This window comes from Caldicellulosiruptor acetigenus, assembly GCF_026914305.1.
GTDB classification, from domain to species: Bacteria; Bacillota; Thermoanaerobacteria; order Caldicellulosiruptorales; family Caldicellulosiruptoraceae; genus Caldicellulosiruptor; species Caldicellulosiruptor acetigenus.
The window spans coordinates 970,957-1,028,627 of sequence record NZ_CP113866.1 but is presented as its reverse complement, the minus strand read 5'-3'; the positions used below and the strand labels follow the sequence as shown (position 1 = coordinate 1,028,627).

The 57,671-nt window shown below is 36.2% G+C and carries 64 protein-coding genes and 1 pseudogene (2 of these 65 only partly in view); 8 read left to right on the top strand and 57 right to left on the bottom strand.

Annotated elements, in window-relative coordinates:
* The 4 genes from rplC to OTK01_RS04895 all read right to left on the bottom strand — a co-directional run.
* Positions 1-81: the 5' end (the start) of a 50S ribosomal protein L3 gene (gene rplC / locus OTK01_RS04910; RefSeq protein WP_013432988.1), read on the bottom strand. 552 nt of this gene lie to the left of the window's left edge; 81 of the gene's 633 nt are visible here — the first part of the coding sequence; its start codon is at positions 79-81; the stop codon falls past the left edge of the window.
* Between the two features lie 6 nt (positions 82-87).
* Positions 88-408 carry a 30S ribosomal protein S10 gene (gene rpsJ, locus OTK01_RS04905; RefSeq protein WP_013290149.1) on the bottom strand — a complete coding sequence of 107 codons (321 nt, stop codon included), beginning with the start codon at positions 406-408 and terminating at the stop codon, positions 88-90.
* 338 nt (positions 409-746) lie between these two features.
* Positions 747-908: a hypothetical protein gene (locus OTK01_RS04900; RefSeq protein ID WP_013402921.1), complete on the bottom strand. Its 162-nt coding sequence runs from the start codon at positions 906-908 to the stop codon at positions 747-749.
* Positions 909-967: 59 nt separating this feature from the next.
* Entirely contained in the window at positions 968-1,474 is a 507-nt protein-coding gene (locus OTK01_RS04895) for a ferritin-like domain-containing protein (protein WP_029227882.1), read from the bottom strand.
* 219 nt (positions 1,475-1,693) lie between these two features.
* Between OTK01_RS04895 and OTK01_RS04890 the strand changes: the two genes are divergently transcribed.
* On the top strand, positions 1,694-2,872 hold the full coding sequence (locus tag OTK01_RS04890; RefSeq protein ID WP_029227883.1) for an HD-GYP domain-containing protein: 1,179 nt from the start codon (positions 1,694-1,696) through the stop codon (positions 2,870-2,872).
* A 6-nt stretch (positions 2,873-2,878) separates the two neighbouring features.
* Here OTK01_RS04890 and OTK01_RS04885 read toward each other — a convergent pair whose 3' ends face one another.
* Both OTK01_RS04885 and OTK01_RS04880 read right to left on the bottom strand, forming a co-directional pair.
* The gene (locus OTK01_RS04885) at positions 2,879-4,243 is read right to left on the bottom strand and encodes a sensor histidine kinase (protein ID WP_029227884.1); all 1,365 of its coding nucleotides are present in this window, start codon (positions 4,241-4,243) and stop codon (positions 2,879-2,881) included.
* A pseudogene (locus OTK01_RS04880) lies at positions 4,227-4,932 on the bottom strand (response regulator transcription factor). Before OTK01_RS04880 ends, OTK01_RS04885 begins: the two are co-directional and overlap by 17 nt.
* Before the next feature lie 141 nt (positions 4,933-5,073).
* Here OTK01_RS04880 and OTK01_RS04875 point away from each other — a divergent pair.
* Both OTK01_RS04875 and OTK01_RS04870 read left to right on the top strand, forming a co-directional pair.
* Positions 5,074-6,465 carry a phosphoglucomutase/phosphomannomutase family protein gene (locus tag OTK01_RS04875; RefSeq protein WP_029227885.1) on the top strand — a complete coding sequence of 464 codons (1,392 nt, stop codon included), beginning with the start codon at positions 5,074-5,076 and terminating at the stop codon, positions 6,463-6,465.
* Between the two features lie 284 nt (positions 6,466-6,749).
* On the top strand, positions 6,750-7,934 hold the full coding sequence (locus tag OTK01_RS04870; RefSeq protein ID WP_013432995.1) for an MFS transporter: 1,185 nt from the start codon (positions 6,750-6,752) through the stop codon (positions 7,932-7,934).
* 114 nt (positions 7,935-8,048) lie between these two features.
* Here the strand turns inward: OTK01_RS04870 and OTK01_RS04865 are convergent, their stop codons facing one another.
* Entirely contained in the window at positions 8,049-9,488 is a 1,440-nt protein-coding gene (locus OTK01_RS04865; protein ID WP_029227886.1) for an aminopeptidase, read from the bottom strand.
* Positions 9,489-9,698: 210 nt separating this feature from the next.
* Here OTK01_RS04865 and OTK01_RS04860 point away from each other — a divergent pair, with 210 nt between their 5' ends.
* Positions 9,699-10,913, top strand: coding sequence for an Nramp family divalent metal transporter (locus tag OTK01_RS04860; protein ID WP_013432997.1), 1,215 nt, complete (start codon positions 9,699-9,701; stop codon positions 10,911-10,913).
* A gap of 58 nt (positions 10,914-10,971) precedes the next feature.
* Here the strand turns inward: OTK01_RS04860 and OTK01_RS04855 are convergent, their stop codons facing one another.
* The 8 genes from OTK01_RS04855 to OTK01_RS04820 all read right to left on the bottom strand — a co-directional run bounded on the left by OTK01_RS04855 (position 10,972) and on the right by OTK01_RS04820 (position 14,912).
* Entirely contained in the window at positions 10,972-11,172 is a 201-nt protein-coding gene (locus OTK01_RS04855) for a DUF6485 family protein (protein WP_013290141.1), read from the bottom strand.
* A 19-nt stretch (positions 11,173-11,191) separates the two neighbouring features.
* Entirely contained in the window at positions 11,192-12,799 is a 1,608-nt protein-coding gene (locus OTK01_RS04850; RefSeq protein ID WP_029227887.1) for a B12-binding domain-containing radical SAM protein, read from the bottom strand.
* A 98-nt stretch (positions 12,800-12,897) separates the two neighbouring features.
* On the bottom strand, positions 12,898-13,128 hold the full coding sequence (locus OTK01_RS04845; RefSeq protein ID WP_029227888.1) for a type II toxin-antitoxin system MqsA family antitoxin: 231 nt from the start codon (positions 13,126-13,128) through the stop codon (positions 12,898-12,900).
* Entirely contained in the window at positions 13,125-13,307 is a 183-nt protein-coding gene (locus OTK01_RS04840) for a hypothetical protein (RefSeq protein ID WP_029227889.1), read from the bottom strand. Before OTK01_RS04840 ends, OTK01_RS04845 begins: the two co-directional genes overlap by 4 nt.
* Before the next feature lie 230 nt (positions 13,308-13,537).
* Positions 13,538-14,014 carry a DsrE/DsrF/DrsH-like family protein gene (locus OTK01_RS04835; protein ID WP_011917807.1) on the bottom strand — a complete coding sequence of 159 codons (477 nt, stop codon included), beginning with the start codon at positions 14,012-14,014 and terminating at the stop codon, positions 13,538-13,540.
* Positions 14,015-14,031: 17 nt separating this feature from the next.
* Complete coding sequence (locus tag OTK01_RS04830) at positions 14,032-14,256, bottom strand: sulfurtransferase TusA family protein (protein WP_013432999.1); 225 nt, start codon at positions 14,254-14,256, stop codon at positions 14,032-14,034.
* Positions 14,257-14,439: 183 nt separating this feature from the next.
* Positions 14,440-14,697: a metal-sensitive transcriptional regulator gene (locus tag OTK01_RS04825; RefSeq protein WP_029227890.1), complete on the bottom strand. Its 258-nt coding sequence runs from the start codon at positions 14,695-14,697 to the stop codon at positions 14,440-14,442.
* 11 nt (positions 14,698-14,708) lie between these two features.
* A complete protein-coding gene (locus OTK01_RS04820) occupies positions 14,709-14,912 on the bottom strand; it encodes a 4Fe-4S binding protein (protein WP_013402908.1) in 204 nt (67 codons plus the stop codon).
* 203 nt (positions 14,913-15,115) lie between these two features.
* On the opposite strand from OTK01_RS04820, the gene OTK01_RS04815 reads away from it, so the two are divergent.
* Both OTK01_RS04815 and OTK01_RS04810 read left to right on the top strand, forming a co-directional pair.
* On the top strand, positions 15,116-16,228 hold the full coding sequence (locus OTK01_RS04815) for a S1C family serine protease (protein ID WP_029227891.1): 1,113 nt from the start codon (positions 15,116-15,118) through the stop codon (positions 16,226-16,228).
* Positions 16,229-16,257: 29 nt separating this feature from the next.
* Entirely contained in the window at positions 16,258-18,123 is a 1,866-nt protein-coding gene (locus OTK01_RS04810) for a hypothetical protein (RefSeq protein ID WP_029227892.1), read from the top strand.
* 63 nt (positions 18,124-18,186) lie between these two features.
* On the opposite strand, the gene OTK01_RS04805 is transcribed toward OTK01_RS04810, so the two are convergent.
* From OTK01_RS04805 to OTK01_RS04650, 32 genes are all read right to left on the bottom strand, one after another.
* Positions 18,187-18,615: a hypothetical protein gene (locus OTK01_RS04805; protein ID WP_029227893.1), complete on the bottom strand. Its 429-nt coding sequence runs from the start codon at positions 18,613-18,615 to the stop codon at positions 18,187-18,189.
* A 48-nt stretch (positions 18,616-18,663) separates the two neighbouring features.
* Positions 18,664-19,779: a THUMP domain-containing class I SAM-dependent RNA methyltransferase gene (locus OTK01_RS04800; RefSeq protein WP_029227894.1), complete on the bottom strand. Its 1,116-nt coding sequence runs from the start codon at positions 19,777-19,779 to the stop codon at positions 18,664-18,666.
* Positions 19,776-20,087, bottom strand: a complete 312-nt coding sequence (locus OTK01_RS04795; RefSeq protein ID WP_013432249.1) for a YerC/YecD family TrpR-related protein — start codon at positions 20,085-20,087, stop codon at positions 19,776-19,778. Before OTK01_RS04795 ends, OTK01_RS04800 begins: the two co-directional genes overlap by 4 nt.
* A gap of 100 nt (positions 20,088-20,187) precedes the next feature.
* Positions 20,188-21,084: a putative sporulation protein YtxC gene (ytxC, locus tag OTK01_RS04790; RefSeq protein WP_013432248.1), complete on the bottom strand. Its 897-nt coding sequence runs from the start codon at positions 21,082-21,084 to the stop codon at positions 20,188-20,190.
* Between the two features lie 88 nt (positions 21,085-21,172).
* A complete protein-coding gene (locus OTK01_RS04785) occupies positions 21,173-21,925 on the bottom strand; it encodes a DUF6873 family GME fold protein (protein WP_029227895.1) in 753 nt (250 codons plus the stop codon).
* Positions 21,922-22,473 carry an ECF transporter S component gene (locus OTK01_RS04780; RefSeq protein ID WP_029227896.1) on the bottom strand — a complete coding sequence of 184 codons (552 nt, stop codon included), beginning with the start codon at positions 22,471-22,473 and terminating at the stop codon, positions 21,922-21,924. Before OTK01_RS04780 ends, OTK01_RS04785 begins: the two co-directional genes overlap by 4 nt.
* 143 nt (positions 22,474-22,616) lie before the next feature.
* Positions 22,617-24,167: a methyl-accepting chemotaxis protein gene (locus OTK01_RS04775; protein WP_029227897.1), complete on the bottom strand. Its 1,551-nt coding sequence runs from the start codon at positions 24,165-24,167 to the stop codon at positions 22,617-22,619.
* A gap of 30 nt (positions 24,168-24,197) precedes the next feature.
* Positions 24,198-24,680, bottom strand: a complete 483-nt coding sequence (locus tag OTK01_RS04770) for a chemotaxis protein CheW (protein WP_013432244.1) — start codon at positions 24,678-24,680, stop codon at positions 24,198-24,200.
* A 9-nt stretch (positions 24,681-24,689) separates the two neighbouring features.
* Entirely contained in the window at positions 24,690-26,591 is a 1,902-nt protein-coding gene (locus tag OTK01_RS04765; protein WP_029227898.1) for a chemotaxis protein CheA, read from the bottom strand.
* A gap of 20 nt (positions 26,592-26,611) precedes the next feature.
* Positions 26,612-26,965: a response regulator gene (locus tag OTK01_RS04760; protein WP_029227899.1), complete on the bottom strand. Its 354-nt coding sequence runs from the start codon at positions 26,963-26,965 to the stop codon at positions 26,612-26,614.
* A 137-nt stretch (positions 26,966-27,102) separates the two neighbouring features.
* Complete coding sequence (locus OTK01_RS04755) at positions 27,103-27,921, bottom strand: purine-nucleoside phosphorylase (RefSeq protein ID WP_029227900.1); 819 nt, start codon at positions 27,919-27,921, stop codon at positions 27,103-27,105.
* 18 nt (positions 27,922-27,939) lie between these two features.
* Complete coding sequence (locus OTK01_RS04750) at positions 27,940-29,121, bottom strand: phosphopentomutase (protein ID WP_208595879.1); 1,182 nt, start codon at positions 29,119-29,121, stop codon at positions 27,940-27,942.
* Positions 29,122-29,154: 33 nt separating this feature from the next.
* Positions 29,155-29,817: a deoxyribose-phosphate aldolase gene (gene deoC, locus OTK01_RS04745; RefSeq protein WP_014042726.1), complete on the bottom strand. Its 663-nt coding sequence runs from the start codon at positions 29,815-29,817 to the stop codon at positions 29,155-29,157.
* A gap of 23 nt (positions 29,818-29,840) precedes the next feature.
* The gene (locus OTK01_RS04740) at positions 29,841-31,166 is read right to left on the bottom strand and encodes a pyrimidine-nucleoside phosphorylase (RefSeq protein WP_029227902.1); all 1,326 of its coding nucleotides are present in this window, start codon (positions 31,164-31,166) and stop codon (positions 29,841-29,843) included.
* 18 nt (positions 31,167-31,184) lie between these two features.
* Entirely contained in the window at positions 31,185-31,355 is a 171-nt protein-coding gene (locus tag OTK01_RS04735; protein WP_013432237.1) for a XapX domain-containing protein, read from the bottom strand.
* A 32-nt stretch (positions 31,356-31,387) separates the two neighbouring features.
* A complete protein-coding gene (locus OTK01_RS04730; protein WP_029227903.1) occupies positions 31,388-31,804 on the bottom strand; it encodes a cytidine deaminase in 417 nt (138 codons plus the stop codon).
* A 3-nt stretch (positions 31,805-31,807) separates the two neighbouring features.
* The gene (locus OTK01_RS04725) at positions 31,808-32,539 is read right to left on the bottom strand and encodes a GntR family transcriptional regulator (RefSeq protein ID WP_029227904.1); all 732 of its coding nucleotides are present in this window, start codon (positions 32,537-32,539) and stop codon (positions 31,808-31,810) included.
* 22 nt (positions 32,540-32,561) lie between these two features.
* Positions 32,562-33,491, bottom strand: coding sequence for an ABC transporter permease (locus OTK01_RS04720; protein WP_029227905.1), 930 nt, complete (start codon positions 33,489-33,491; stop codon positions 32,562-32,564).
* A gap of 1 nt (position 33,492) precedes the next feature.
* A complete protein-coding gene (locus OTK01_RS04715) occupies positions 33,493-34,566 on the bottom strand; it encodes an ABC transporter permease (protein ID WP_029227906.1) in 1,074 nt (357 codons plus the stop codon).
* Between the two features lie 6 nt (positions 34,567-34,572).
* Entirely contained in the window at positions 34,573-36,084 is a 1,512-nt protein-coding gene (locus OTK01_RS04710; protein ID WP_029227907.1) for an ABC transporter ATP-binding protein, read from the bottom strand.
* A 19-nt stretch (positions 36,085-36,103) separates the two neighbouring features.
* Positions 36,104-36,838, bottom strand: a complete 735-nt coding sequence (locus OTK01_RS04705) for an S-methyl-5'-thioadenosine phosphorylase (protein WP_029227908.1) — start codon at positions 36,836-36,838, stop codon at positions 36,104-36,106.
* Between the two features lie 100 nt (positions 36,839-36,938).
* Entirely contained in the window at positions 36,939-37,961 is a 1,023-nt protein-coding gene (locus OTK01_RS04700) for a BMP family lipoprotein (protein ID WP_029227909.1), read from the bottom strand.
* Positions 37,962-38,134: 173 nt separating this feature from the next.
* On the bottom strand, positions 38,135-38,848 hold the full coding sequence (locus OTK01_RS04695) for a type 1 glutamine amidotransferase (RefSeq protein WP_084694629.1): 714 nt from the start codon (positions 38,846-38,848) through the stop codon (positions 38,135-38,137).
* Between the two features lie 19 nt (positions 38,849-38,867).
* Positions 38,868-40,208 (bottom strand): MurT ligase domain-containing protein, encoded by a 1,341-nt coding sequence (locus tag OTK01_RS04690; RefSeq protein WP_029227911.1) that lies wholly within the window; start codon positions 40,206-40,208, stop codon positions 38,868-38,870.
* A gap of 91 nt (positions 40,209-40,299) precedes the next feature.
* Complete coding sequence (gene xerD, locus OTK01_RS04685; protein ID WP_013432227.1) at positions 40,300-41,175, bottom strand: site-specific tyrosine recombinase XerD; 876 nt, start codon at positions 41,173-41,175, stop codon at positions 40,300-40,302.
* Positions 41,176-41,226: 51 nt separating this feature from the next.
* Entirely contained in the window at positions 41,227-41,790 is a 564-nt protein-coding gene (locus OTK01_RS04680; protein ID WP_014042732.1) for a hypothetical protein, read from the bottom strand.
* A 52-nt stretch (positions 41,791-41,842) separates the two neighbouring features.
* A complete protein-coding gene (locus tag OTK01_RS04675; protein WP_232841402.1) occupies positions 41,843-42,157 on the bottom strand; it encodes a hypothetical protein in 315 nt (104 codons plus the stop codon).
* Positions 42,158-42,165: 8 nt separating this feature from the next.
* Entirely contained in the window at positions 42,166-43,296 is a 1,131-nt protein-coding gene (gene spoIIP, locus OTK01_RS04670) for a stage II sporulation protein P (protein ID WP_029227912.1), read from the bottom strand.
* A gap of 99 nt (positions 43,297-43,395) precedes the next feature.
* Positions 43,396-44,379 carry a GPR endopeptidase gene (gpr, locus tag OTK01_RS04665; RefSeq protein ID WP_014042734.1) on the bottom strand — a complete coding sequence of 328 codons (984 nt, stop codon included), beginning with the start codon at positions 44,377-44,379 and terminating at the stop codon, positions 43,396-43,398.
* Between the two features lie 140 nt (positions 44,380-44,519).
* Positions 44,520-44,693 carry a small, acid-soluble spore protein, alpha/beta type gene (locus OTK01_RS04660; RefSeq protein WP_013432222.1) on the bottom strand — a complete coding sequence of 58 codons (174 nt, stop codon included), beginning with the start codon at positions 44,691-44,693 and terminating at the stop codon, positions 44,520-44,522.
* 78 nt (positions 44,694-44,771) lie between these two features.
* Entirely contained in the window at positions 44,772-46,172 is a 1,401-nt protein-coding gene (gene ypeB, locus OTK01_RS04655; RefSeq protein ID WP_029227913.1) for a germination protein YpeB, read from the bottom strand.
* A gap of 31 nt (positions 46,173-46,203) precedes the next feature.
* Positions 46,204-46,761 carry a cell wall hydrolase gene (locus OTK01_RS04650; RefSeq protein WP_013432220.1) on the bottom strand — a complete coding sequence of 186 codons (558 nt, stop codon included), beginning with the start codon at positions 46,759-46,761 and terminating at the stop codon, positions 46,204-46,206.
* A 110-nt stretch (positions 46,762-46,871) separates the two neighbouring features.
* On the opposite strand from OTK01_RS04650, the gene OTK01_RS04645 reads away from it, so the two are divergent.
* A complete protein-coding gene (locus OTK01_RS04645) occupies positions 46,872-47,984 on the top strand; it encodes an MGDG synthase family glycosyltransferase (RefSeq protein WP_029227914.1) in 1,113 nt (370 codons plus the stop codon).
* A 24-nt stretch (positions 47,985-48,008) separates the two neighbouring features.
* On the opposite strand, the gene OTK01_RS04640 is transcribed toward OTK01_RS04645, so the two are convergent.
* The gene (locus tag OTK01_RS04640; RefSeq protein ID WP_029227915.1) at positions 48,009-48,866 is read right to left on the bottom strand and encodes a M23 family metallopeptidase; all 858 of its coding nucleotides are present in this window, start codon (positions 48,864-48,866) and stop codon (positions 48,009-48,011) included.
* Between the two features lie 151 nt (positions 48,867-49,017).
* Between OTK01_RS04640 and OTK01_RS04635 the strand changes: the two genes are divergently transcribed.
* Positions 49,018-49,284, top strand: coding sequence for a hypothetical protein (locus OTK01_RS04635; protein ID WP_029227916.1), 267 nt, complete (start codon positions 49,018-49,020; stop codon positions 49,282-49,284).
* A gap of 43 nt (positions 49,285-49,327) precedes the next feature.
* On the opposite strand, the gene OTK01_RS04630 is transcribed toward OTK01_RS04635, so the two are convergent.
* From OTK01_RS04630 to OTK01_RS04590, 9 genes are all read right to left on the bottom strand, one after another.
* Entirely contained in the window at positions 49,328-50,599 is a 1,272-nt protein-coding gene (locus OTK01_RS04630) for a PDZ domain-containing protein (protein WP_029227917.1), read from the bottom strand.
* A 17-nt stretch (positions 50,600-50,616) separates the two neighbouring features.
* Positions 50,617-51,810, bottom strand: coding sequence for a S41 family peptidase (locus OTK01_RS04625; RefSeq protein WP_029227918.1), 1,194 nt, complete (start codon positions 51,808-51,810; stop codon positions 50,617-50,619).
* 15 nt (positions 51,811-51,825) lie between these two features.
* Positions 51,826-52,965, bottom strand: coding sequence for a murein hydrolase activator EnvC family protein (locus OTK01_RS04620; RefSeq protein WP_029227919.1), 1,140 nt, complete (start codon positions 52,963-52,965; stop codon positions 51,826-51,828).
* A 44-nt stretch (positions 52,966-53,009) separates the two neighbouring features.
* On the bottom strand, positions 53,010-53,894 hold the full coding sequence (gene ftsX, locus OTK01_RS04615; protein WP_029227920.1) for a permease-like cell division protein FtsX: 885 nt from the start codon (positions 53,892-53,894) through the stop codon (positions 53,010-53,012).
* Positions 53,851-54,570, bottom strand: a complete 720-nt coding sequence (gene ftsE, locus OTK01_RS04610) for a cell division ATP-binding protein FtsE (RefSeq protein ID WP_014042741.1) — start codon at positions 54,568-54,570, stop codon at positions 53,851-53,853. Before ftsE ends, ftsX begins: the two co-directional genes overlap by 44 nt.
* Positions 54,571-54,589: 19 nt before the next feature.
* Positions 54,590-55,684, bottom strand: a complete 1,095-nt coding sequence (locus tag OTK01_RS04605) for a PucR family transcriptional regulator (RefSeq protein ID WP_013290895.1) — start codon at positions 55,682-55,684, stop codon at positions 54,590-54,592.
* A gap of 135 nt (positions 55,685-55,819) precedes the next feature.
* A complete protein-coding gene (locus tag OTK01_RS04600) occupies positions 55,820-56,932 on the bottom strand; it encodes an ABC transporter ATP-binding protein (protein WP_029227921.1) in 1,113 nt (370 codons plus the stop codon).
* Positions 56,933-57,132: 200 nt separating this feature from the next.
* Positions 57,133-57,405 carry a GlsB/YeaQ/YmgE family stress response membrane protein gene (locus OTK01_RS04595; RefSeq protein WP_029227922.1) on the bottom strand — a complete coding sequence of 91 codons (273 nt, stop codon included), beginning with the start codon at positions 57,403-57,405 and terminating at the stop codon, positions 57,133-57,135.
* Positions 57,406-57,466: 61 nt separating this feature from the next.
* Positions 57,467-57,671 carry the 3' end of a thiamine diphosphokinase gene (locus OTK01_RS04590; protein ID WP_029227923.1) on the bottom strand. 431 nt of this gene lie beyond the right edge of the window, so 205 of the gene's 636 nt are visible here — the last part of the coding sequence; its start codon lies off the right edge, out of view; it ends in the stop codon at positions 57,467-57,469.

The window sequence follows — 57,671 nt, the reverse complement described above, 5'->3', positions numbered from 1 at the left end:
TACAGTAACAGGTATTGCTCTTCCTGCTTCGTCAAATACCTGGGTCATACCTATTTTCTTGCCAAGTATCCCTTTTGTCATTTACATTTACACCTCCTTCAGCTTGATCTCGATGTCTACACCTGCTGGAAGTTCAACACGCATTAGTGCATCTACAGTTTTTTGTGTGGGCTTGATTATGTCAATAAGTCTCTTGTGAGTTTTAATCTCAAACTGTTCACGTGAATCTTTGTACTTGTGCGGAGCTCTGATGATTGTAATTACCTCTCTGTCTGTCGGCAGTGGAACTGGACCTGATACCTCTGCCCCTGTGTTTTTAGCAGTCTCAACTATCTTTTTTGCTGACTGCTCTAACAGCTTGTAGTCAAATGATTTCAGCTTAATTCGCATTCTCTGTGCTTTTGACATACATTCCCCTCCTCTAAAATAATGTGATTTTAACATCTTTCAAGCTATTTGCGACAGGGGAACTTTGCAACTTAGCCGTGTGTGTCCACAACCTTTATATAAAAATACCCGGAGTTTTTCCTTTTCGGGCATGAAAACACCGGGCATGAAATATTCTTTCACACCTTCCCCGTGTCGCCCGTCTCAAAGGACAAGACATACTCAGCAAAAATTCCCTGCAAAGTGGCTTTGCACCTTGCAGCAACCTTTTGCCTCATCGCAGCATATGAACATTATTTTTCACCCACACAACGACTTTATAATTTTATAATAAAAAAAGGCGGTTTGCAAGAGAAATTTTAATAAGTTGCCCCGCCTTCTTGATAGATTTTTTTAATTAGCTCAACATCAACTTCATCCGCCCTAACAAAATGGTTTGGTTCAGCACCACAGTATGGACACGGGGAATTTAAATCTACAATCTCATAACCACAAATACCGCACACATATTTTTCTTGCATATTAAATTTCCCTCCTCAGTATATTGTACTTCTTTTGTTATTTATTTAATACCCACAAATCAAAACTTTCTATCAAGATAATCTTTTAACAATTTTATGTGTTTCTCCTCATCCAAAATTATTCTCTCAAGCAGCTTTTTGACGTACCTGTCATCTATCATTTCAATGTGTCTCTTGTAATTCTTGATAGCCTCTTTCTCGGATTGGATATCAATCTTTATCATATCTTTTAAATCTTTATCGTAGTTTACAAAGTATCCGTTCCAGTACTGGCCATAGGTTGTGTAAGAGCCTCTGTACTTTGGCAGGGCACCGAGCAGATAAATTGTGGTGCCAAGAAGGTCCAAGTGTTTCATCTCAACCTGGGCAATGCCAATTATGAGGTCTGCAAAATCTCTGTGTTTTACATCGCTTATAAAGTGCTGATACGAATATAGAGCAATTGCGGTAAACTCACTTGCGTATCCTGCATAGTCGTCAAGTAAAATCTCTGCATAGTGTCTATTGGGCTCTTCTACCTTAGGTTCTGGATAAGGCGCGTCATATGCAAATTTAGTCCAATCCATTTTAACCTTCTTACCTCCTTTATACCCACAGTTTGTGCTTTTAATACATTATATTGCTCAAAGAGATTTTTGCTACCCAAACTACTTTTCAGTTGTGCAAAGTCTTATATAAGAAATGAAGTGGATATTTAAAAAACTTTGTCAAAAAATTTTTGATCTTTTGAGTTATAATAAGCTTACGGGAAACAGTGCTTTTTAAAAAGGTGGTTGGTCTTTCCTATGAAGATTAGTGTTGGAAATCTTCTTTCAGCTATCTCGCATCTTATCGATATAGCTCAAGGAATAAGAGAACATGCCCCTAAGGTTACATATATCTCCTTGCAGCTTTCAAACCTTTTAGGATTTAAACCTTTTGAAAAAAAGAAGATATACTATGCAGCTTTTTTTCACGACATAGGAATAACAGTTGCGGATAAAAAATTCATTACATCCCATATTGATCTAAACCTTGCCAAAAACCACTGTCTGCTTGGCTATGAATTTTTGCAAAAACTTCCTTTAGATAGAGACGTTGCAGAGTTTGTAAAATATCATCATGAGTTTTATAACGGCTCTGGTGCATTTGGATATGACCACTTGGCCACACCATTTGCTTCTCAGATTATAAACCTTGCTGACCAGATTGACATCGCTCTGGATTTTTCAGTTCCATATTATCTACAGGCTGATAACATAAGAGAGTGGGTTTTGAAAAAGAAAGGTGTGCTTTTTAACCCTATCATTGTTGAAGCTTTTTTGGAACTTGCGCAAAAAGATAGATTCTGGCTGGACCTTTATAACCCTCATTTAAGGCAAATTGTCATGGCCTTATCGCTTGAAGATGAGGTTTATTTTGACATAGAGCAGATGCTAAAGTTTTCTGAAGCAATATCTTTGCTTATTGACAACAAAAGTCCTTTTACTCATGTTCACTCCCAAGAACTTTCACAAACGGTTTATACAATTGCCAAAATCATGGGAGTGGATAGCGAGACGGCAAACAAACTTAAAATCGCAGGTTACCTTCACGATATTGGCAAAATGGTCGTTCCAAATGAGATTCTCAACAAAGAAGGAAAGCTGACAAAAGAGGAGTTTTATATTATAAAGTCTCATCCGTATTACACGAAACTGATTCTTTCCCAAATTCCTGCCTTCAAAGATGACATTGCTAACTGGGCAGGAAATCACCATGAGAGAATAGACAGAAGTGGATATCCAGAAAAACTTGGAAAAGATGAGCTATCACTTTTAGACAGAATAGTAGGCATATGTGATGTCTATCAGGCTTTAATAGAGGATAGACCTTATCGTAAAGGGCTTCCTCAAACACAAGCATTAGGTATTATCTCCGACATGGTTAAAAATGGCTTATTTTTAGAAGAAGAATTTTTGCTTTTGAAAAGAGCAGTAAGCTAAAAATTCTTACTGCTCTTTGTAGATTTTACCTTTTATTCTGAAGCGTGCGCCTTTTGATATTTTGTTCTCGGCTTCTATTATAAATCCATGTTTGTCGAATATAGCTTTTGCAATTGAAAGTCCCAGTCCGCTTTCGCCCCTTTTGCCTTTATAGAATCTTTCAAAGATTTTATCAATCTCTCCTTGCAAAAATCCCTCTCCATCATCCTCAATTTTTACTTCAAACTCATCTTTTTCAGATTTTATGTCAATTGCAACCTTACTGTTTGCATATTTTATGCAGTTTGAGATAATATTTGAAAAAGCTTCTTTTAATCTGAGCTTGTCGCACAGGACATACGTTCTCGTCTGCGGGGCAAATTCGATATCCACTGCCTTAGAAAGCAAATAGCCTTCATTTTCTAAAATAGCTTCAAAAATGACCTCTTCAAGCACACCTTTTTCAAAACTAAAATAGTTTTCAACAGACTCAATCTTTGTAAGGTCGATAATTTGGTTTATCAAACTTTTCAATCTGTCAACATGCCAAATTATTTTCTCTGCAGCAGACTCCATCTTGCTTTTATCTAAAATTCCTTCTTTTAGCATCTCTGCGTATCCACGCACTGAGGTAAGAGGAGTTTTGAGTTCATGTGAGATGTTTTGTAAAAACCTTATCTGTGCCTGATTATACTCCTCAATCTTTTCGATAAGTCTGTTAAATTCAGTTGCGATCATACCAATTTCATCGTTTGAAGTTACCTCAACTTTTTTGTTAAACCTCATCTGGGAAGCCTGCTCTATTGCTTCTTTAAGGCGCAAAAGCCCTCCAATCATCCTACGGGATATAAAGATAGCAATGGTAGCAGCAAACAGGCAGCTGAGTCCTGCTGTTTGCAAAATGAGAAGGAAAAATCTTCTCTCAAAGTTCAAAATCCTTGCAAGATCAGTGATAATAATTACAAAAACACTTTTTGATTTTCCACTGTATATGGTGAACAAACAGGGCTTTTCCCTAATGCTTCCTATCTCAAATCCATATTGAGCATCCTTGTTCTCATCAAAAAGCTTCATTATCTTTACCCTTGCCTCAACATCCAGTTCTTTATTTGAGTATTCTATCGCACCATCACTGCTTACAATCACAATATAGTCCTGTAAAATTTTTGACTCTAAACTTTCAAAATACGACTCAAATGGTTTCAAATTAACCGTGTTCTTGTTCTGGCTTGTAACAACAAATTCTATAAGTCTTGCAAAGCGAAGGTTATCCTCTTTCATCTGGTCAATCAAGTTTTTTTCAAACCAAGCATAAAAAAGGATAACAAAAACTATAAACATGAATAAAATTATACCCACGTACGACAAATAAATCTTAACCTTTATACTCATCTTTTTTCTCCTCAAGCTTGTATCCTAAACCCCACATTGTCTTTATCTCAACAGGCAGATTATATTGCAAAATCTTTTTTCTTAGCCTTTTGATAACATCGTCAACCATCCTCTCATCATAAAGAGCAGGGTCTCCCCATATTCTTTCTAATATATAACTTCTCTTTAAAACCTTGGTCGACTCTTTTAAAAGAAGTGCAAATGTTTCAAATTCCTTCGGCGAAAGTTCTATCTGTGTGCCATTATAAAAAACATTTCGCTGATTAAAATCAACCTTTATACCAAACATTTCTATGACATTATCCTGTTTTATTGGACTTTTATTTACTCGTCGTAAAATCTTTTTTATTCTTGCTTCAAGTTCTGAAAGAGAAAACGGCTTTGATATGTAATCGTCACTTCCAAGTTCAAGCCCCAAAACTTTGTCAAGCTCTTCTCCCTTTGCAGACAGCATTATAATCGGCACATCGCTATTTTTTCTTATCCTTTTACAAATCTCATAACCATCAATGTCCGGGAGCATAATATCCAGTATGACTATATCAGGCTCACTTTTTTCCAAATTCTTCTAAAAAACTTTCGCCATTCTCAAAGGTTTTGACTGCATATCCTTTTTGGGTCAAATATTCAGATACAAGATCTAATATATCCTTTTCGTCATCAACCACATACACAGTGTATTCAGACATCTTGGGATTTCCTTTCTTTATAAAAATTTAGACAATTTCATTCAAATATTTGAAAAAATCCTGAAACTCTTGTATACTATATAGTGGTTTCAAGATTTATTATAGCACAATCTGCTTATTCTTTGCAGGAGGTGAAGAATCATGATAAAATTTGGCACAGATGGTTGGAGAGCAGTGATAAGCAAAGATTACACCTTTGACAATGTAAAGATTGTTGCTCAGGCAATTGCTGATTATATCAAAGAAATTGACGATAAAAGACCTGTTCTGGTAGGATATGATACAAGGTTTATGTCAGAAGAGTATGCTCGTCTTTGCGCAGGTGTTCTTGTTGCAAACGGGATAAAGACATATCTTACAAAAAAGCCAACACCAACACCTGTTGTATCATTTACTGTCAAAAACATGAATTTAGCAGGAGCTATAATGATTACAGCAAGCCACAACCCACCACAGTGGAATGGTATAAAGTTTAAAGGTGATTATGGCGGGTCTGCTCTTCCTTCTATCATTGCCGAGATAGAAAAGCATTTATATAAAAATGAAGTAAAATTTGCTGAGCCAGAAAATAGTAATCTCTTTTCTTATATAGACCCTGACAAGGAGTATTTTGAACACATCGAAAAGCTTGTGGATTTAAATCTCATTGCAAAATCCAAGCCATTTGCAATAATCGATCCAATGCACGGCGCAGGAGTTGGATATGTTAAAACCTTGTTAGAAAAATATGACATCAAGCATATTCAGATAAGAGATGAGCGAAACCCATACTTTGGAGGAGTCAATCCAGAACCCATTTATAAAAACCTTGGAAAATTGATTGATACTGTTGTCCAAAACAAAGCAGATATTGGTCTTGCAACAGATGGCGATGCAGACAGGGTAGGGGCTGTTGATGAAAAAGGAGAGTTTATTGATTCGCACAGAATATATGCCCTTCTTTTGCGACATTTGGTTGAAGTAAAAGGTTTAAGAGGCGGGGTTGTAAAAACATTTTCAACAACCAATATGGTTCCTATTTTAGCAAACAAGTACGGACTCAAAATCTATGAAACACCAATTGGGTTTAAGTATATATGTGAACTTTTCTTAAAAGAAGATATTCTCATTGGCGGAGAAGAAAGTGGCGGTATTGGAATCAAAAATCATATACCTGAAAGAGATGGAATTTTGTGTAGCTTACTGCTCCTTGAGATAATGGCTTATTATCAAAAACCAATCAGTCAAATACTTGATGAACTTTTCAAGGAAATTGGCTACCATTACTATGACAGGGTTGATCTGCATTTGCCAAATGAGATAAAAGAAAAGACCTTAAAAACTATAAGCCAGAACACCGAATTTGCTGGCAGAAAGATAAAAGAGATTCAAACATTGGACGGCTATAAATATATCTTTGAAGATGGCTCGTGGATATTGTTCAGAGCATCTGGCACAGAACCTGTTTTGAGGGTATACACAGAACAGTTCACCAAAGACGAGGTCAAAAGGCTTTTAGATGAGGCTGTGAAGTTGATAGAGGAAATGAAGTAAAGTTTATAAAAGTATTTGGAAGGCGCAAGAAAGTTTACTAAGGTGATAAAAGTTGGGAGGCTCGCAGCTATGCTGCAAGCCTCCCATAAACTGTATTATAAAAATATATCATAAATAGAATGCTGCAGGGGTGAGAAAAAAGTATTGTTTAAAGCAAGTAACATTTTGGTTTATATCTAAACAAATATTTATCTATATTCTGTTATTTCCATAGCTAAAAGTCAAAAGAAAGTTCTTATTTCTTTAAGTTAAAAGCACTGCTTTGGATAAAGGAGTTAATTATAATGAAAACAAGTAGAAATGCTTTACTGTTACTATCATCACAATTTATTTCAGATATTGGTAATTGGATTGATAGAATTGCACTTTTGACTTTAGTCTATAATACCAGTAAATCGACAGTCAAAATGTCCATTCTCTCTATCATAATGCTGATTCCTGCTGTTTTGTTTAGTGTGCCATTTGGAAGAATAATTGATATCTCCAATAAAAAAAGAATTTTACTCTTTGGGGATTTTTTACGTGCTATATTGGTCTTTTTAATCCCATTTTCAGTTAAATACATATTTTTGTTGGTATTTATTATTTCTGCATTAACTGCTCTTTATGAAAATACTCGTAGCAGCTTAATACCAGAAATCTTTAAAAGAGAAGAACTAAGACAGATAAACAGCTTAAGCAGTTCTTTAAGCTCTCTAATGATGATTATTGGACCCACTATAGGTGGTGTGTTAACTGCTTCTTTTAATTTGAAATACTGTTTTTACATTGATTCGTTTTCATTTTTAATTTCAACAATGCTTATTTCCCAAATATCCTATTGTAAAAGTAAAAATGTTGAAGTAGCAAATACAACTCTCAGATACAAGGAATTTATTAACTTCTTAAATCGTAACCTAATAATAAAAAATGTAATAGCTATAAATTGTCTAACTAACCTATTTGCAGGAATTTTAAATGGGTTATTGATTGTATATGTAATAAATTATCTGCATAGTAATTCTAAAGGTTATGGACTTATCTTAACTTCAAAGGGCATTGCCATGGTCATTACATCATTTTGCTTATACAAATCGTTTAAAGATGTTAGAAACGAAATAATTTTTTTGATAGGCTTAATTGGGCTTGGTATCTCCATAATGCTTTTTTCACTAAATAGCATTTTCATGGTAGCACTTTTTCTTCACTTTATAAATGGAATATTCAATTCACTCAACGCTATTTCAAGAACAACTCTAATACAACAAAATTGCGAAAAAATCTTCTTAGGGAGATGCTTTAGTTTAAATTCAATGTTAAGCAACATTTTCTCAATTGTATCATTACTAATTGGAGGTATATTATCAAAATTTTTGAGTGTGAGGATTGTTTTTCTAAGCTGTGGCTTTTTTATAACGGTTACAGGTATACTCTACCTTTTTAAATTTCTGAAGGTTGGATTCTTAGGAAATAGCCATTCACCAAGTTAAAATGTTTTTACAGTTCTGAAAAAATATGCATTAGTGGCGTTATCGCTTTAAATCATACAAAGAAAGAAATTAGAGGCTACACTCGTAAAATGTGTAGCCTCATGTTGTTCTTATTTAAACTTTTTCAAATCTAAATTTTCTCAAAAATTCACTATAAAACTTATATGTCATATACACATCAACTTTGCTTGTTATCTCAAATGTTGAGTGCATAGACAAAACTGGAACGCCTGAGTCTATTACATTTATCATTTTTCTTGCGATAAACATAGCAATTGTGCCGCCACCGCCTTGGTCAACCTTACCTAAAAGCCCTGTCTGCCAGCAGATGTTATTTGAATTCAAAAAGTTTCTGATTTTGCCTACATACTCTGCTGTTGCCTCAGAACCACTGTATTTGCCTCTAACTCCTGAATACTTTTCAATGGTAACACCATGGCCAATTAACGTGGAATTGAGCTTATCATAAGCACCTTCATATATTGGGTCCAGTGCTGCGGCAACATCACCCGAAATTGCTGCAGAGTTCTCAAAACAAATAGCTAAATCAAGGCTATTGCTATATTCCCCCAATGCATTCATTAGCTTTGCAACTGATATATCAAAAAAGCTTGCCTCAGCACTTGATATTCCTACACTTCCTATCTCCTCTTTGTCAACCAGATAGACCAGCGCAGTTTTTTCTGGAATTTCATCTATTGAAAAGATGCCTTCTGCTGCCAAAAAACTGCACGCTCTGTCATCCTGACCATATGCTCCAATCAAGCTTCTGTCAAGTCCTACATCGCGCGCTTTTGCAGCCGGCACAATCTCAATGTCAGCTGAAATGAAATCTTCTTCTGTGATACCATATTTTTCATTCAGGATTTTCAAGATATTGAGTTTTACCTTTTCTTTTACCTTCTCATCATTAAACGGCATGCTTCCTATGAGCACATTCAAGTTTTCAGCTGGAATTACCTCACTTGCTTTTTTCTGAAGCTGCTCGCCAGATAAGTGAACAAGAAGGTCTGTTATATAAAAAACAGGGTCGTTTTCGTCTTCACCAATAACAATCTTTATTTTTGAGCCATCGTTTTTTACAACAACACCATGGATGCTAAGTGGTACATTTACCCAGTGATATTTTTTAATGCCACCATAGTAGTGTGTCTTCAAAAGTGCAAGTTCATTTGACTCATATAGTGGCTTTGGCTTTAAATCAAGTCGTGGGGAATCTATATGGGCACCTATCAGATTAAACCCTTCCTTTAAAGGCTTTTTGCCTACATGAGCAAGCAAGATGCTTTTGTTATTGTTAATAAAATATACTTTATCACCTGGTTTTAATTCTTGGATATTATTGTTAAATTCTTTATATCCTTTTTCTATAGCTCTGGTTACAAAATATTCAACAGCCTCTCTTTCTGTCTTTGCATAGTTTAAAAAGTTTTTATATTTTTCTGCCAAGTCAAAAACAAAAGATTTTTCTTCTTCTTTTAAAACTTCCCATGCATTTTTAGAAGTATAGGATAGTTTTTCGTAAAGCTCTTGGCCGTAAGACTTCTCGCTCATCGTCTCTACCTCCAATATTTTTGTGTTGAGAATGCTGAGTCTCTACTTTAATATTTTTTTAGCTTCATACACACTATGATATCACAATCCTCTTTTTTTGGGTATTAATTTTAATGTATGAGTTTAAGAATAAGATTTCTTTGTCATTCACCACTTTAAAAGATATTTCATAAAATTACTTGAGAAGAAAGGTGTGAAAAATAACGCAAAATGAAAAACGCAAGGGAAATACTCAAATACATAGGACCAGGTCTTCTTGTCACAGTGGGATTTATCGACCCTGGAAACTGGGCATCAAACGTGGCTGCTGGCAGTAGCTTTGGTTTAAATCTTCTGTGGGTTGTACTTCTATCAACCATAATTTTGATAGTGCTTCAGCACAACGCAGCCCATCTTGGCATTGCAACAGGTCTCTGCTTGGCTGAAGCAACTTCAATCTATCTTAATAAATTTCTTGCTACAGTTGTGCTTTCATCTGCCATGCTGGCAACAGTTTCAACTGCTATGGCAGAGATTCTGGGCGGGGCAATTGCCATTGAGATGCTTTTTAAAATTCCTATTAAGCTTGGGTGTTTAATCATTTTACCTTTTACCATATTTTTCTTGTTTTCTAACTCATATAAAAAGGTTGAAAGGTGGATAATTGCATTTGTGTCTTTGATAGGTCTTTCATTTTTGATAGAGCTTTTTCTTGTGAAGGTTCCTATAAAAGATGTGGTCTTGGGCTGGATAACTCCAAGCATACCTTCTGGTTCATTGGTTGTGGTTCTTTCAATCCTTGGTGCAGTTGTCATGCCACACAATCTATTTTTGCACTCTGAAATAATTCAGAGTAGGCAGTGGAACACTCAAGACGAAAAGATAATAAAACATCAGCTCAAATTTGAGTTTGTCGATACACTTTTTTCAATGTTCATCGGATTTTTAATTAACAGTAGCATGATAATAATAGCTCATGCAACCTTTTACACAAAAGGTATTGCTGTTGAATCGCTGCCACAAGCTCAGCAGATGCTAAAGCCTATTTTGGGAAATTTCTCTGCCACAATCTTTGCATTTGCTCTATTGCTTTCTGGCATCTCTTCAAGCATCACAGCTGCGTTTACAGGTGGTACAATAATGGCAGGGTTCTATAGAAGACCTTATAACATTGAAGAGCTGCCAACTAAGATTGGAATCATCATACCATTGGTTTTAGCATCCATCATCATACTTTTTATCTCCGACCCGTTCAAAGCTCTGATAATCTCACAGATGCTCTTGAGCTTACAGCTGCCAATTACAATCATTCTTCAAATTTACCTGACGTCATCCAAAAAAGTCATGGGCAAGTTTGCAAACTCTTTAGTAGATAAAATAATCCTTTTGATTGTGGCAGCAGTTGTAATTGGACTTGATGTTTTTCTGCTGATTACTTCTTTATAAAAACAAGAGTGGGCAGATGACAATAAAACCCTTTGTCTGCCCACCTCTTTATTATTTATTATTTCCTTGAAGAATAGTCGCGAATAAAGTTTTCTATTGAACGGTCATATGTTCTTTCCGCTTCTTTTGAAAAGTAGCAGGCAGGGAGCTGTCCATTTTTCCTGTGATAGTGCAAACACTCGCAGCATCTTCCCTTTCTTGAACACGGTTCATAAGTACATGTGCAGATTGAAAGATTTTTTGAAAGTGTGCACTCCATATTATCTTTTTCCCCCTTTTTACTGAAGTTTTATCTTCTTTATTTTCTCTTCGAAAAAGATATATAAGAAATCTCCCTTTTCAATACTATTATCTTCTATAAACCTTTCAATGTCAAATTCAAATATGCAAGCTCTGCCTCTTCTTATAATCTCTTTTGGTTCTCCGATGTCTTGGTATTCTGTAGCTTGATATATTGCTTGTTTAATTCTTTCTTTTTCCTCTTTCGACACTGCCAATTCCTCAGGCAAAAATTCTTCTGGAAACCTTCTTAGAATGTCAAATCTGAACAAGCTCTTCAATATAACCTTGTCTAAAACAAAATTATCTTTTATGGCTCTGTAAAGCTCTTTTACAAACTCTCTTGTGTTTAAATTGCAATCCACCTTGCTTGAGAGCTTTTCAAAAAATTCTGAGGGAGAGACTTTTTGAAAGATGTATCTTAAAGTAAAATAGAGGTACTGCCTATTGTAAACTTTGTCTATCAAATCTTCCATCTTTTTAAGCTTATAAATCTCTTCAAAGCTAATAAAGCTATTTGAAATAACCTCATACGGCGGGTCTTTGAAAAATTCATAATTGTACTTAGTTGCTTCTTCTCTTATCTTTGTTCCTTTTAACATCTTCAAAAATCCAAGCTGAACTTCATCGGCAAAATACAATATAGTTTTATTAAGACTTCTTTTAAAACTCAAAAAATCTTCATATGGCAAACCCGCTATTAAGTCAAGATGAACAATGGCCTTTTTGTTTTCCATAAGCTTTTTCAAGTTTTTGTCAATTCTATCTATGTCATAAAATCTATCTATTGCATCAAGAGTTTGTGGGTTAAAACTCTGAAGACCTATTTCAAGTCTGAAAAGGTTATCCTCAGAAGTATTTATTGCGTCGATAAAGTCATCATCTAAGAGGGTTGGGTCTATCTCAAAGTGTACTTGAGTAGCTTGCGACTTTTGTTTGCAAAACTCTATTATCTTTATTGATCTTTCTTTGTTTGCGTTAAATGTCCTGTCAACAAACTTTATGAGTCTCACTTGCTTTTTAAAAAGATAGTCAAGCTCTTCAAAGACCTTTTCAAGAGGCGCAAATCGAACACCTTTTTCAATGGAAGAAAGACAATATGAACATCTAAAAGGGCAGCCTCTGCTGCTTTCATAATAATAAATTCTGCTGGTGTCTAAACTCTCGTCCTTGTACGCAAAAGGAAGTTTACTCAAATCAAACGGAGGATACTCTTTTTGGATATATCGCCTACCTGTTACGATATGCTCACATAAATCTAAAAAAGGATACTCTCCCTCTCCTCTGATTATTAAGTCTACAAACTTCCACTCTTCAAGGCTGTCAAAATACACCTCTGGCCCGCCAAGAATTATTTTTATGTCTTTTCTTGCCTTTTTTAATCCTTCAACAAGCTTTTCAACATAGCTTCTGTTCCAGATATATGTTGAAATTGCAACATATTCAGGTTTTTTACTCAAAATTTCATAAAGTACATCCTGCAAAGGCTGATTAATATTAAACTCAATATACTCACATGGATACTTTTCTTTGCAGAGCTGATAAAGGTATCTTACTGCTAAATTTGTATGAATATACTTTGAGTTTATTGCAACAAGCAGTATCATAGCGATTTTCCTTTCTGATACTAAAAACGTTTAATTTATTGTTTTACATATTTACATCTAAGCTTCTCTTTCTTAAAACAAACCCAAACAAGAGACTTTTAAGCTGCTATTTCCCAATAGTTTGCAACAGTTATTTCGGTCTTGTTCTCTAGAAGTTTGTTAACTATCTTTTCAAGTTTGATAGCCACCTCATCCTCAATATAAGATTCGCCACATTGCTCACATACAAGCGCAGGAACATTCTTGACAATTATAGTTCTTCCTTCAATATCTACAACATGATTTACTCTTCCTTCTCTAAGCTCTCCACCACATAAAGGACATCTCATTTGTTCTTCCTCCTTGTCTTGAAATCTGGCATCCATTCTTCTTCTGAAGGAAAGTATGCCGTGATGAGCCATACAAAACCCTCTCCCACTGCACACACAAGATGAAGCGGATTATGGCAGCGCCATCTAATTTTCTTCTCTTTTGCCAGTTCTCTTATGTCTTCAATTTTTATTGCCATTAGTGCTATTCCTCGCTTTATGTTTCTTTGCACCTTATCTTCTAGTAAAAGACTTTACTTCGCCATTTGTTATTTTAATTATACCACAACCAAAGGCTTAATATCATCAAAAACTCTAATAAGCAAATAATCTTAACACATTTTTCCTCTCATCTGAACTAAATCTCTTCCTCTAAAAAAAATAAAAAGGCAGGTTTTTTCCTGCCTCTATTAGTTCAGATCTCAAGGGCTTAGATAAACAGATTCACACCTGCTTCGCTTGCCTCACCAAGGTATGTGGCAACACCGCCAATTTCAACACCATCAATTAACTCTTCTTTTTTTATTCCCATAACATCCATAGACATTGAACATGCAACCATCTTTATACCAAGCTCTTGCGCCTGTTTTATCATTTCAGGTAGCATCATCACATTTTTCTTTTTCATCATATATTTCATTAGTTTAGGACCAATCCCTAAAAAGTTCATCTTGGAAAGCGGGAGTTTTTCAACCCCTTTTGGCATCATAGCACCAAACATTTTTTCCAGAAAGGACTTTCCCTGTGCTTTCTTTTTTGCATCTCTCAAAACGTTCAAGCCCCAGAATGTAAAAAACATTGTCACCTCATCGCCCATTGCAGCAGCACCAGTTGCAATTACAAATGCTGCCATAACCTTGTCCATGTCGTTTGAAAACACAATGATTGTCTTTTTGTCTTCTCTCATAATCTTCTCCCCCACTTTTAAGCCTTTTTAATCTTTGCCTGAATTACACCATTTTCTTCTTTGAGCTCTAATAGCTCATTCTTTGTTTTTTTGCACCAGCTCTCAACATCACGTTTGAACGCTGGGTCTGTCACTTCAATTGTTACAACATCTCCACTTTGTGCTTCCTTCATCTGTTTAAAAAGCTGAGTAATAGGTCCTGGACACTGAAGTCCTTTTGCATCAATAAAATATTCTGCCATCTTGATCGCACCTCCATAAATTTTTGTTTTTACCTTTTATATTGTTACCCTATTTGCATGAGATTTATTTAACAAACTTCTGTAAAAAAATTTTTAAAAATCAGATTGTTAAAATAATAACATTTTTGAACACAAAAGCTTTTAAGCATTCAAAAGGAGAAAAATAGATACCAACTTTACTTTTCAACTCAAAAATTTCATCATGATATTCAAAATCTTTTGAATTTGAGCTTTGTTCTCAACATCTGATAAGCACTTTTCAGCATGACTTTCTATGATAAAATACCCCACTTTTTCTAAAGCTTTTTTGACAGCAATTATTTGAAGCATAATCTCTTCACATTCTTTTTCTTCTTCCACCATCTTGATAATTCCTTCAATGTGCCCTTTGATATTTTTTAGCCTTGAAAGAATCTCTTCTTTCCTTTCACTTTCAGGCAATTAAGCCTCACCTACTCTTCAACAATCTTTATAGCTCCCTGCGGACAAAACTTAGTACATACGCCGCATCCTGTACATTTTTCCTTGTCAATTTCAATCTCAACATCAAAAAATCCTCTTACGTTTCTTTTTATTGCACCAAATTTGCACGAACGCGAAGCAGGACAAAAGGGTGATCTGTCACACATGTTTTTGTCCAGTACTGCTTTTCTCATTCTTCTTTTTATTCTCCTTCCCCAGTAGCTTACCCCTATACCTTGGGGGTGTATTTTATTTACATATAGTATTATAAAACAAAAAGACGAAAGAATCAAGTGCCAAAATGTAATCAAAATTTTTCTTTTTTACAGGATAACATTTTTGGGCAAAATACGTTATAATTAAATGGTGACAAATTCTTTTGATGGGAGGTTCTGCAATGAAAAAAAGCGCAAAGGTATGGCTGGCTGGATTTATTGTGATATTCATTCTTTCAAACATTGTATTTGCCCAAAGCATTACCGTGACTCCAAAAGAGATTGACGGGAAAACCTATGTTGATATTGACTCTTTGAAAGACTTTTTAAACTTTGACTACACCAAAACCCAGAATGGCTTGATAATTCAAAAAAAAGAACTGTCTATAAGTGAGGTTATCGACAAGGTTAACAAGTCTGTCGTGGCAATCATTGGGGACAGTAAAAAGATAAAAGCAGATGACTTTTACTACAGCAAAATCCCGGCTGGACTTTCTCACGGATCTGGCGTTGTAATTGACAAAAATGGACTAATTTTAACAAACAATCATGTAGTTGAAGACTTAAAACAGCCTTATGTTATCTTCTACGATGCCAAGGCTTACAAGGCAACTGTACTTTACAGCGACAAGGAAATTGACCTTGCAATTTTGAAAGTCAACCGCAGCAATCTCACCCCAATTGAAATTGAAAACCCAAAAAATATTTATGTAGGTCAGGAAGTTTTGGCGATAGGTACACCACTTTTTTTGGGATGGCGAAATAGTGTCACAAAGGGAATAATTAGTGGGCTTAACAGACCTGTTGATGAAGTCTATACATTTTTACAAACAGATGCTAGTATCAATCCAGGCAACAGCGGTGGCCCACTTGTTAACATGCAAGGAAAACTTGTAGGAATAAACACTCTCGGGATTGATTACTGGCAAGGAATTAACTTTGCAATTCCTGCAGAAAATATACTTTATTTTCTTGACCACTACAAAAAGTTTGGTAGAATCAAAAGATGTTACTTGGGTCTTGACTTTGAAGACAGTTGGCTCTCGTACGTTGGGCTTCCGTCAAACCTCGGTCTCAAAATCATAGATGTAAAAGTTGACAGTCCTTTAAAAGGATTTGCTCAAGAAAATGATATACTTGTTGCAATCGACAGCTATCCTATCAACTCAATTGCAGAATACAATCAAACTCTTATGAAATATCTTCCTGGTGACAAGGTAAAGATAAAAATCAAAAGAAATGGCAAAATTCTTGAAAAAGAAGTTATTTTGAAAGAGTGGCCAACAAGCAAATAGTTAAAATATATGGAAAGGGTGATAGTTATATGTCAAGAAAGTTAAAAATAGTGATTTGTATTTTTACAATAGTAGCTTTTGTGCTGACTTCTTCTGTCTTTGCGCTTGCACAAGAAGACAGTGGTATTATTGACTTTTATACAGTCTTTTCAAAAGATGACGTCAATAAGAACAGGGTTGGAAACAGTGTTTACAACTGGTCTATCTATATGCCACAGGATGCCTATATAAACAAAGACCCAAAAGGAAGTTACTTTTCAATGTCAAGCAATAGCTATAAGGCAAATATCAATGTTGAGGCAATTTTAAACAAAGAAGGCTACACATCATTAGATGAGATTTTGCTGTATGGCCAAGACCTGATTTCGGGCGAGTATTCTGGTTCAAAGCTATATTCGCTCAAAAAAGGAAAAGACAAACAAGGCCAAGAATATATTGAAGCCACAAGTGTTTTTACCGACTCTTTTTATGTATTTGTTGACGAAGAAGAAAGTTCTGGAACTTTCAATCTTATTCGAATATACTTAAGCAAAAATAAGAGATACAACTACATTTACAGACTGACAATAAGCATGGATTTAAACTTCTATTCACAACACAAAAATCTCCTCTACAAGATTGCTGACTCTTTTGAAACAAACTTTGACAGAAACAATCCCAACATAAAAGATTTAGCAGACAACGTAACATCGTGGAGAGTTCACAAGAATACAAGTTATGGATGGCAGATTGACCTTCCACCTTACTGGAAATCTACAGACATTTATAATCTTGAGTACAATTCATCAACACAATCATTTGCTCCACTTTACACAGATGAGGAGATGGGAATATCAACCCAAAAACAGCAGCAGGATACGTTGGCCTTGGCATCTCCAGACAGCCAGCAGGAATATGACGAATATCTTTCTGTTAGTTTTGTTACAAACTCAAATATCAGTTTTGACAAATGGGTTTCTCAGGAAATAAAAAGTATTGAGCTTTACAACAAAGAGCTTTTAAAAGTCATCTCATCCAAAAGTTTAAATATTGGAACAAGTAAAGCAAAAATTTATGACCTCAGAATTAGAAAAAGTCTTAACAAGACGTTTGTTGAAAAAAGACTTTATGTTGACTCAAATAATAATAAATATGTGGTAAGACTGTATGTTACAGAAGAAAAATATAACAAAGATAAGCAAAAATATGAGAGGATAATTAATTCATTTAAAGTATTGCCAGCAAAAAGCAGATACTTTGATGCTATTCTTTGGTCGGGAGATTTGAAACCACAGAATACCATGAAAACTGTAAAACTCAACAAAGCTCCATTTGAAATGAAGATTTCAAAAGATTACAAAACAAACATGCCATATTACTACTATAGCTACTTTAGTCAGATAATATCATCCTCCATTCCATCTGCCCAAGGTATTTCAGACATTGAAACAGTGATACTTTACAATACTCCATACTCAATCTTGACAATAAATGGTGGAATAAACGTAGACCCTGCCGAAAAAATTATAAAAAACACTATGCAGACATGGGTTGAAAGCAACGAATACAAGAGCAAAGCCGTAAATATGAATCTTTTAAAGTATGCTGACAAAAATCTTTCTATTTATAAGTTTACTTATGTCTATAACATTTCTAAGCTTTCTGAACTTGCAAAGGGAAATCCAAATAGAGACTTTAATTTTATGAATCTTCAGAACAGAATTATCTATATGATAAAATACAATCAATACTATTACACCATCGACCTGTCCATTCCTGTTTTGTATTATAATAGCTATACAGTTTCTGACTTTGAGAATTTTGTGAAAAGCATAAAGATAGACAAGATTGACTTTTCAAAACTGAACTTAAAGTTTGTAAAAGAGGATTTAGAAAAATTTAAGAAAAAAGAATAATAAAACTATACAGGGCTTGCCAAAAATACACATGCTTTTTTCAGACGGCAAGCCCTTTTTCATTTACCCATTTTGGGCAAGTTTTAATTTTCTCAATTCAATTTCCTGGTCGGCAGCCCAGTCTTTAATAGCTTCTTGCTCCTTTGTGAGCTTTTCAAACCTCTTGTTTGTTTCATCTTTGAACATTATCATCTCTGTACTAAATTCTGTCAAAAAAGCAACCTGGTCATATACAGCATTCATCCTACGGTTAAGCTCTTTAACATTTTCTTTTAACTCTCCAGCATCCTTTTCTATGTTGGCAACAATAACCTCAAGGCTGGTAAGTCTCTTCTCTAAACCGTCCATTCTTCTTTCTAAGCTGTCCATTCTTTTTTCCATACTGTCAAGTCTTTTTTCAATACCTTCTATCTTCTCATTCATAGCTTCCATTGAACTGTTGAGAGCCTTGAGTGAAGAAACTACAAGTTCTAAGATATTATTTTCGCTCATTTTAAATTCAAACTCCTTTTTATGTTACTTTTGTTTTAACTCATTTTATCATAACGTAAAATAGAAATAAAGATAAGTTTTTATCTTTCCATTATAAAGTTTCCTGTTTTTGTCTGCTTTTCTACCAAATGCTTTTTCAATTTTGTCATAGGCAGATAACACAAAAAAGCGCCAGTTATCAAATGTTTTAAGACATCTGCCAAAATCCCTGTAAAGCTCAAATATATCCATATCGTCAATTCTCTCTCCATACGGCGGGTTTGTCACAATTATGCCTTTTTCTGATGGTTTTTTTATCTTTCTTGCATCTGCCCTGAAAAATCTTATGTCTTTATCAACACCAATCTCCTTTGCGTTTGCTCTTGCAATGTGTACCATACTTTCGTCAATATCAGAAGATAGCACCTCAAACTTTTTATGATAATCAATCCTCTCAATTGCCTCAAGCCTTGATTTTTTCCATTCCTGCGGTGAAATAAATCCATTTTTTTCGGCCAGAAAGGTTCTGTTAATGCCGGGAGCTATGTTTCTGGCAATCATCGCAGCTTCAATTGCAATTGTTCCGCAGCCACAAAATGGGTCCCAAAATACTTCTCTATCCTCTTGCCATTTGGTAAGCAGGATTAAGGTTGCTGCTATGTTTTCTTTCAAAGGTGCTTTAGAAATAAGTTTTCGATAACCTCTTTTGTGAAGAGAATCGCCTGTTGTGTCAAAAAGCAGATAAGCCCAGTCATTTATCATGGCAATTTCTATCTTGAAAAGCTGCCCAGTTTCTTCAAGCAAGTTTACATTGTATTTTGATTTTAGTTTTTCAACTATTGCTTTTTTAGTTATAGACTGGCACGCTCTTATACTAAACAGCTTGGACTTTTCTGTTCTGCCAGTTATCAAAATCTTCGCATCTTTTGGCAGTATTTCGTGCCAAGAGTAGCTGTATACCCCATCAAACAGTTCATCAAAAGTCTGAGCTTTGAATTTGTTTAAGATAGCAAAAATTCTGTTTGGCGTTCTTAAATTTATATTGAGCTTGGGTATGTCTTCAAGCTCAGCTGACACAAAAATCCTTCCATTTTCAACTTTTAAATTTTTATACCCCAGCCTTATCAGCTCTTCCTTTGCAACCGACTCTGTACCTAAAGGTGTCGCAATAAAAAGTTCTATCACTTTTCATCATCCAATCTTGATTTTTGTTTAAGTCTTAAAAGCACAGTTCTGTAGCCATCAGCTCCATAGTTTAGACATCTGTTTACTCTGCTAATTGTAGCAGGAGATGCCCCCGTTTTTTTTGTAATGTCACTGTATTTTGCACCCTCAAAAAGAAGCTTTGCAACCTCAAATCTTTGAGAAAGCTCCTGAATCTCTCTTACTGTGCACAAATCTTCAAAAAAATTATAACACTCCTCTATTGTCTTCAGCTCAAGTATCGCTTCAAAAAGATGGTCTGTCATCTCATTCTTAAGTTTTTCATTCATATGCTTTATACACCTCTTTTGGACTTTCACCTTCAATTCTTCTTTAAGATTATATCACTTTAAATAATTGAAGTAAACAGGACAAAACAAAAGTGAGGAACTATTCCTCACTCTTGGACGAAAAACTATCTACGTATTTTATCTTGCAAGAAGTGCAAAATTGAAGTTTTTTATCAAATACAAGATAAAGAATTTCAATTATATCTTCAGGAATAGTTGTACCGTAGTGTTTGTGAAAGACAATATTTTGAGGGGAGAGCGAAATTAATCTGCTCAGAAGTATATCTTCTTTCGAAAGATTTAATTTAAAATTTCTTGATAAAAGCTCATAAAACTCATCTTTTATTTCATTTCCTTCTCTGTCAAGGAGCAAATACATTTTAGCAGTCGGGATAACGTCTACATGTTCTATCTTTGATTCTTGAATGTCTGTAAAATATCTCAGAAGGTTTATAAACTGAAAGTATTCCCTTTCCAGAAGGTATTTATTTGTAACATCTTCCACAATATTTTGAATTGTCTTTATATAATCTTTTAATCTGAAGGTCAAAAAACCTTCAAAATTAAATTCAAAATTAGAGTCTAAAAAATCAAGCACTTTTTTTATTATTTCGAACTTCACCTTTGAAAAGCTCTGGGCACTTGTTAGTTCATTTAATCTTTTCTGACTTTCTTGAAATATCTTTTTTGCTTCTATTTCATCTAAAAAATAATAATCTTCTTTTATCAGTTTAAAAAGAAACTTTTCTCTGGTGTACTCAATTATTACATTTGCTATTGCATCAGCAACAAAATATTTTACTCTCTCATACGAATTCAAATCGAAATTTTTTTTGAGTTCATCGTCGCTTAAAAAAATACCGTAAAATGTGATATTGCCACATTGATTTGGCTCAATGGAAAGTCCTTTTACATTTTCATTCCTATCCAGCTGCCTTTTTAATCTCTCATATACAAAAACAGGGTCGTCTGCCACTCCCAAACTCAATATTTGCATTTTCTTCACATCCCTGAATATAAGCTTTAACTTTTTAGCACAATAATAAATATACCCTCAAATGCTCTTTTTCAATATGCTCTTTTTTCTACTCCTGACACAAAGGAATGATAGAACCTATATCTGAAAGCTGCAAACCCGCAACATTCAAGATTTCAATATCATACTTTTTAAGAAAATTTTTTATACTCAAATAATCTGGATGCATTGAAATATCACCATTAAAAGCCATAAGATTATTGCTAATCAATCCTCCACAGCCACCAATAAAACCATAGTTAAGCCCCTCCAATTTAATAAAGCCTGGCGATATAAGTAAGCTATCTATTCCATTTTCAATTGCCTTTTTGTAAATTCCTTTATCAGAGGTAATAATTGCATTTGAATTTACAATCAAGATTGAACATTTAGCATACCCCTGTTTTATATGAATCCTTTGAAGGTTATCTTCTTCTATTCTTTTTGCTACTATTCTATCAGTAAATTTAAAATTGTGAAAGACTATTGTGCCAACTTTTGCGATATTGTACTTTACATCCTCAGGATATTTCCCAAAAACAGCCTTCTCTCCAAATATTATATTAAATCCAAGTTTTTTCAGTTCCTCTGTGGTTTTTCTAGGTGAGTTGGGAGCGGCAAAGATTAAATTATCTTGATAGTGAAAATAAAATATATCAGGGTGAGAAGATATCGCAGGATAAAGGTCATCACAGCTTTCACATATCACTATTTTTATACCCAAATCTTCTAACGTATAGATAAACTTATCGTACGCTCTTTTGTCAAGCAAAACACAAGCGACTTTACTCTCTGGTATATATGGAAATTTTAAGTATTTCAAGTTCTCATCTTCCCGATAAATTTATTATTATGAAGAGGTACAACTAATATTATGGAAATTATTGCAGACAAAATACCCTGAAGCAAATTAAAAGGCAAATTTGCAAGAGCAACTTTAAGTCCAAATTGTAAGTTTCTATTAATATTTAATGCTGACGAAAGGTATTTTAACACAGAGGCTTCTGACAAAAAATACCCCACTGCCATAAAAATGCCACTGACCATTGTCGAAATAATAAAAGATGCCCACTTCTTCTTTCCTTCTAATTTTTCGAAAATCAGGCCACAGATAAAACCTTCAAGTCCTTTGATAACAAAAGTAAAAGGAGCATAAATGGTATAACCAGAAGCAATATCCGCAAGGGCAGAACCAAAACTTCCGCCCATAAACCCTATGCTTTTGCCGAACAAAATAGAAGAAAGCATTATTACAACATCGCCAATGTTAAAATACCCTGCCATGAGCGGTATCTTGATGGTAAAGGTCAAAACAAACACAAGAGCAATTATTACACCAGAAAATACCCAAAATCTCACGCCGTTTTTCATAAAATCACCTCTTCAAAAATATTTCTACTTGCCTAATTCTACACAAAAAGATTCAAAAATCAAATCTTAAAACCAAAACTGTATCGATACAAAACTAAAAGGAGCTGGTTTTCCCAGCCCCAATTAGCTTTTCATGATTTTTATCAGCTTCTTGTTTTAAATCTTTCAACAAGGTTTTTAAGAACATCTGCCTGGCTGTAAAGTTCTTCTGAAGCGGCAGCTGTCTCTTGAGAGTTTGCTGAATTACTTTGTACCACATTGGCAACCTGGTTTATTCCCTCTGTAATCTGTGCTATTGCTTCAGACTGTTCTTTTGAAGAATACATTATATCATTCATAATCATGGCCATTTTATCAATATTCTTTGTAATTCTATCTAACGAGGTGTATGTCTGTTTTGCAATACTATCTCCCACTTCAATCTTTTTGATGGTAGATTCAATGAGGCTACTTGTCTCTTTTGCAGCATTTGCGCTCCTTGTTGCTAAGTTCCTTACCTCTTCGGCTACAACCGCAAATCCTTTTCCATAGCTTCCTGCCCGTGCTGCCTCAACCGCAGCGTTAAGCGCTAATATATTTGTCTGAAAAGCTATCTCGTCTATGGTCTTTATAATCTTTGAGATATTTGAAGATGCCATATTTATCTCTTCCATGGCTTTCATCATATCTTCCATCTGCTGCATACCAACTCTTGCTTCATCCTTTATCTGATTTGCAAAGTTTGTAGCCTCCTCAACATTTTTGCTGTTCTGTTTTGTCTGGGCAGACACTTCTTCAACAGAGGAATTTAACTCTTCAATTGCGCTTGCCTGGTCTGTTGCACCCTGAGCCAAGCTCTGGCTTGCATCTGCAAGTTGCTTTGCTCCAAGCGCAACCTGTTCTGCCGAAGATTTTACTGAGAAAATCAGCTGAGAAAGCGAATCAATCATCTTTGAAAATGCCTCAGACAAAGTTCCAACCTCATCCCGAGAGTCGTATCTAACATCAACGGTCAAATCACCCTCTGCAATCTTCTGGGCAGCAGAAACCATTTTAGAAAGAGGTCTGCTAATTGCAGAAGAAATAACCAGTCCCAAAAAGAGAGAAATTGCTATGCACAGAATAATTATTATCACCATTGATGTTACTGTACTTTTTGCAAGGGCATTATTTTGAACGTTTAACTTTTCGATGTACTTTTTTTCAAGATCATAGAGGGTATTTATTGAATTTTGAACATCAGTTACAAGCTGGGCTGAACTTGGTTTGAATAAAAGGTCCAGTGCTGCTTTTTTATCACTTTTGGCAAGTTCAATTATTTGATTTGTTAGCCTGTCATATTCATCAAATAAAGAAACCAACTTCTGATACTCTTGCTTTATGTCCTCTTCATTTATCAGTCTTGAAAATTCTTCAAGGTTTGTTTTGTAAAAGTTATTTATCTCATCAGTCTTCTGAAGATACGAATTCATCTCTGCAGAATTTCTCGCAAGCAAAATATTTCTATAGTTAACACGCTGTCTTTCAAAACCTTCAAGCACATTGCCGATTGCAATAAATGCTTTTACATTAGTCTGATAAACCTTTGTATAGGCATTGTTTATTCTGTTGATATTTGTAACAGCTATTGTACCCATGAAGAGTATCAAAATCAAAACAATTCCAAACCCCGCCAAAATCTTAGAGGAAATCTTTAAATTTTTTAAGAACTTCATAAGGCACCTATCCCCTTTCATTTACATTTTTTAGAGATTTATCCTATCAGGCTTGACAAAAGTTTCACAATCAAGCACCAGTACAAGTCTTTCATTTAAGTTTGCAACACCTCTGAAAAACCTTTCGTCTATCTTTTCATATGTTTGCGGCAAAGGACTAATTTGGTCCTTATTTATCACAGCAACCTCGCTCACATGGTCAACAATAATGCCAGCCAAAAAATCATCTATGCTTGTGACAATTACACAGGTCCTTTCGTTGTACTCTTTCTGAGGTTTTAAAAGCCTCATTCTTGCATCAATTACAGGAATGATTTTGCCCCTCAAATTAATTATTCCTTTAACATATTCTTCTTGATTTGGCACATAGGTTATGGGCAAAAGACCTATAATCTCTATGACGTACTTAATCTCTATCCCATAGAACTGGTCATCCACTTTGAATATAAGGTACATATCTTTCATAGCTTCTTCAAACTCATCCACTTTGCTGCTGAGCAATTCTTCCTGCACTTTTCTCACCTACCTTTCAAGCAAGGCATCAATATCCAAAATAAATGCTATATTCCCACTTCCAAGAAGTGTACACCCTGAAATACCTCTTACCTGCTTTAAAATAGCAGGCAATGTTTTTATTACTATCTGTTGCTGGGAAATCATATTGTCCACAAGCAAAACACCATTCTTCTCACCATTTGTAACAAGTATACCCAGATAAAAAGGTCTTCCTTTGGCAAGCATGTCCTTTCCATAAAACATCTTGTTCAAATCAATTACACTAAAACATATGCCTCTTCTGTACACAAACGGAATTTCGTTTTCCAATACTATTTGCTGTTTTTCAAGTTTAAATGTCTCTACAATTGAGCTCAAAGGTACAACAAAGACATTGCCGTCAACGTCAATTAGCATTCCGTCAATTATTGCTAAAGTGAGAGGTATTCTAACTGTAAATCTTGTGCCCCTGTCCTTTTCAGACTCAACAAAAATTCTTCCGCCAATTTTTTGAACGCTATTTTTCACAATGTCAAGCCCCACACCTCTTCCTGAGTATTCTGTCGCTTCTTCTTTTGTAGAAAATCCTGGCTGAAATATTAACTCCAAAATTTCATCTTCTTCAATATCATCAGTTGATGTTATAAGTCCTCTTTCTAAAGCTCTTTGCAAGATTTTCTCTTTATTCAGACCTCTGCCATCATCCTCAATGCTAATAACTACTTCAGACCCGCTATTTTTAGCACTGATATAGACATTGCCAGTTGCACCCTTACCTTTTTTTAACCTTTCTTCTTTGTCTTCTATCCCGTGGTCAACAGCATTTCTAACTATATGAATCAGTGGGTCTGTTAAGTGTTCTATCAAAACCTTGTCAAGCTCTGTCTCCTCCCCGGTGATATGAACATCAACGGGTTTCTGAAGTTTTGCAGACATCTCAATTATAGTTCTCTTTAGTCTTTGAAATGTAGAAGAAAGCGGTAGCATACGCATTGACATTGCAACTTCTTGAAGTTCTCTTATTAGCTTTGACATCTGAAGAGTTAAATTTTTGAAACTGCCATTCTCATCAGTTTTTATTCTTTGATGCTGAACAATCATAGAAAAGGTTATCACAACCTCTCCAATGAGGTCTATGAGTTTATCAACTTTTTCAATATTAACGTTTATTAGTTTATTGGTAGAGTGTATGGCATTTTGCCATGAACTTATCTCCTTGGTTAAGGAAGCTTTCTCAGATACCTCTTCAATTCTAACATCTCTTACCCACGCAAAGCTTTCGAAAAGTTTTACCACATCCTCTTTTTTAAGTAGAGTTTCAATTGAAATAAAAAAACCCTCTTTTTTGATTTTTTCTGAAGATGCCATGTTGCTCTCAACATCAGAAGGCAGGTATTCCAAAACCTTCACATACTGTTTCAAATTTTGGACAATCAAGAAGGCCCTCAAATTCTCCATTTCCCAGCCTTCTTCAAAAAGCAACCTTATATGATATCTTTTCTCACTTTCAGCTTGCACCTTATCATTTTCTGCCAAGCTCATTTCAACCTTTTCTAAAACCTCTTCGATATTTTCTGCAGGTAGAATCTGCTGTGAGTTTTCTATACGATTTATCTGGATGGTTAAAAAATCTATTAACTTTAACATTTCTAAAATAAAGGTATCTAAGCTGGTTGGTAGTTTACCTTCATCTCTCATACAAACAAAGATGTCTTCAACCCTGTGACAAACCTTGGATATGTCTTCAAACCCCATCATCGCTGATGAACCTTTTAATGTATGGAAAAATCTCAAAGCTTCTACCACTGCTACATCAAAGTTTCTGTTTCCCTCTTTGAGTTCAATAAAAATTCTCTCAAGCGAACTTACTATCTCTTTTGCTTCACTGACAAATATTTCTAACATAGGGTCTTTTTGTGCTTCATTCACAGTCTCACCTTCTCATCTTTTTATAAAGAAGCCAAGACTTTTACCAGATGCTCTTCCTTGTATGGTTTTACAATAAACCCTTTCGCACCGTTTAACACTGCCTCTTTTACTTTCTCTTCCTGACCTAAGGCAGTTATCATGACAACTTTTGCATTTTTGTCAATCTCCATAATCTTTTTCAAAACCTCTATACCATTCATCTCTGGCATTGTAATATCAAGAGTCACTATGTCTGGATGAAGCTGCTGAAAAAGTTTTATACAGCTTTTCCCATCACACGCTTCACCCACAACCTCAAACCCATGTTTTTCTAATGTCTGTCTCAAGGAATACCTCACAAATGCTGCATCATCTACTATCAACACCTTTTTCATACAGCAATTTTCCCTCCCCGCAGGAAAAAATAATATCCCAAATTTATTTTTACCCGCTTTTTTTGTATAATAAACAAAAATCCTACACTGCGTAAAAGCTTTGCAGTGTAGGATTTGTAAGTATTTACTTTTCTTTTTTAAATAATCTCTATCAAATCCCTAATTATTTTTATAAACTTTTCCTCAACCATCTTTGAAACTTCTATGACCTCTTCATGTGAGAGTTTCTTTTCAAGAATTCCTGCTGCCATGTTTGTAATACATGAAATTCCAAAAACTTTGATGTTCATCTGCCGCGCTGCAATAACTTCTGGAACTGTTGACATTCCAACAGCATCAGCACCAAGAATTTTTAGCATCCTTATTTCCGAAGGTGTTTCATATGAAGGACCTTTTAAAAATGCATATACACCTTCTTTATAATCAACGCCATTTTTCTTGTACACATCTTTTGCTTTTTCAATTATCTCCCTGTCATACGCATATGTCATATCAAAAAACCTTTCACCAAACTTTTCGCTATCTGGCCCGATTGCGGGGTTTTCGCCTGAAAGATTTATGTGGTCTTTTATCACCATCAAATCTCCAGGAGAAAGCAGAGGCGAAATTCCACCTGCCGCGTTTGTAACAATCAGGTTTTTTATCCCCAAAAGTCCTGCTGTCCTTATACCAAACACAACTTCTTCAACCTTATACCCTTCATAAAGATGAAACCTTCCTTGAAATGCCAAAACCTCTCTTCCTTTTACTCTCCCAAAAACTAAGTTGCCTTTGTGTCCTTTGACAGTAGATACAGGAAAATGAGGTATCTCTGAATATTTGATTTCAACTTTATCTTCCATTGTATCCGCAAAGCCTCCAAGTCCACTTCCCAAAACAATAGCAATCTCTGGCACACTTGGAATCTTACTTTTTATAAATTCTGATGCTTCTTTTACCCTTTCATAATACGACATAAAAAATCACCTCAATAGCTATTTTATCACAATTTCTTTTAAAAAACTCTCTCCAAACCTTAAAGGTTTTACATTCAAATACTCTGCTATTGTCTGACCAATGTCAGAAAAGCTTTTTCTTGTTCCCAGGTCATATCCTTTTTTGATATTATCACCATAAACAAGTATTGGCACATGTTCACGCGAATGGTCTGTAGAAGGTGTTGTAGGGTCACAACCATGGTCTGCAGTGATTATTAAAATGTCATCTTTTTTAAGCTTTTCCATGATTTCGGGAAGCCTTGTGTCAAAGTCTATTAAAGCCTTTGCATAACCATGAGGGTCATTTCTGTGACCATACAGCATATCATAATCAACAAGGTTTGTAAAAATTAAACCTCTGTCAACTTCATCCATCGCCTTCAAAGTCTTGTCAACCCCGTCCATGTTTCCTTCTGTGTGAATACTCTTTGTCAGTCCTCTTTTAGCAAAAATATCCTCTATCTTGCCTATTCCCACACATTCAAAACCTGCTTCTTTAATATTGTCAAGCAGCGTATTATAAGGTGGCTCAACTGCAAAGTCTCTTCTGTTATAAGTTCTTACAAAACTGTTCCTGTCTTTCCCCACAAATGGCCTTGCAATTACTCTTGCAACAAGATATTTTCCAACAAGAAGCTGCCTTGCTATTTGGCATATCCTGTAAAGCTCGTCAAGCGGAATTACCTCTTCGTGTGCAGCTATCTGAAATACAGAGTCAGCAGAAGTATAAACAATTGGATAGCCGGTTTTTATATGCTCTTCTCCAAGCTCCTTGATTATCTCTGTACCAGATGCAACTTTGTTGCCAAGAACTTTTCGCCCAATCCTTTTTTCAAATTCCTGAATCAAATCTTCAGGAAAACCATTTGGAAATGTCTTGAAAGGTTCTTCTAACACAATGCCAGCTATCTCCCAGTGACCGGTTATGGTATCTTTTCCTTTTGACATTTCCTTGCTTTTACCAAAAACTCCAATAGGGTTGGGATTTGGCGGTGTACCTTTTATGCTTGTTATGTTTCCTATCCCAAGCTTATATAAGTTCTTAAGCTCAATGCCTCCAACTGCGTAAGAAGTATTCGAAAGAGTATTGCTCCCTTCATCGCCGTAAAGATTTGCATCATCAAGCGCACCGACACCCACACTGTCAAGAACAATTAATATAACTCTCATTTTAAAAATCTTCCCTCCAAAAACGAATACTTGAGGTTATTTTTATTCCCCGCTTACAATTGCAACACCGCTGCTTGTGCCAATTCTGCTTGCGCCCGCTTGTATCATCAAAAGAGCATCTTCAAACGTTCTGATTCCCCCTGATGCTTTAATTTTGACCTTGCTACCGACAGCCTTTCTCATAAGAAGTATATCCTCATACTTTGCACCGCTTTTAGAAAAACCCGTAGAAGTTTTTACAAAATCTGCGCCTGCTGCGGCTGCAATTTTGCATGCTTCTACCTTCTTATCATCGTCAAGCTCAGATGTTTCAATTATTACCTTTACTATTTTATTTGAATACTCTCTTGCAACATCAACAATGCTCTTGATTTCTTCGTAAACATAATCTGTGTCACCACTTAGCATAGCTCCAATATTTATGACCATATCTATCTCATCAGCACCGTTTTCAAAAGCTTCTTTTGCTTCAAACACTTTTGTTTTAAGAGTATTTGCACCAAGTGGAAAACCTATCACAGTTGCCACTTTGACATTTGACTCTTTCAAATATTCCTTACACAACTTTACATAATAAGGATTCACACAAACAGAGGCAAACGAGTATTTTAGTGCCTCATCACAAAGCTTTTTTATTTCTGCAGGTGTTGCAGAGGACCTCAAAAGTGTGTGGTCAATAAACTTTGCAATCTCTTTTCTTGTCATATTTTCTTCTTCCTCCCTGTAATTTAAAATTCAAAAACATCATCTTTTGTTATCTTTGCAAATATTACTTTTCTTTTTGGAACAGGTTCCCGAGAAAACTCAAATGCAGTTTTCACATCTGAGATGGCTTCTTCAAGTCTTTTTTCATCATTTGCATAGATTTTAGCAAACGGCATATTCCTGGCTATTTTATCACCTATTTTACCAAAAAGTTGAATTCCAACCGCATAGTCAATTTTGTCTTCTTTTCTTTGTCTTCCTGCTCCAAGTTTTAGCGCGCAAAGCCCAAGTTTGAGTGCATCGATGTCTTTTATATACATATCATCATCGCATTTTAGTTCATAAGTATATTTGGCTTGTGGTAGCAAAGAATAATTGTCAACTATTTCAGGGTTTCCACCTTGGTTTTTTATAATTTCTCTAAACTTTTCAAGAGCAAATCCCTTTTCAATGCTCTCAATTGCTCTTTCTTGTGCTAATTTTTTCTCCTTTTCAACCCCAGCCATAATCATCATCTCAGATGCAAATTCAATACAAAGATTCTTCAAATCTTCATGTCCCCTGCCTTTTAAGACCTCTATTGCTTCAATAACCTCAAGAGCGTTGCCAATCATAAGACCAAGTGGCTGGTTCATATCTGTAACATATGCCACAGTTTCTCTTCCTGCCAAAGTTCCAATCTCAACCATGGTATTAGCAAGCTCTTTTGCCTTTTCATACTCTTTCATGAAAGCACCTTTGCCAAACTTGACATCAAGTATTATTTTGTCGCTACCAGCTGCAATCTTTTTGCTCATGATAGAAGATGCTATAAGTGGTATAGATTCAACTGTACATGTGACATCTCTTAAAGCATATATCTTTTTGTCTGCAGGAACAAGGCTTTCTGACTGCCCTACAATTGCCGCACCAACTTTATTTACAGCTTGTATAAACTCATCCTCTGAAAGCTCTGTTTTAAAACCTGGAATTGACTCTAACTTGTCAATTGTCCCACCTGTGTGAGAAAGTCCACGTCCTGACATCTTTGCAACCTTTACACCGCAAGATGCTGCCAGTGGTATTAAGACCAAGGTTGTTGTGTCAGCAATACCACCACTTGAGTGTTTGTCAACCTTGATACCCTCTATACTGCTCAGGTCTACCATCTTGCCTGATTTTGCCATGAGCATGGTAAGTTCTACAAGCTCTTCTTTTGACATTCCTCTAAAATATATAGCCATCAAGAAAGCAGACATCTGATAGTCTGTAATTTCGCCTTTTACATACCCATTCACAATAAATTCAAGTTCTTCTTTACTCAAGATATCTCCATCTCTTTTTTTTCTAATAATCTCTGTTACCAGCATGCTTTTCACCCACTTAGTTTACTTTGTTAAAAGCTTTAGAATCTGCTCAACAAAAACAGCTCCTAAAAATATTCCAAATATACCCATTATGCCCGCAAGCGCATTTGGGGCAGGAATTGGAAGCTTTAGAAGCCTGAATATAGCACCGACAATAAATCCTGTGATAAGAGAAAGAACTATTACTTTCACCTTGGATAACGTACCTCCCGACTTATTTTTTTTCATCTTTCTTTCAAGTCAAACCCATATGGCAAAAGTTCTTTGCTATTAGTTTCTATTACTTTTGTCATATCAAAATTCGAAAGATAAATGGTGCTATTTTTTGCAAGTTCAAATATCACCTGTCTGCACGCACCACACGGCGATATAGGCTCATTCTCAGGACCAATTATATAAAGAGCTTTTATTTCACTTTCACCTTCTGATATCGCTTTAAATAGTGCAACTCTTTCCGCACACATGGAAAGTGGATATGAAGCATTTTCTATGTTGCACCCTGTATATACCTTGCTACTGCTACCAACAGCTGCCGCACCCACCCTGAAACGTGAATATGGTGCATATGCCTTTTTTTGAGCTTCTTTTGCCAAGTTCAAAAAATACGCAGTTTGTTCATCAACCCTGTCCAAATACTTCATTTTTTATACCCTCTTTCTCACGATATAGAATCTGAATTTTTTGGGTGAGAAATAGTTTGAAGAATACAAAATTGGAATGTCGTTTTGGTCAAAATGAACCTGGTCAAGCAAAAGAACAACATCGTTCTTTTCAAGGTCAAGCTTTTTATACACATTATTTTTCTCAGCAAGCATAGGGATGATATCAGAGATTGCGTACGCAATATATATCCCCAGTTTATCATTTAAATAATCAAATAACGACTCTCCTACAAATTTAAACTCAGATGAAAATAGCTTTGCAGGAAGTCTATCAACACAATAAACAACGGGAATACTCTCCGCAAGTCGTACTCTTTCTATTTTGATAATCTCTTCAGCTGGCGATATTCTGAGCATATGAGCCTCTTTTGCGTTTGGATAGGTTTTGGTCACAACAACATCCCTTGTGTGTGGCTTGTACCCCTGTTTTTCCATTAACTTTGTTATGCTCTGAAGCTCTTCCATTCCAGATTGCAAAATTGGCCGTGATGACACAAAAGTCCCAATACCATGTTTTCTTACAACATATCCTTCTTCTTCCAATATTCTTAAAGCTTCTCTGAGTGTTGCTCTGCTCACACCAAAAAACTTTGCAAGTTCCAGTTCAGAAGGAAGCTTGTCGCCTTCTTTAAATTTTTCTTCAATGAGTTGCTTTAACCTCTTTAACACAAGCTCATACCTTTGGGGATATCCTACTGATTCAAAACTTTCCATTGCTTGCACCCGCCCTTTTCTTTTATTTTTTAGGCCTGTAAGGAATACCGTCGGCAGCAGGTGCAACGCTCTTGCCACCTATTCCAATTAACGCTAAAATTGTTACTACATACGGTAACATCATGATAATGTTTTTTGAAATTGATGATTCCTGCAAAGTGTAGCTTAGGGCTGTTGCAAAACCAAACAAAAGTGATGCCAAAAATGACCCTACAGGTGTCCATTTCCCAAAAATCATGGCAGCTAAAGCTATATAACCTCTTCCTGACGACATCTCAGGTGAAAAACTGTTCAAAACACCAATCGAAAGATAAGCACCGCCAAGGGCAGAAAATGCTCCACCCAGAATAACACCTAAGTATTTCATCTTTACAACATCGATACCAGCTGTCTCAGCAGCTTCCGGATTCTCGCCAACAGCTCTAAGCCTCAAACCTATGGTTGTCTTGAACAAAAACCACTGGCTAAGTATTATCAAAACAAACATTATATAAACCATAACGTTTTGACCGCTTAAAATCTGTCCAATTACAGGAATTCTATCTATCACAGGTATTCTAACATCAGGAAGTTTTGGTGTATCAAAAGGTGTTCCTTCCGGGCCATATATAGCATTGAAAAGGTAAGCAGTGATACCAGATGCAAATATGTTAAAAGCCATACCAAGGACTATCTGGTTTGCGTACATCTTTGCAGCTGCCCATGCAAATATATATGCAACCAAAATACCTGAGATTACTCCTGCTAAAAGCCCAAGCCATGCATTGTGAAAGTATGCCGAAAACGCAACAGAAACAAATGCCGAAATTAGCATTATTCCTTCCATAGAAATATTGACAACGCCAGCTCGTTCTGAAAAAGTTCCACCAATTGCCGGAAGTGCAAGCGGTACTGCCATTGCAATGGTCGAGGCCCACAAATATGGATTTGTAAAAATACTGAGTATATTCATCTTACTCTTGACCCCCTACCGGTTCGAACTTTGTTTTTCTGGTTTTTATCTTTTCCATAATAATCCTATAAAGCTCTTCAATTGCAATGAAGAAGATTATAAGCCCCACCACAACATCAGCAAGCTGTCCAGAGATATTTGTTTGCATCTGCATCTCCTGTGCACCTGTCGAAAGTCCTGCCAAGAAAAGTGCTGCAATTACAACACCAATTGGATTGTTATTCGCAAGAAGCGCAACAACTATAGCAGTATAACCATATCCTGAGGTAAAGCTATCATATAGCCTGTGCTGCACTCCCATTATCTGAACAGCCCCTGCAAGACCTGCAAATGCACCTGAAAGCCCCATAGCCAAAACAAGTTTTTGTGCGACGTTCATGCCAGCATACTTTGCAGCTTTGATATTAAACCCTACTGCTCTGAGTTCATAACCTATTGTTGTTTTGTACATGAGAATATAAACTACCACAACTGCTAAAATTGCAATAAAAAGTCCACTTGACAGCTGTGTATTTGGCACTAAAATACTCAGCTTTGCACTGTCTTGAATTAGTGGCGATTGAGGTATTGTCCCTTTGTCCATCATTGGCCCGCCTTCTAATAAATAGTGGCTAAAATAGATAGCTATATAGCTCATCATCATAGTTGTGATAACCTCATGAGCACCAGTGTAAACTTTTGCAAGACCAGGAACAACTCCACCCCACAGTGCACCCGCTATCATAGCACATATAATTATCAACGGAATGTGCAGATACCATGGAAGACCCTTTATCTGATACCCAAGATAAGTCGCAACTATTGCGCCTATCCAAAACTGTCCTTCAGCACCAATATTAAAAAGCCCTGAAGAAAATGCTATAGCAACCCCGAGCCCGGTTATTATGAGGGGTATTGCGTTTGTCAGGGTTGTTGCAAAGTTCATTAAATTCCCGTATGCTCCGCTAAAAAGAGCAATGTACGCATAAATAGGATTTTGTTTTGCTGTGATTAATATTACTATCCCACCTACAATCATGGATACAAAAATAGCAATAAGCGGCATTAAAATGCTCTGTAAAACCTTTTTTACCATCACCGTTTAGGCCTCCTTCTTTTTCTTGCCTATCATCAAAAGTCCTATTTCTTCTTTTGTTGCCATTTTACTATCCAAAATATCCATAATTCTGCCCGAATACATTACAGCAATCCTGTCAGAGAGATTCAAAATCTCATCAAGCTCCAACGAAACAAGCAGTATTGCCTTACCACTGCTTCTTAGCTCAATGAGCTTTCTGTGAATGTACTCTATCGCACCCACATCCATTCCTCTTGTTGGCTGAACAGCAATTAAAAGGTCAGGACTGCTTGAAAACTCTCTTGCCAAGATTACCTTTTGCTGATTCCCTCCTGAAAGGTTCTTTGCAAACAGCTTGTAATCAGGCGGACGCACATCAAATTCATGTATGAGTTTATCAGCCTCAAGAGTTATAACCTTGTAATTTAAAAATCCTCTGTTAGAATATGGCTTTTTATAGTACCTTTTGAGTACAATATTTTCTGCCACTGTAAAGTTCAAAACAAGCCCGTCCTGCTGCCTGTCTGCTGGAATATAAGCAATTCCTTTTTCGTAACGTTTGCGTGTGGGAAGGTTTTGAATCTCTTGACCGTTGAAAATTATTTTCCCTGTTGATGAAATAAGTCCAACAATAGCTTCTACAAGCTCATTTTGACCATTTCCATCAACACCTGCTATACCAAAAATTTCTCCTCTTCTTACTTCAAAACTTACATCTTTGACCTTTTCAACACCGTTTTTCAGTTTGACTGAAAGGTTTTCAACCTTTAACACAGTCTCTCCTAACCGCGGTTCACTCTTTTCAACAACAAGTTTAACTTCTCTACCGACCATCAAATTTGCAAGTTCCTGTTCGGTTGTTTCTTTGGTGTTCAAGGTCTTTATTGTCTTTCCTCTTCTCATAACAGTTACTCTATCTGAAATTTCCATAACCTCATCAAGCTTATGGCTTATAAACAGTATGGATATTCCCTGTGCTTTGAGGTTATTTATAATCTTAAAAAGCTCCCTTGTCTCTTGGGGTGTTAGCATTGCTGTTGGCTCATCAAGTATCAAAAGCCTTGCATCCCTATAAAAAGCTTTCAATATCTCCACTCTTTGTTGCATACCAACGCTCAAATCTTCAACCTTGGCCTTTGGGTCAATTTCCAAATTATACTTTTTCGAAATTTCAAGAATTTTCTTCTCAGCTTCTTGAACATTAAACCTAAAACCTTTTGGTTCAAATCCCAAAACAATATTCTCTGCAACGGTGAACACAGGTATTAGCATAAAATGCTGATGAACCATTCCTATTCCTTTTTCAATTGCTTCATGAGGTCCTTTGACCTCAAGTTTTTGCCCTTCAAAATATATCTCTCCAGAATCAGGAGTATAAAGACCATAGATGATATTCATTAAAGTAGACTTTCCAGCACCATTTTCCCCAAGTATGGCATGTACCTCACCTTTTTTGACATCCAAACATACATTATCATTTGCTTGAATATTACCAAATCTTTTAGAAATACCTTTGACCTGCAAAATGTACTCCATATTCATGTCCCACCTGTCTTTATATTCTTTTTATTATTTCAATGATAACCTTTTTGAGCTTTTCTACATTTTCAGAAAACACTCTTAAAACCTCTTCATGGGAAACAGGTTTTATATCTGGGTCATCTTCTAACCCAGCATCATAGTCTGTCACAAGAGTAATATTTAAGTACCTTATTCCAAGCTCATTTGCTAATGCCACCTCAGGATACTGGGTCATTCCGATAACGTCAAACCCCATCTTGGAATACCATCTGCTCTCAGCTAAAGTAGAAAACCGCGGTCCCTGAATAACTACACATGTACCTTTTTTGTGAAATCTATATCCAAGTTCTTCTAAAACATTAATTGCAATTTCTCTCATCTGCTCATCATAAGGCTGTGCCATTGAGGTGTGCTTTACATTTCCAATATCCGAAAATGTGTCCTCTCGTCCCCATGTTCTGTCAATAAACTGGTCAACAACCACGAAATCACCTGGCGCAATTTCTTTTTTCAGACTCCCGCAAGCTGTTGTGGAAATAATCCTGTCAACGCCAAGCTGTTTTAATGCATATACGTTTGCTTTGTACGGCACTTTGTGAGGGGGATAAATATGCTTTTTACCATGTCTTGGTATAAAAGCAACTTCTTTTCCTTCTACCTTGGTTATTGCTATTTTATCACTTGGTTTGCCATAAGGTGTTTCAATCTCAATCTCATTAAAATTTTCTAAAAAAGAGTAAAATCCAGAACCACCTATTATCCCTATCATATGGATAACCTCTCCTTTCTATTGAAAAAGCTTTTCACTTTTTAAAAGGCCTGCTGCGGCATCAGCTATTGCCCAGCAGGCCTTTAAAACTTACATGGTATTACTTTACTTCTGTTGGTATCTTTATTTTACCAGCTTTTATATCAGCAATTACCTTGTTTATTTTGTCGCTCACACTCTTTGGAACACCTTTCATAAATGGAGCAAGTCCAACACCATTGTTTTTCAAATCAAAGTAAATGATACCACTTTTGAATTTCCCATTTAATGTATCTTTTATAACACTGTATGTTGCAACATCAACTCTCTTCATTGCAGAGGTAACAACAGTATTTGGTGCCACATAGCTTTGGTCTGAGTCAACACCAATTGCATAAACTCCCTTTTCTTTTGCAGCCTGAATAACACCAAGACCTGTCTGCCCTGCAACCTGGAACACAAAGTCAGCACCTTGTGCAATTTCTGAAAGAGCTACCTGTTTTCCTGATGCTGGATCGTCAAACTTGCCAGTGTATTTGATTATAACTTTTGCTTTTGGAATCTCACTCAAAACACCAGCTTTAAAACCTGCAATGTATCTGTCAACAGGTGGAATCTTCATACCACCAACAACTCCAAATACATTCTTTCCAGTTGTTTTGCCAAACTTAGCCTTCTCAAGCAAAGCTGCTGCAACACCTGCTAAGTAGCCTGCTTGTTCCTCTCTGAACATAGCTGAGGCAACATTAGGAAGGTCAGAAATCTCAGAGTCGATAATTAAAAATTTTGTCTTAGGGAACTGCTTTGCAACTGTCACAACCGAGTCGTGCATCAGAAAACCAACTGCAATAATTAAATCGTAATTAGCTTTTGCAAGTTTCTGTAAGTTTGGAATATAGTCTGTCATCTGTTTTGATTGAATGAGAGTTGTTTTGATCTTTAGTTCTTTTTCAGCTCTTTTCAGTCCTTCATATGCAGACTGGTTGAAACTTCTGTCATTGACACCACCAACGTCAGTGACAAGCCCTACCTTAAAAGTTTTTTGGGATGTAGACCCACTTGCCATGTTCCAAGATACATTTAAGCTTAACAAAAGTGCGGCAATCACAACAAGACTTAACACTGCATATAACCTTTTCTTCATAAAAAGCAAACCTCCTTTTTTATTTTTTAGATGTCAGACATCTAACATCTGACATCTGACGTTATTATTTTATAACCTTTGTTCAAAAAAGTCAATATGAAAATTTATAAATTTGTGAATTATAATTATAAAAGGCTGCCTCTGAATAGCAGCCTTTTGCCATAATTATTGTTTTACATATACAATTCTTTTACCCTGTTGTGAGCAATATACTCTAATGTATCATCTAATTCCTGAAATTCTAAAGCGCGAAAAGCATACTTTCTTTCAAGAGCTTTTTTGAGCATAAAGTCTGCAATATGCGGATTTTTAGGAAGAAGAGGTCCGTGCAGATACGTACCTATAACATTCTTATAAATCAGTCCTTCAAACCCATCCTTCCCGTTGTTACCATAACCTTTTAAGACCTTGCCAAAAGGCTGATAATCATGATAGGTTCTTCCACCATGATTTTCATATCCCACAACTGTTTTGGGAAATACCTCCAACGTTGTTTCGATAATAATATTTCCAATAAGTCTCTTCCCTTCAGCTTTTGTTACAAAATCAAGGAGGTGAAGACCTTTTATTGCTCTTCCGCTTGCATCAATATAAGCCTCTCCTAAAAGCTGATACCCGCCACAGATTGCAAGTACCACAAGTCCATCTTCAATAAGGCTCTTAATAAGTTCTTTTAATTTCAAAAGATGTGAATACACAATAGATTGTTCCCTGTCAGATGCCCCACCAAGCAAGATTATATCTGCATTTTTTAGGATTTCTTGATCTGCGCCTAAAGTGTACTCAAACACGTTTGCTTTAATCCCACGCCAAGCACATCTTTTCTGAAGGCATATAATGTTTCCCCTATCCCCGTACAGGTTCAAAACCTCGGGGAACATGTTCACAATGTTTATCTCCACTTTTTCATCCCATCCTTTTTGAAAGGCTGTCCACTATTTTCTTCACTTCAAAAAGAGCTGTATATGTTGGAAGAATATAGACCTTCTGAATATCATTTTGCTCAAAAACCTTGTCTAATTCTTCTTTGTAGTCAATAAATTCAAAATTAGCAAGCATATATTCACTGTATTTTACTCTCAAAGCCATATCTTCTTTTCTCTTGCCACCAAAGTACAAAGCTTTGATGTTTTCTATTCTGCACAAGATATCAAAATCAGCATCCCAAATCCATGAGATATCCTTGCCATCTGCAGCGTTGTCGTTGAGGATAAACACAATTGCCTTAGGGTCAGGGTCATTGCTAATTACGCTTAGTGTCTCGCTCATACCTATGGGATTTTTTACAAGTGATATTATTACTTTTTTGCTATCAACTTCTTTCTTCTCTAATCTTCCAAGTTTATTTTCAAATGTTTCAATTCTTTCCTTTATTCTTTTCTCTTCAACACCAATCAACATTGCTACCGAGATTGCTGCACAGACATTGTACAGATTATAAACACCACCCATTTTCCATTTAATGTTCTCAATATGTATATCTCTTTCCCTGTCAACAAAGTCAAAAACAAACCCTGCCGAATCCTCTCTTATGTTTGTAATGACAAACCTGCTCTCAGGATTTTTATAACCACACATCAAGCATTCATATTTCCCAAGATGCCCAACATTATAAAACAAATATTCAAGCTTGGCATTGCACAGGGGACAAAAACGTGAGTCCAAGGTAACATTGGTTTTTCGACTAAGTAGGTTTTCATCAACGCTGTAAAATACCTTCTTTTCGCCACTAAAACTTGCCAAGTTTGGGTCGTCTGCATTTATTATGGCTAAAGCTTGTCCAATATGGCTCAAAATCAGCTCTTTTACCCTGTCAAGCTCACCGTATCTGTCAAGCTGGTCCCTGAACACATTGGTTGTGACAAATATGTCTGGTTTTAAATATCTTGTTACAACTGGCAGTGAGCCTTCGTCAACTTCAAAACACACAATATCATAGCTTGACCTTAGATTATTTATAAAAGCACTTACAATCCCGTTTGCCATATTCGACCCTTTCAGATTAGAAAGTACAACCTTATCACCCGCAATTAGCCAGTTTATTATGTTGTTTGTGGTTGTCTTACCATTTGTGCCTGAGATAAGTATCTTCAGTTTGCTTCTTTTGTCAATTTCTTTTATGATAGAAGGACAAATCTTGATAGCAATCTTCCCCGGAGCACTTGTTGCGTCCTTCCCGAAAAGCTTTAAAGTAAACTTTACAAGTATCCCCAGCAAAATAGCAACGTAAAGTCTTATTTTCTGCAACTTAGCTCATCTCCTATTTTCTGAAAAAGTTTGTAAAATACAAAAAGCAAGGCATTGCCTTGCCCCTCTATTTTCAAAAAAAATTATCTTATTATGCACGTGGATGAGTTTTCTGATAAACCTCTTTTAGTTTAACATTTGCAACTTGAAGATATCTCTGTGTTGTAGAAATATCAGCATGCCCCAACATTTGCTGAACAGCTCTCACATCTGCCCCATTTTCAATTAGATGAGTGGCAAAAGAGTGCCTGAGCACATGCGGTGTTATTTCTTTATCTATCCCCGCGCTTTGCGCGTAGAACTTTACTATCTTCCAAAATCCCTGTCTTGTCATTCTCTCACCATTGAAGTTCAGAAACAGAGCTTCTTCATCCTTGTTTTTAGCAAGGTAAGGCCGCGAATGACGCAAATACCTCTCCACTGCCGAAATGGCATATGAACCAATTGGAATAACCCTGTCTCTTTTCTTGTTTTTGCAGATGATATATCCGTGTTCAAGATTGATATCGTCAAGATTGAGGTTGATAAGCTCGCTTACCCTAATACCTGTTGCATATAAAAGTTCAAGCATTGCTTTATCTCTGATTCCTTTAATATCATCTTCCTTTGGACAGGAAAGAAGCTTTTCCACCTCATCTCTGGTAAGTATCTGAGGTGGACTTTTCTCAAGTTTGGGTGGTTCAATCTCTATTTTTCCAATATCAACAATGTTCTGGGTTTTTAAAAAGTCATAGAAGACTTTGAGCGAAACAATTGCTCGTGCAATAGTGCTGTTTGATTTGCCACTTTTTTGCATACTGATAATGTATGCTATCAAGGTTGCCTGAGAAGTATTTTCAAGTTTTATCTTTATGTTATCTAAAAATTCTATGTATTTTTTAGCATCCCGCAAATATGAGCTTATGGTATTTTGTGAAAATCTATTCTGTCTCTGAAGGTGATTACCAAAAGCTTCTATGATACTCATCTATCTTCAAATCCCCTTCTATCTATAAGTTCCTGCCATCTTATAGCAATCTCATATTAACCTGCAGGCAAGTTTTGCCACCATGTTGTCAATCACCAGTATCCCGCACGCTAAAAATATTATAATTACTCTCATAACAGCAGTTGACCTTTTATCTATTTTTACCATTCTGTCTTTAAAGAATAACATTATAAATGAATACAGAATAAGTATAATCAAAAATATGAAAACAATCAATTCTTTTAATAGCATATAAGACAAAAAGAATGCAAGCCCTTTTATCTTATACACGTAAAAAAAGACAGCAGTAGTAAGCCCAAAAGAAAATCCTTTAAACATTACAATTCCTATGTTCAAAAGCTGCATGTATCTGTGAAGGCTGGAAAGCCCCCATATGCAAAGGCAAAACAGTATTACTCCTGATGAGGAAATCAAAACATTTTTCCAATAAGCCGTGTTTCCTTGTTTTGCTATATTTATTGAAAGTAAGACAAAGTTCGAAAGCTGGCTTTTCTGATTTGTGTTCATTCCCAAGAAAAATCTTATGCCAAAAAACATACTAAGAATATACAAAACAGAAATAGATACAATTAAAAGTTTTATCCTTGTCTTCATTGTTATCTTCTCTTTTGCAAGTTTTATAGTAAAATAATATGTTAATCTTTTTTTAATTATTCCCTACCAAAGAAAATAGATACCCCTTTGATTTAAAAATGAGATAGTTTGTCTTTTTAAAAAAGCGGTTGGGCAAGCTTTTGCTAACTTTGATTGAAAATCTTCCACCTGCAAATTTCAAATTTATACTGTCATAGCTGAAAAGTATTTTGAGAATGTACTCGTCGTGTGGCAACATTTTTTGCTTGTTCATTTCAACTATAAAGAGCATAATCAAAAAAATAACAACTACCAAAATCAGCCCTCTTCTTATCCTTGTAATAAAATTTTTATATTCACAATATCTTCTGTATCTGCTTCTTCTCAAACCAAAACTCACCTTCCCATGATGGTATCATCCAGTGCCTTTGCAACAATCTGACAACTCCTCAAGGCTTCTTCCATGGTATTTCCATTGCTACCAACTTCAATGATTATGGCATATGGTGATACATGTTGATTGTATCGTGCAGCAGAAAGGTTTATAGGTCTTGTAATCTGAGGGCATATTTTGCTGAGATTTTTTTGTAGATGTACAGCAAACAGAAGGTTCTGTCGCCAAAACGGATGATAAAGCCCAAGCTTGTCTGTCCCCACAACAAGCATAACCTTTGCAACCTCATATCCAAACGCAACTGTTGAAACCTTCACCTTTTTTGAACCACTTCCAATAGCATCCCTGTGCAAATCTATAAAGACCTTTATATCAGGATGTTCACTTTTATATCTTTCTATCACTTTCAATGACCTTGAATAAGAACCCTTGTATTCCGGATAATCATTTACATCTTTACTGTGATAAACCTTATAACCATACTGTTTTCCCAAGATTCTTTTCAGCTCTTCCCCTACTCTCACAACATTGTAGTTAAAGTCAAGTGTTCTGTCTGTTGTGCCAGGAGTGTATACAAGGTTTTGGGAAAAAGTATTGTAGCTTTCTGTTGTGTGGGTATGGTAAATTAAAATGGACGGTTTTTTCCCATTGAAAATTTTGAAGTTTGCCTTCAAAAGGGTATCAACATCAATCTTATAATCTGTCTGATTCACAATCTCTATGTTGTAAATTCCCTTTTTTTGAGTACTATTTTCAAAGTATTTCTGAAATTCGATGTTCTCATCCTGGCTTTCAGCTTGACCATTTTTCTTCTCTTCTTGGGTCTGCTGGTTATAATCTATTAAAATGGCATCATCTTCATATACAGGTGCATTTTCAACCTCTTGAAAGTTTGTTGCCGTAAACATCGGATAAGAAAACCTTACTATGTTCTCAATTTTAAAAGCCTCGTTTGCAAAATGGTCAGAAAAAATGGGTATATTAAACGAAATAATCTCTTTTGAATACCTGAAAAGCAGAGCTGTTGCTGCTTGATTTAAAAAGACTAATCTTTCAACTACAAAGCCAATGCCAAGCACAAAAAGTATAGTAGCTACCAATACAATCTTTTTAAAATCAACAACCTTAACCATTTTAAATTATTCAAAACTCCTTTTTAAAACACTTGATGTTATTCAAGAACTTTCTTTTAAAATTTTTATTCTTCAATCCCCCCTTTTATTACAACTCCCTCAATTCACATATCTGTACTCATCATTCTCTTTTACCTCCGGATGAATTGCCTTATTTATTCCATCAGCTATCACAGTCGAAATGTTTTCAACAATCCTGTCTATGTCTTTTGGTGTCACAAAGAGATTACCATAGTAAGGGAATATTACCTCTTTGATAAGATTAAACCTGTCCTCATCAGGAATACTCTCCAAAAGCATATAAAGCGGCGATGACCTGTCTGTTTCATTTTTAAGTCTTTCAAGCAGAAGGTCTATGGCATCATTTGCAATAATTGCTGCGTCAACAACCATAGGAACACCAATTGCCACAACAGGCACACCAACTGTATCTTTTGTGATACCTTTTCGTTCATTTCCAATACCTGAGCCAGGGACTATACCTGTATCTGCTATCTGGATAGCAGTTGATATCCTCTCAAGCCTTCTTGAAGCAAGTGCGTCAATTGCAATTATCAAATCAGGATGTATTCTGTGAACTATACCGCTTATTATCTCGCTGGTCTCGATTCCAGTTATGCCCAGAACGCCTGGCGATATTGCGCAAACAGAGCGTATTCGCCTGTCTTTGACCTTTTCTGGCACAAACTCAAACAAATGTCGTGTTATCAATACCTTTGACACAACTTTTGGCCCTAAAGAGTCGGGCGTGACATTCCAGTTGCCAAGTCCAACAACAAGCACAGTAGATTTTTGTGACACATTTATTAAGCTTTCAAGCTCGTTTGCCAGTATCTTTGAAACCTGTTCCTGGACCTCAAAATCTTCATCGCGCAATCCATCAGCTTCGATTGTAATATAATTGCCCATAGGCTTTTGTAAGATTGCTTCACCTTTTATAGAGTTAATCTTGACCTTAGTGATTTTAATTTTATCATCAAATTCTTTTCTCTCTTCAACCTCAACACCTTCTATCTCCCTTCCAAGCCCTTTTTGGACAAGTTCCCTCGTCTCAAGGGCAAGGTCTGTTTGGATTTTAAACATTCTCTTTTCCCACCTTTCTTTTGAAACTTCTTCCTACAAATTATTGTTTTCACTTTTGAGGTGGTTTAACCAAAAATGTATGTTAAAAGGGAACTGCAAGATTATGTTCTTGCAGCCCCCTCTTTTTATTGACAGGGGGGTTATTGCTTTTCTTTCAAGGCTCTTTCTGCCATCTCGATAGCTTTTCTGACGATGTTACCACAGTCGCGCGATTTTACCTCTCCCCAACCGTACTTTGACACTGTGTCGTACACTCCAAGTTCTTTTGCTATCTCCATTTTGAGCTCCTCTGACATAATCTTTTGCCTTGCCAAGCCAATCGCCCCCCCTTGCGGCTTTTTCACCGCATATCTTAGTTTGTTCAAAAACTATTCAATTTATTATCCATTTGCTTACATTGATAAAATGCCATTAGGGTCTTTAATTATCTCCAAGATATTTTCTTCCTTTCCAGTGATAGCATTAATATAATCAGCAAAGTACTTGCCATCGTATTTGCCCAAAAATTCATATGTGAAAACTTCTTTTCCAGAATCAAGTGGAATTATAGCAAGTGAAACGCTTTGCACATCAAAATTTTTGCTAATAAAATTTCTTGCCTGTCTTTCAGATATTGCAGGTTTAGGAATCTTTCTTGAAGTGTGAGACATATAATATGCTGTTGCATCAAACCCTACTATTTGCCCTGTGTCAAGAGCAACTCTTACTTTCACCATATCGGGATATATCTTAACACCATTTTGCAGAAGAATATAATTTATCAGGGCAGTGTTGTCCTGTTTTAGATAAAAGGTGTCAATCATGTTAGCAAAACCTTTTTCAAGTAAAAACTTTTTAGCGTTTTCCTTTGCTTTCGCAACACCTATTTTTGGGGAAGAGGAAGCCCTGTTGTCAATCATCCAAATTACTTTGCCACCTTTTTTAGAAATAGCTATTGTGATTGTTCTGTCGCGAATTCTTCTGTCAGGGATTATCTCAAAAGTATAAACCTTTATTCTATCTCCTGAAAGTCCTAAATAATTGACTATGTCAGCTCTTTTAAGATTTAAAAAGTCAAGTGCAATCTTTTTTGCCTGTTCTTTGCTTATAAGTTTTTCTGGAAGTCCTTTTGGGGTCTGGCGACTAATGTGGTCAGAAAAAGGTCCGTCATATATCAAAGTTGGATAGTCTTTAAACCCTGCCTCAACTGCCAGCATCCTGCTACTTGTGACATTCTGAGCTATCCTTCTAAACCTTGATGTTCCAACTACTCTGACCTCGCCCCATCTCAGCCTTCCTTGGCTTATCTCAATTGCAAGCTCATTCAAGTTGCTACTGAGCTTGTCTGCATATGCTCGAAGTTTTTTGAGCTGTTGTCGCTGAAGCAATGTCTCTTTTTTGCCGCTCATGAGCTGTTTTGAAAGTGAAAAACTAAGGTCTCCAACTTGAGTAAGATACTTTGCTGTTCTTTCAAGTGCAACATTATTCTCAATAGGAAGCTGGGAAAGGTTCTCCTGCGCTGCAAAAGCGTTTCGCCACACCTCGGTATATAATACCGCTCTTTGTCTGTCATCTCCTGATACTTCTGCTTTAGACAGCAGTGCCTGGATGTTTTGAACATAACCTACCATGTCGAAAAATGCTCTGTGCCACATATTGGTAAGATAGTTGTGGTAGTTTGCTTTTCCTCTATATTGGTTTACTCCCCAAAGCGCTACAATAACCAAAATGCCAAGTGTGACCGCCATCACACTCCAAAGCCTTACACTTTTTAGCCTTTCCCTAAGTTCTTTGTATCCGCCTAAAATGCTCAAGTCAACCTCACCTCTTTAGCTTTTTTAAAGTTTATTTTGCAAATCTGTGCTTGCCAATGACAAGCATAACCTTCCTGCTCCAAATCCATTTGTTTGTTGTCTTTGCAGGATTGTAGTAGTATATACATCCGTTTGTCGGGTCCCATCCATTTAGCGCGTCTCTTGCTGCTTTTAAAGCTGTTGGTTCAAGTTTTGCATTAATCTGCCCGTCGGACACACAAGTAAAAGCACCTGGCTGATAGATGACACCGCTGATTGTCTTCGGAAATCCGGGGTGTTTTGTTCTATTTATGACTACAGCCCCGATTGCAACCTGGCCTATATAAGGTTCCCCTCTTGCCTCCCCATTTATAACTCTGGCCAGAAGATACAAGTCTTTGTTCTGGTAGCTTGTTGACCCTTGCGTTTCAACAGATTCGTTTAAAACCTCTTTGTCAGTACTGTCCAATGCTTTTTCAAGTTTTTTCTCAATACTTTCGTAGCTTGCTCTTTTTATATCATATATAAGCTTTGCAGAATATATGCTGAGAATAAAGCTCATCAAAAGAAGCAGGATAAAAAGTGAATATCTTTTTAAGAGTTTACTCATGCTGCAAACCCCCAAATATAAATTTTTCTAAAATTATTTTTTGTAAGCTTGTTTTTATTATTCAGAATCAGTGATAAAATAAATTTAGACCTTTTTGTATGGAGCAAAAAATGAGAGTATTGATATTAAGCCTTGACGCAGGCGGAGGACATTTTGCTGCTTCAAATGCATTGAAAACTGCCATTTTACAAAAATACCCTGACTCACATGTGGAAATTGTAGATACACTAAAAATTATAAGTCCCATACTGGACAAGCTTGCTGTAGGAACATACCTAAAAGCAATCAAGTCAGTACCTTTTATTTACGGTCTTGTATATGACTCTACTGACAAAGAACCACCAACCAGATGGAGCAGGGCATTGTATGAAAAGTTCTATTTTGCATTTTATAAACTCTATAACATTATCTCGGAATTCAAACCAGACATAGTAATTGGTACTCATCCATCACCAGTTGACATGGTGGCCCAGCTTAAAAAAAGAGGAAACATAAATGTACCTATAATAAGTATTGTCACTGATTTTACCATTCATCCATACTGGATAAACGAATTTGCTGATTACATCATTGTTCATCATCAAAACCTGGTGTATGAAGCGGTCAAAAAAGGTGCCCAACAAAACAAAGTAGTACCACTTGGAATTCCTATAAACCCTTCGTTTGCTCAAACATATGACAGAAAAGAGGTTATTGAAAATTTGAATCTGGAAGATAGACCAACAATACTTATCATGGGCGGGAGCTTGGGGCTTGGAAACATAGAAGAGATTGTTGAAAAGGTGTGCACAATATGTGATGAAAACTACCAGATAATCGTGGTGGCAGGGAAAAACAAGGCCCTCAAAAATGCTTTGGAAAAAAGAGATTTTGGAAGAAAGATAGTAGTATATGGGTTTATTGATTTCATAGACAAGCTAATGGCAATAAGTGATATTCTCATCACAAAACCCGGGGGACTCACATGCGCAGAAGCACTGTCACGCAAACTTCCCATGATATTAATCTCGCCCATTCCTGGACAAGAAGAGAGAAATACTTTTTATCTTATAAACAACGGAGCTGCTGCGTATGTAAAAAATACCGAAAACTTTGATATAGTATTTAGTCAGATAATAAACAACCCTCAACGTTTAGAGCATATGAAGCTTGCCTGCTCGTTTCTGGGAAAGCCAAACTCGTCACCCGACATTGCAGAATTTATAAGGGGAATGGCAGGATAATCTGCTCATTCCCCTCGCTTTTATTTAATTTGTTTGAGGTAAAAACTTCAGCGGGTTTTGATTCTCTCCATTGTAAAGTATCTCAAAGTGAAGATGCGGTGGGTCCATGTACTCTATGTTAGAACTTGTTCCAACCTCTCCTATTTTCTCTCCTTGCCTTACAATGTCTCCTATTTGAATATCCTTTAAGTCTTTGAGATTGTAGTACTTTGAGATATATCCATCTCCATGGTCAATCACAACATATTTCCCATAAAGAGGGTCTTCTCCCAAGTCAATAACTGTACCGTCAAAACAAGCTTTTACATCGCTACCATCCTGAGCTTCTATGTCAATTCCAGGGTGTTCTGTCCACTCATCAAGAGTTTTTGAATATACAAGCGACTGGTCAGAAAACTCTCTTATTACCTTCCCAATGGTAGGAAAAATTGGCTTGAAGTCAACAGGATTTATAACCTCAACATCATCCTGGCTGGTACCAGTTCCAATCTGGATGTTTGAATCCATCTTTTTGTTATCTTGTTTCTTAGACAAGGCAGTAGAGCTTTTATTTTTATTATTACTATTTTTAGAATTATTTCCCGACTGTGTAGAGCGGATAGTAGAATTTGTGATAGACTTAGAACTCTCTTTTTTCAAATTATCATGTTTTGCCACCTCTTTTGAATCAACCTGTGGCTGAGGTATCTCGGGGAATTTAACCTGGTTATTTAAAGATTGCTTGTTTTCTTGATTTTGTTCTACCTCGTATTTTGTAAAATCTGTTGTGGCAATGGTATAAACCGAAAATCCGATTACCAGCAAACATACAGCCACAATAATATAAAAACCTTTAGTGTCAAAAAAATCTAAAAGTTTTTCTTTCCAGTTTTTCTTTTCCACCTTCGCACCTCCTTCTATAAAAGTATTTTTGCCATCCATTGTTTTGGTTATACATAAATAGAAATTGATATCCATAAATTTTCTTTGAATATCTCTTTGGAGTTTGATATCATAACTTTACAAAACAAGATTTCAAAGAAGGTGCAGAGAAGTGGAAAGGGAAAAGGAAAAGAGCAAGAAAGGATTTTTCCAAAAAATTTCTACCTATTCAAAAAAAATCTTGCTTGTAATAAGCCTTATTTCCATTGTGATGGCACTGATAGGAATAAAGTTTTATATCCTGTCACTGCACTATGTATCAGACAAAGTAGACCTGAAAATGTTAGCTCAGGGATTTTTACAAAATTCTGTTTACATATTTATCGAAGGACTTGGTGCGGCAATCCTGGTGGACTTTCTTGCAAAAACAAAAAATTAAAGGGCAAAGACTCAATAGCTTCGCCCTTTAATTTTGCCAGGTTTCAACTTTTGTTGAACAAAAAATTTTTTACTCTTCTTGCAATATTTTTTATAAATATAAAGTATCCATCAGACTCAAGCTGATAATTAGCGCTTACATTTTTGGTAACAACAACAATTCCAAGATTTTTTATTCCATTCTCATAGTCCTGATAATATAGCTCTTTTATCTTTCCTTTTTTATCCACAGCTTTTACCCACAGGTAAATCTGAGCGTCAGTAAATATCCTCTCAATATCTTCTTCTTTCTGTACTTGAATACCATTTATAGAGACAATAGTATCTCCCGGTTTTATTCCCATCTTGGCTGCTACGCTATTTTCTTCGACATACAACACCTTTATTTTATTTTCCTCTGCTTCAAATATTGAATCTCCTTCTTTTTGTTTCTTTTGCTGATAGAGTATAATACTTTCATGAGCAATGGGGGCAAACAGAGCTGCCACCCACTTGAAAGCATAGACCTTGTATGAAAGTGCGCTTAAAATAAACAAAACAATGCTGAAAATGCTCAATATTCCGGCACTTTTTTTGCTTATCGCAGCTGGTTCATCTTCCACCGCTAAATCCCCGTATCCAAGTGCAGCAACAATAGGAGTCATAAGAAGCATGGCATTTGGCAAAAGATTCTGTGGCTTAAAAAGAGGCCACCATGAAGGCTCAAACAACTCAATTTTGACAATCTGCACTGTTGTCTGATAGTTGTATGCAATTATTACCATCGGTATAGCCCAGAACCTTTGCATAAGGTAAGCACCTGAGGTGGAAAAAATGCCTTCTTTTTTTCTTCTCTCAATCACAACAGGTATTGCGCCACGAAAACCGTCCAAGAAAATTAGAAGACTTTCAACAAAATGAAGTATTGCTACAATTACCAGTATCCCGGAGATATCAACAGCTGGTCTTTTGAAGATAAGAGATATCACCGAAATAATTCCCGCCGCATATGAAAAACAAAGATATCTTGGGTTTATAAGTGCAAGGATTAAAGCAATATACCAAAGATACATAAAACTATCCACATCCACTACTATTCCAAAAAACAAAGTGATTAAACTTACTATATAACCTCCTACAAGCCCTGCGATAGAAGACTCCACAACCTTATAAAGAAGGCTGACTCGGTTATGCCCGAGCACAGCCTGTTCAAATTCCTGTTCTCTTCTGTACAAAAAAGAAATCAAGATTACTACCACCCAGAAGTTCCAGCTAAAAAGAAGCCGAAATATACTAAGTCCTGTCAGTTCAAAAATCTGCCAGAAAAACTTTAACATCATATGCACCTCAAATTTCAAAACTTACTCTTTGAAATCTCACCCTTTAAAATCTCAATAGCTTTTTTCAGCTGTAAGTCTTTATTCATTGGAACATTCATTTTGTCCTGATACTCTTTTGGCTGAGCTATTTTAACGTCAGGCTCTATACCCTTTTTGTGAATATACGCTCCACTTGGCAAAAGATACTGGCTTTTCGTTATTTTTATTGCAGAACCATCTCCAAGGTCAAATACCTGCTGAACAACACCCTTGCCAAAAGTCTTCTCACCAACAATTTTTGCCCTCTTTTGGTCTTTTAAACACCCGGCTAATATTTCTGATGCTGACGCTGAATATTTGTTTGTAAGAACAACAAGCGGTGTTACTGTGTCCCCATTTTTGTATGATTTGAAATACTCTTTGTGATTGTATCTATCTTTAAGATACACTATAAGCTGACCTTTCTTGAGAAAATTACTTGCAACATCAACAACAGATTCTAAAAGTCCTCCAGGGTTAAACCTCAGGTCAATAATAAGTCCACGGCAGCCAGAGCTTTTGAGTTTATCATAGCTATTGTAAAAGTCCTGTGGGGTATTTTCATCAAAGTTGGTGATTTTGATATAACCTATATTGTTTTCCAAAATGGAAGAAGATACAGTCTTTATCTTTATTTCATCCCTGACAATCTTAAGGTCGATAGGCTTTGAACTGCCATTGCGCAAAATTGTAACTGTCACGCTCGTTCCTTTCGGACCTCTCATTAAACTTACTGCTTTATCAATATCTTTTGCAGTTAAATTTATCCCATTTACTCTTATAATCTTATCTCCAGGCTTTATTCCTGCCTTGTATGCGGGAGAACCTTCAAACGGTGTTACAACTTCGATATAATTTTCACCTGGTTCTATTATCACTCCTATTCCAAAATACGTGCCCTTACTCTGTATCATGAACTCATCAAATTCTTTTTTAGTAAAATACTCTGTGTACGGGTCATCAACACTTGCAGCAATCCCGTCTATTGCACCATCCACGATTTTCTGGTCATTTATATCCTTAGGCTCATAATAATACTTTTTCAAAAGCCATATGACCTTAGACACCTTGGGATTAGTCGCTAATTTGTTTGCATACATAGGACTTCCAAAATAGACATAAGTAGTCACAACATATGTGACAATTGCAGTAATTAGAACTATTGCAAAGGTTTGAAGTCTTTTTTTCATGCTCTTTTCAGCTCCTTACCTTAGGAAATTGAGCGGGTCAGTAACATCTCCGTTTATTCTAACCTCAAAATGAAGGTGCGGCCCCGTTGCATACCCCGTTGCACCAACATTGCCTATACTTTCGCCTTTTTTCACCTTCTGTCCCACCGATACGTTGATTGAAGAAAGATGAGCATACAGGGTTGAAATACCACTGCCGTTATCAATAATAACAGTTTTACCATAACCAGACACCCAGCCAGCTAAAATCACATCACCGTCTGCTGCCGCCAAAACACTTGCTCCATACGGTGCTGCAATGTCTATCCCTGTGTGCATTTTGTTCTTCTTCAAAATTGGATGAAATCTCATGCCAAAATATGATGTTATTTCATAATAACCGTTAAGTGGCCATAAAAGCTTGCCACCTCTGTATATTCGTTTTGTCTTCTGTCTTGCTAAAATCTCCTTTATTTTCTTTGAAAGCTCATTTGAAATCTCCTCTAAACTATCCAGCATCTTTTCCAATTTGTCCTGCTCTTTTTCAAGTTCTGATAAAAGCTTCTTCTTCTCATTTTGTTCTGTTAAAAGAGTGGCTGAATAGTTTTCAAGCTCCTTCTTTTCCCTGCTCAAATCTTCCTTCAGAAGAACAAGTTCTTCTTTCTTATTTTTAATTGTCTCAATGCTTTTCGTGTACTCATTTAGTATTTGCTTATCATATTCAATTATGTCGTTAAAAAGATACATTCTTGTAAAAAAATCTGAAAGATTTTGAGAGTCAAGTAGCATTTCAATATATGACACAGAGACAGTATTTAGCTCATAAATACATCTTATTCTCTCTTTGAACTTTTCATAATACATTTCTTTCCTTTTTTCTTCTTCTTTGAGCTCAGCCTCTGTTTGTAAAATCTTGTTTTCAACAGATGCAATGCTTGCCTTTAAGCTTCTTATCTTTCCTTCCACATCATCAATCTTCTTGTCAAGCTCATCTATTTGCGATAAAACTTGCTTTTGCTGTTTTTTAACCTCTACAATTTTTTGCTGTGTCTTTTGCTTGCTTTTTTCAATAGATTTGAGCTTGTTTTGATACTCTTTTAAGGTGCTTGATATAGCAGTTTCAAAGAAGATAACAAAAATAAGCAAAATAGAAAAAAATTTTAGTCTATTTTTCAAAGGTCAGACCCCCTCTTTTACAAAGGACAAAAGAGGCTTGATTTTTAAACTTTTAAGTATCTTCTTAGAGAAATTAAGCTTCCCAGTATGCCTACCATGCTTCCTGTGAGTATAAACACTCCTAATATTTTGTACTTGTAAATAGAAATGTTGACAAAATCAACAAAGGTAATGGTCTGGGAAAGATATCTTATTGCGTAGTGATAAAACAGCAAAACAATAGCATATGCCAAAATTGAACCTAAAATACCTATAATAAATCCTTCAACAACAAATGGCCCACTTATAAACCTGTTAGTTGCACCGATATATCTCATGATTGAAATTTCTCTGCGCCTTGCAAAGAGGGTTATCTTTATAGTATTGGCAATAATAAATATAGCAACTATGTAAAGCCCCAAAATCAAAAGTATGCAAAAAAGGTTTATAATCTTTAAAATCCTTCTCAGCTTGTCCACCGTCTCCGAAGGAAAATAGACCTGAGCAACTCCATCTAAAGCTTCTAACTCTTCTGCAAGCTTTTTGGTATACTCAATCTTTACAGGTTTTACTACAAAGTATCCCCGCAGAGGATTGTCTTTTTCAAGTCCTTCAAGCAAAAACGCATTTTTACCAAGCTTGTTTTTCAAATCTTGCAAAGCCATCTGTGGACTTATGTATTTATACTCTCGAACATCTACATTTTTCCTCAAATACTCCTCAATCACAACCGCTTTTTCTTCCTGACCCTTTTGAAGAATAACCCTTATATCAACCGTCTTTTCTATCTGCTGCGAAATATACTCAAGATTAATCCCAATTGCAATAAATATCCCCACCACAGTTAAGGCTGCCACCACTATAGAGATAGAAGCAGCAGCCATGGTCTTATTCAAAAAGATGTTTTTAAATCCATCTTTGCAGAAGTACTTGATTGTCTGAAGACTCATAGCTGTAAACTCCTCTATGCTGGTCTTTTACAATTCTGCCACAGTCAATCGCCACAACCCTTTTTCTCATACTATCAACAATCTCTTTGGCATGAGTGGCAACAAGCACAGTTGTTCCTCTTTTGTTAATATCTTCTAAAAGCCTCATTATCTCCCATGATGTGTCAGGGTCTAAGTTACCTGTTGGCTCATCAGCCACAAGCAAGTTGGGCTTATTTACAATTGCTCGCGCCAAGGCAACCCGCTGCTGTTCACCGCCTGAAAGCTCATGCGGGTAACATTTTGCCTTGTGCGCAAGCCCTACCAACGAAAGAACATAAGGAACCTGTCTTCTAATGATTTTTGCAGGTGTTCCTGTTATCTGCATAGCAAACTCCACATTTTCATATACTGTTTTATTGGGAAGAAGCCTAAAATCTTGAAATACTATTCCAATCTTCCTTCTGTAATAAGGTATCTCTTTTTTGGGAAGCTCATTAAGTTTGTACTCCCCAACAATAATCTCTCCTTCAGTCGGGTCAATCTCCTTTAAAAGAAGCTTTACAATTGTAGATTTTCCTGCCCCGCTTGAACCAACTAAAAATACAAATTCACCTTTTTCAATGGTCAAATTGATATTTGTGAGCGCAAGCACCCCGTTTGGATACCTTTTGCTCACATTTATAAACTTTACCATTTCTTTCACCTGCAATATCTTAAAATGTGATGTTGCCCTTTGTATACTCTAAATATTGATTTACAAGCATAGCCATCTTGAAGATAATAGCATCTTCAAACTTTCTGAGGTCAAGGCCAATCATTCTTTCAATCTTATCAAGTCTGTAAACCAAGGTGTTTCTGTGAATATAAAGCTGTCTTGCTGTCTCTGAGACGTTCAAGTTGCATTCAAAAAACATCTCAACAGTCTGTATGAGTTCGGGGTCAAAATCAGAAAGCTTTACATCCTTGAAAACTTCTTCCAAGAACATCTCACAAAGTTTTGTTGGCATCTGATATATAAGTCTTCCAAGGCCAAGCTTGTGATAGCTCACAATATACTTGTCCTTCTCAAAGATATAGCCTATTTTGAGCGCTGCTTCTGCCTCCTTATAAGACATCGAAAGTTCTTTTATGTCATCAACAACAGATCCAATTCCAATATACGCTTTGAGCAAAAGCTCTGAGTTGAGCGTGTCAAGTATAATCCTTGCAACCTTGTATGCATCCTCATCATTTGAACCTGGTTTTAGTTCTTTTATGAAAACCAGAATATTGTTGTCAAGCTGGATAATAAAATCTTTTGTGCTCTTTGGGAATATGCTTGTCAAAATCTCACCGATATTCACGTCTTTAATCTCTTTTGCATTTGGAATGTAGATGGCAAACACAACCCTTGTTGCACCTGTTGCAATGTGAAGTTCTCTTGCCTTTGTGTAAATCTCCCCTGGCAAGATGTTGTCATACAACAGATTTTTTATAAACAGCTTTTTATCATACGCAGATGCCGGCTCTTTTGCCTTCATCACAACAAGGTTCAGCATGTCCAAAAGCTTTTCAGCATGAGGTTCTGTGTTGTTTATATAAAGAACATAGGTGTCTGTCTGGCTTCTGTAAACCTTGTATGTGCGACCCTCAAATATCTCAAGGTCAGTATCTGTCTTTATCATGTCAATTGCAACTGTGTTGATTCTGTTTTGAGAAAGTGGATTTGAACTATAGATAACTCTACCATCAGCTTCAATATATCCAAATTCATCGTCGATGATGTCTTTTGCCTGCTCTAAAACATCAATAACCTTTTGTGTCATCATAACGCAATACCTCACCCTTTTCTCAATAGTATTTTATAACTCTATTATACTTTTTTTCTTTGAAGTTGTAAAAGGTTTTTGAAAACAAAAAGCCCCTGCCATCTTTTTTTCAATGGCAAGGGCTTAATTTTAACCTTAGTGAACAATAGCCTTCTCTGTTTCTTTGTCAAACAGATGAATTCTGTTGACGTCAAACGCAAGTTTAATTCTGTCACCACTTTTTGCCTTTGACCTTGGGTCAACTCTTGCAATGAGGTTAAGACCATCAACAACTACATAGAGAAGTGTTTCAGAACCAAGCATCTCAACAACATCAACATCTGCATCAATAACAGCATCTTGAGCTGTCTGGAGGAATATCTCTTCGTCGTGCAAATCCTCTGGTCTTATACCCATTATAACTTCCTTTCCAACATAGCCGAGCTCTTCAACTTTCTTTGCTTTTCCTTCTGGAAGTTTGATTGCGTTGTTTCCAAATACAACATAGATGTTCTTGTCTTTCTGTTCAATCCTTGATTCAATGAAGTTCATCTGTGGTGAACCAATGAATCCTGCAACAAACAGGTTTGCAGGTTGCTCATACAGAACCTGTGGTGTATCAACCTGCTGGATAAATCCATCTTTCATAACAACAATTCTTGTACCCATTGTCATAGCTTCTGTTTGGTCGTGTGTAACGTAGATAAATGTTGTTCCAAGTCTCTTGTGAAGTTTGGATAGCTCAGCTCTCATCTGGACTCTGAGTTTTGCGTCCAAGTTTGAAAGAGGCTCATCCATGAGGAATACCTTTGGTTCTCTGACAATAGCACGACCTAAAGCCACTCTCTGTCTCTGACCACCGGACAGAGCCTTTGGTTTTCTGTCAAGCAGATGCTCAATTCCCAAAATCTTAGCTGCTTCATGTACACGTCTTTTTATCTCATCTTTTGGAAACTTTCTGAGCTTGAGACCAAACGCCATGTTCTCAAAAACAGTCATGTGAGGATACAAAGCATAGTTCTGGAAAACCATCGCAATGTCTCTGTCCTTTGGCGGGACGTCGTTTACCAGCTTGTCCCCTATGTAGATTTCGCCTTCTGTTACCTCTTCAAGACCTGCTATCATTCTGAGGGTTGTGGTTTTTCCGCAACCAGATGGTCCTACCAAAACTATAAATTCCTTGTCCTCGATATCCAAGTTAAAGTCAGAAACAGCTGTAACACCACCTGGATATCTCTTATAAACACCTTTTAATCTTACACTTGCCATTAAGCTTTTACCTCCTACACAGTATTGTATATAAACTTGCAAAAAATCTTTTTCTAATATAGACTATACAATTATTTGCGATTAAAAACTATTGATTTTTTAAACAAACTTTTCAAAAACCTTTTAGATAACATGTCTAAACTATCTTACCAAAAACAAAGGCTGATAAGGAGTTGTACCTTATCAGCCAAATCTTACTACTACTGTTGTTTTGTTGCCTCTTCTGCACCTTTCCTGAACAGTCCCAGCACAAATATAAATATTGCCGCACCGAGGATGGTTGGAATAATAGGAATACCAGCAATGACAGGACCAAGTTTTCTGAAAAACGGAATATACGCTCCAATCCAAGACCCGACAAGTCCAGCAATCATAGCTCCAATAAACCCGCCTGGCATCTTGTACTTGGTCAGTGCATCGCCTATATACCCTGCAATTGCTGCAACAATCAGGGTCATTATAAACCCGAGCATAAGTTTTGACCCCCTTTTTTGAAGGAGCATCTACTCATTAGTATGATTACTTTTATCAAATTTAATCACTTGATAATATTACCAATAACACCCCATCTTTTACCTCAACAATTGCTTCATCTTCAATAATAACATTTGACACACCATAAGGGTTGCCAAACTCCATCACACCATCTTCCAAAGAATAATACAAACCCTTGGTACAAATACCTCTCACAGTTTGTGTGTATGGAAGTAAAGAGAGCAAATGTCCTTTTTTCCCATGG

What these genes read in the sequence shown, in the direction of transcription:
- OTK01_RS04730 (WP_029227903.1), bottom strand. Translation starts at nt 31,804, where the DNA reads ATGAAGTATTTGGACAGGGTTGATGAACAAACTGCGTATTTTTTGAAC.
- OTK01_RS04710 (WP_029227907.1), bottom strand. Translation starts at nt 36,084, where the DNA reads ATGGAGTACATTTTGCAGGTCAAAGGTATTTCTAAAAGATTTGGTAAT.
- OTK01_RS04830 (WP_013432999.1), bottom strand. Translation starts at nt 14,256, where the DNA reads ATGGCAGAATATTTTATTGATGCAAAAGGACTTCAGTGTCCAGGACCT.
- OTK01_RS04700 (WP_029227909.1), bottom strand. Translation starts at nt 37,961, where the DNA reads ATGAAGAAAAGGTTATATGCAGTGTTAAGTCTTGTTGTGATTGCCGCA.
- OTK01_RS04860 (WP_013432997.1), top strand. Translation starts at nt 9,699, where the DNA reads ATGAAAAACGCAAGGGAAATACTCAAATACATAGGACCAGGTCTTCTT.
- OTK01_RS04815 (WP_029227891.1), top strand. Translation starts at nt 15,116, where the DNA reads ATGAAAAAAAGCGCAAAGGTATGGCTGGCTGGATTTATTGTGATATTC.
- OTK01_RS04835 (WP_011917807.1), bottom strand. Translation starts at nt 14,014, where the DNA reads ATGAGAGAAGACAAAAAGACAATCATTGTGTTTTCAAACGACATGGAC.
- OTK01_RS04595 (WP_029227922.1), bottom strand. Translation starts at nt 57,405, where the DNA reads ATGCTCGGGTTTATAATGACCCTGATTGTTGCAGCAATTGCAGGGTAT.
- spoIIP (WP_029227912.1), bottom strand. Translation starts at nt 43,296, where the DNA reads ATGGTTAAGGTTGTTGATTTTAAAAAGATTGTATTGGTAGCTACTATA.
- OTK01_RS04755 (WP_029227900.1), bottom strand. Translation starts at nt 27,921, where the DNA reads ATGTCGTATTATGAAAGGGTAAAAGAAGCATCAGAATTTATAAAAAGT.
- OTK01_RS04895 (WP_029227882.1), bottom strand. Translation starts at nt 1,474, where the DNA reads ATGGATTGGACTAAATTTGCATATGACGCGCCTTATCCAGAACCTAAG.
- OTK01_RS04680 (WP_014042732.1), bottom strand. Translation starts at nt 41,790, where the DNA reads ATGAAGACAAGGATAAAACTTTTAATTGTATCTATTTCTGTTTTGTAT.
- deoC (WP_014042726.1), bottom strand. Translation starts at nt 29,817, where the DNA reads ATGACAAGAAAAGAGATTGCAAAGTTTATTGACCACACACTTTTGAGG.
- OTK01_RS04875 (WP_029227885.1), top strand. Translation starts at nt 5,074, where the DNA reads ATGATAAAATTTGGCACAGATGGTTGGAGAGCAGTGATAAGCAAAGAT.
- OTK01_RS04605 (WP_013290895.1), bottom strand. Translation starts at nt 55,684, where the DNA reads ATGATGACACAAAAGGTTATTGATGTTTTAGAGCAGGCAAAAGACATC.
- OTK01_RS04870 (WP_013432995.1), top strand. Translation starts at nt 6,750, where the DNA reads ATGAAAACAAGTAGAAATGCTTTACTGTTACTATCATCACAATTTATT.
- OTK01_RS04625 (WP_029227918.1), bottom strand. Translation starts at nt 51,810, where the DNA reads ATGAAAAAAAGACTTCAAACCTTTGCAATAGTTCTAATTACTGCAATT.
- OTK01_RS04810 (WP_029227892.1), top strand. Translation starts at nt 16,258, where the DNA reads ATGTCAAGAAAGTTAAAAATAGTGATTTGTATTTTTACAATAGTAGCT.
- OTK01_RS04600 (WP_029227921.1), bottom strand. Translation starts at nt 56,932, where the DNA reads ATGGCAAGTGTAAGATTAAAAGGTGTTTATAAGAGATATCCAGGTGGT.
- OTK01_RS04645 (WP_029227914.1), top strand. Translation starts at nt 46,872, where the DNA reads ATGAGAGTATTGATATTAAGCCTTGACGCAGGCGGAGGACATTTTGCT.
- OTK01_RS04705 (WP_029227908.1), bottom strand. Translation starts at nt 36,838, where the DNA reads ATGATAGGGATAATAGGTGGTTCTGGATTTTACTCTTTTTTAGAAAAT.
- OTK01_RS04900 (WP_013402921.1), bottom strand. Translation starts at nt 908, where the DNA reads ATGCAAGAAAAATATGTGTGCGGTATTTGTGGTTATGAGATTGTAGAT.
- ftsE (WP_014042741.1), bottom strand. Translation starts at nt 54,570, where the DNA reads ATGGTAAAGTTTATAAATGTGAGCAAAAGGTATCCAAACGGGGTGCTT.
- OTK01_RS04795 (WP_013432249.1), bottom strand. Translation starts at nt 20,087, where the DNA reads ATGAATGAAAAACTTAAGAATGAGATGACAGACCATCTTTTTGAAGCG.
- OTK01_RS04845 (WP_029227888.1), bottom strand. Translation starts at nt 13,128, where the DNA reads ATGAGATGTCCTTTATGTGGTGGAGAGCTTAGAGAAGGAAGAGTAAAT.
- OTK01_RS04850 (WP_029227887.1), bottom strand. Translation starts at nt 12,799, where the DNA reads ATGATACTGCTTGTTGCAATAAACTCAAAGTATATTCATACAAATTTA.
- OTK01_RS04855 (WP_013290141.1), bottom strand. Translation starts at nt 11,172, where the DNA reads ATGGAGTGCACACTTTCAAAAAATCTTTCAATCTGCACATGTACTTAT.
- OTK01_RS04775 (WP_029227897.1), bottom strand. Translation starts at nt 24,167, where the DNA reads ATGAAGTTCTTAAAAAATTTAAAGATTTCCTCTAAGATTTTGGCGGGG.
- ftsX (WP_029227920.1), bottom strand. Translation starts at nt 53,894, where the DNA reads ATGAGTCTTCAGACAATCAAGTACTTCTGCAAAGATGGATTTAAAAAC.
- OTK01_RS04630 (WP_029227917.1), bottom strand. Translation starts at nt 50,599, where the DNA reads ATGTTAAAGTTTTTCTGGCAGATTTTTGAACTGACAGGACTTAGTATA.
- OTK01_RS04715 (WP_029227906.1), bottom strand. Translation starts at nt 34,566, where the DNA reads ATGGTAAAAAAGGTTTTACAGAGCATTTTAATGCCGCTTATTGCTATT.
- ytxC (WP_013432248.1), bottom strand. Translation starts at nt 21,084, where the DNA reads ATGCAAATATTGAGTTTGGGAGTGGCAGACGACCCTGTTTTTGTATAT.
- OTK01_RS04805 (WP_029227893.1), bottom strand. Translation starts at nt 18,615, where the DNA reads ATGAGCGAAAATAATATCTTAGAACTTGTAGTTTCTTCACTCAAGGCT.
- OTK01_RS04760 (WP_029227899.1), bottom strand. Translation starts at nt 26,965, where the DNA reads ATGAAAAAGGTGTTGATAGTAGATGATGCAGCATTTGTGAGGTATTCC.
- OTK01_RS04780 (WP_029227896.1), bottom strand. Translation starts at nt 22,473, where the DNA reads ATGAAAAACGGCGTGAGATTTTGGGTATTTTCTGGTGTAATAATTGCT.
- OTK01_RS04890 (WP_029227883.1), top strand. Translation starts at nt 1,694, where the DNA reads ATGAAGATTAGTGTTGGAAATCTTCTTTCAGCTATCTCGCATCTTATC.
- gpr (WP_014042734.1), bottom strand. Translation starts at nt 44,379, where the DNA reads ATGTTTAAAATCCAAACAGACCTTGCCCTTGAGACGAGGGAACTTGTC.
- OTK01_RS04865 (WP_029227886.1), bottom strand. Translation starts at nt 9,488, where the DNA reads ATGAGCGAGAAGTCTTACGGCCAAGAGCTTTACGAAAAACTATCCTAT.
- rpsJ (WP_013290149.1), bottom strand. Translation starts at nt 408, where the DNA reads ATGTCAAAAGCACAGAGAATGCGAATTAAGCTGAAATCATTTGACTAC.
- OTK01_RS04885 (WP_029227884.1), bottom strand. Translation starts at nt 4,243, where the DNA reads ATGAGTATAAAGGTTAAGATTTATTTGTCGTACGTGGGTATAATTTTA.
- OTK01_RS04820 (WP_013402908.1), bottom strand. Translation starts at nt 14,912, where the DNA reads ATGAGAAAAGCAGTACTGGACAAAAACATGTGTGACAGATCACCCTTT.
- OTK01_RS04650 (WP_013432220.1), bottom strand. Translation starts at nt 46,761, where the DNA reads ATGAGTAAACTCTTAAAAAGATATTCACTTTTTATCCTGCTTCTTTTG.
- OTK01_RS04725 (WP_029227904.1), bottom strand. Translation starts at nt 32,539, where the DNA reads ATGGAAAGTTTTGAATCAGTAGGATATCCCCAAAGGTATGAGCTTGTG.
- OTK01_RS04840 (WP_029227889.1), bottom strand. Translation starts at nt 13,307, where the DNA reads ATGGCAATAAAAATTGAAGACATAAGAGAACTGGCAAAAGAGAAGAAA.
- OTK01_RS04740 (WP_029227902.1), bottom strand. Translation starts at nt 31,166, where the DNA reads ATGCTGGTAACAGAGATTATTAGAAAAAAAAGAGATGGAGATATCTTG.
- xerD (WP_013432227.1), bottom strand. Translation starts at nt 41,175, where the DNA reads ATGAGTATCATAGAAGCTTTTGGTAATCACCTTCAGAGACAGAATAGA.
- OTK01_RS04720 (WP_029227905.1), bottom strand. Translation starts at nt 33,491, where the DNA reads ATGAATATACTCAGTATTTTTACAAATCCATATTTGTGGGCCTCGACC.